Source organism: Saccharicrinis carchari, assembly GCF_900182605.1.
Taxonomy (GTDB): domain Bacteria; phylum Bacteroidota; class Bacteroidia; order Bacteroidales; family Marinilabiliaceae; genus Saccharicrinis; species Saccharicrinis carchari.
Genome location: NZ_FXTB01000005.1, coordinates 1 through 57,671 on the forward strand (window position 1 = coordinate 1; position 57,671 = coordinate 57,671).

The window sequence follows — 57,671 nt, forward strand, 5'->3', positions numbered from 1 at the left end:
ATTCCGAACAGAGAAGTTAAGCCCGTTAGCGCCGATGGTACTGCAGAAATGTGGGAGAGTAGGTCGCCGCCCATCTTTAAAAAGAGCAATCGAAAACTCATTTCGGTTGCTCTTTTTTTGTTTGAACGCCTTTGTATATCCTTCAAAAAGGGAAGGTATGGAGTTGTACGGGTAAAGCTTATGTAGTTTCAGGTATCCGGATATTTTAAAAGCTCATTTTAAAACAATTTCCATTTTGGGTATCGGGTAAAACTATATCTTTGTGCAGTAAATGGATTACCTAAATTATCCCGGGCCTAGTTTTAACGTTAAATTCAACTATATTGTCGTTTATTAAAGATCACTCCAAAGCTATAAAACTGTTGGCCAAAATAGTTTTATCCGTAAGTGCATTGTATTATGTATTCTCAAAAATTGATGTTGGACAAACTTTTAATGCCATGCGAAGTATCAATGTATGGCTTTTATTCCTTTCAATTTTTATTTATGCGCTCTCGCAAGTGGTTTCAGCTTTCAGGTTAAATGTATTTTATAAATATGTTCCGGTAAAAATAAGTTCAGTCGTCAACCTTAAACTATATTGGTTGGGGATGTTTTATAATTTGTTTCTGCCCGGGGGAGTGGGAGGCGATGGGTATAAGGTTTTTTTGATACGTAAATACTATAACGCATCATTAAAGCGACTGGTTGGCACCGTATTGGCCGATAGGTTGAGTGGATTGGCTATTATTCTGGTGTATCTGTGTGCATTGGTGTATTTTATTGATTACGATTTAGGCAAAAATGCAGTTCCGGAAGATGGGATTAAGTGGGTTCACGATATGTTGGTTTGGATCAATCCATACCTAAATTACTTCATTATTTTAATACCCTTTATTGCATTGGGGTATTATTTATATCTATGGACTTTTAGTCGTCATTTAACCGCATCTGCATGGCGGGTTTTATTACTTTCTATAATAATACAGGGTTTGCAAATGGTTTCGGCAATTATGATATTAAAATCAATGGGCACCGAATTGGCAGGTAGACAGAATGACTATTTATTTTTGTTTTTATTGTCGAGTATAATGTCTGCCATTCCTATTTCGTTGGGAGGGTTGGGATTAAGGGAGGTTACCTTTATGTTTGGTTCTCAATATTTGGGTTTAAACCAGGATCATGCGATTGCATTAAGTATATTATTTTATTTTATATCGTTATTGGTATCGGCATTTGGGGCTTATTATGCCTATCGCACAAGTAGTATATTTCAAAAAAAATCAGTTGTGTAAGCTAAAGTTTTGATCTTTATTGTCAGTTGAGGGCGTTTTGTTGATTTAGAATTATCATTACTCCTACAAAAACATCTTGTGATACCGTACTAACGCGCAATAAAGCATACGAAAGGAACAATAGTTACTGGATTAAATAAAAAGTTATGGGTTCTATTCTCTCTTTATTTTTTATGAACCTTAAAAGGCGACTAAGCAGACCGGAGTAATAATACTTCGCGATTAGCTACATTCAAATAGCAGGCATTGAAGCACTTTATTAATAGTTGCTTATACTTGGTTAAAGTAGGTATTACCCTATCATTGAAAGCATCGAAAATAGACATTGAAAATTAAAGCAGCTCGTTTATGGATAAGCTGTTATATTTTATTTTACTTTGCAATATGGCTGCTACATTAACACAAACCGAAGCTTATTTTATTTTAACACGATGGATTTAAAACAAAGTATAAAGCAACTAACCAAAAAATATTACCCCGAGATAATTGAAGTACGTCGTCATATACATGAAAACCCGGAACTCTCGTTTCAGGAGTTTAATACCTCAAAATACATCTGTGCTAAGTTAGATGAATATGGTATTCCGTATAAAGGGGGCTATGTAAAAACGGGTATTGTAGGGGTGATAAAAGGTAAAAATCCGGACAAAAAAGTAATTGCGCTACGTGCCGACATGGATGCCCTGCCCATTAATGAAAGTGAGGATAATCAGGTAAGATCGCGCAATAAAGGCGTGATGCACGCCTGTGGTCACGATGCGCATTCAGCATCTTTATTAGGCACGGCCAGGATACTGAATGAGCTAAAAGAACAATGGGAAGGGACGGTGCTGCTAATATTTCAGCCGGGTGAGGAATCTTTTCCCGGCGGTGCCAAGCTAATGATGGAAGAGGGAGCCCTGGATAATCCGAAACCGGATATTATTATCGGTCAGCATGTGCTGCCTGATATGGCAACAGGCCACGTTGGCTTTAAGGAAGGCATGTATATGGCATCAGGCGACGAGGTTTATCTTACCGTCAGTGGCAAGGGAGGACACGCTGCAATGCCCCACACCTTAACCGACACTGTGCTAATTGCCTCGCATATTATTGTTGCCTTACAGCAGGTGGTTAGCCGCATTGTTCCGGCCAATATTCCTACGGTTTTATCCTTTGGAAAAGTAATTGCAAACGGTGCCACCAATATTATCCCCGAAAAGGTGGAGATAGCAGGTACCTTGCGCACTATGAATGAAGAATGGCGGGGTAAATTGAAAGTGCAAATACAAAAAATAGCTGCCGAGGTGGCGGCAAGTATGGGTGCCACCTGCAAGGTAATGATCAACGATGGCTATCCGGTGGTAACCAATGAGGCAAAAGTAACGGCAAGAGCTTTTGAAGCAGCTCAGAAGTATTTGGGGCAGGAGCGTGTGCATAAAATGGATATACGCATGACGGCCGAAGATTTTGGTTATTATACGCAGACCTACCCATGTACTTTTTATCGCTTTGGCGTTAAGCAGCCGGAGGATGTACATACGGGAGGCTTGCACACGCCGGGTTTCAACCTTAACGAATCGTCGTTGGAAACATCGGTGGGATTAATGGCCTATATTGCATTGATCTTGTTGGAAGGCAGTAATGAATAGGGTGTTGTAGAACCATAGAAATTATTAAAAGGGGAGCTATGATAAAGCAGTAAATCAATGGGGTTCCTCTATTTTATAATAAAATGCTTTTCTGCTTCGCCTTGTGGTCAATAGAAAGTAGGATGCCTATTTACTTATTACAATATGCAGGGGACTAGACAGATACTTCCGGTCTTATTTAAAAACGTTTCAAATAAACTGAATTTGTTGTTTTTTGTTTTTATATAGAAAAAAAGAAAATACTTTTGCATGTAAATTATTAATATAAACATTACGAAGATGGCTTACGTTATAAACGAAGATTGTATTGCATGCGGAACATGCATTGATGAGTGTCCTGTTGATGCTATTTCTGAGGGTGATATTTATGTAATTGATGCGGAAACTTGTACCGATTGTGGTAGTTGTGCCGATGTCTGTCCCACAGAAGCGATTCATCCGGCATAATTATTATTTCAATAAAAAATAAAGCTCTATCTATTCCGAGGTAGGGCTTTTTTATTTGCCCGCAATAACAATTTTGTCTAAAATAAAATCGTGCGCTTCGCAGGGGATCTCTTTGAGCAGTTGCAAATCAAAACCAACACCTACTATGTATGCATTTGTTAATTTGGGCAATACTTTATCGTAATAACCACCACCACGCCCCAGTCGATGCCCATTATTCGTAAAAGCTATTCCCGGCACAATGGCAAAGTCTATCAAATCTAAATTAGTCAGCACATTGCTCACCGGTTCCATGATGCCAAAATTACCCGCTTGCATGGAGCTGGCACCAATGAATTTATGGATGGTTAAATGCCTGCCCTTTACTTTGGGCAGGTAAATGTTTTTGTGAATATGGTTTCGTAAAATAAACTCATGGGTTATTATTTCGTAGGGAAGCGACCAGTAACAAAGTATATTTTTGGCTGCCTTAAATTGGGGCAATTGCTCCAATTGTAGCCTAACATTATCCGACTGCTTTGCAATTGCTGTGGCGGTCAATTGCAGCTTAGCTTGAATAATCCGGGCACGAATATTTTTTTTTTGGTTTAAAATACCCATACTTAATTTGCTTCTTCAGTAATAATAAATGTAAGATATACCTTGTTAACTTACTTAATGTAAATCAATTGCTGCATAGAATATAGCTACACACCTTTTTTTTAAGGCCGATATTTGGATGCCGCCAGTATTTTACGCCCATCCGTTTCTTCCATCAGTTCTTTTAGCGAAATGTGTTTGTTGTTTTTTATGTACGCTTTCACAATCTTGTAGCCAATAAACTCACCGGCTCTGGGTGCAGAGTTATTCCCAAAATTAGCTGTAAATGGTGCATCGCCTGTATATTTTTGAATCGTCATTCTGTCTTCTTCAAAAAGATGTTTCCATTCAACCAGCGATGCCCACATATCCGCTTCGTGTTCCTGGCACCAGTGCATTTGCTGGGGGGTGTAATCAAACAATAAGGTGTCCTGAATATCAGGAAACATGCGATGCACAAAATAACGTACCTTGCCCTTAAATATCATATTGTTTATCAGGTCATCCACCTGCTTGTTATAGGTAAAATTTGTTAAAGCGATGGCTCTTAGAACGTCGGGTGCCATTTTTTCCTTCGTCATGCCCCTACGCAGGTATTTGGGTATATTTAACCATTCGTAAAACTCGCAATCTTCACCTAAATATTTTTCAATACTCACACCTACCCATGCCGAATCTACCGCAATGGACTGGCTGAAACCTGAAATCATCAAGTAGATATTCGGTATGCTTACTTCCGGGAAATAATATTTATAATGCCTGAAGCCCGATTCCAGTTCCCGCCTAAAGTCTTTAAAATCAGGAAATATTTCATTGGACTTGGCGTAGATATCCTTATTGGCGGGATAGGTGATGAAATCGTACATGCGTTCGGGGAAATCGGGTGCTTGCGGATTACCCAAATTAATCATTTTAAAGGCGTAGGCCCTCATAAAATCTTTATGACGATTAACGATGGGTGAAATTTCGGAATCAATTTTTAAGGTGTCCACCCCATGAATTTCCTGATAAATAGGAAAAAGCTCAAAATTTACCTGTATGTCACTTACATCGGGGTGCATGGTTTTATCTCTGCACGAAAAAACGATGACGGTCAATAATAGACATGCAATCCACGATAGTTTATTGGATAATATATTCATTTTTACATCTTTAAATTTCACTTTTCAAAATTATATATTTTAACACAAAATACCTATCCAATAAGGCGAAGGTCAATCATTGACTTTAATATAGACGATATAAATACATTTGCTACTTTTGTTATCAAACTTAAACGGATGCTTAAAAAAATTGATGGCTTTATAGTTGGGCTGCTCTGTATGATTGCATTGGCGTATTGGTTTCCGGCTATGGATGATAATTGGAGCACAATAAACCTTGAAACTCTTACCACTGTGGGTATTTCGCTAATCTTCTTTTTTTATGGTTTAAAGCTCAGTCCTCAAAGTATGAAACAAGGCTTGTTAAACTACAAACTTCATTTATTGGTTCAACTGACTACTTTTTTCCTCTTTCCACTCCTTGTGATCTGTTTACGTCCTCTGGTACACTCCGAAGATACCGAGCTGTTGTGGCTGGCACTGTTTTTTATGGCAGCACTACCCTCAACGGTTTCGTCGTCCGTAGTAATGGTATCCATTGCCAAAGGAAATATACCGGGTGCTATTTTTAATGCCAGTATATCCGGATTGATTGGTATTGTGCTTACCCCCATATGGATGGGTGTTTTTATGGGTTCGGCAGATGCAGGATTTGATTTTTGGGAAAGTGTGATAAGTTTGATAGTGAAGATATTGCTTCCTGTTATAGCAGGTCTTTCCCTTAATAAATTTTTTGGCGGTACAGCCCGAAAATATCGTCGCTATCTCACCACGTTCGATAAGTCTATTATCCTTTTGATCGTGTACAACAGCTTCGGGAAATCTTTTAAAGCAAATATTTTCGACGATATCAGCCTATTACATCTTGGCATTACGGCTGTACTTATCGGTTTTACTTTTGTTATTATTTACGGCATAGTATATTATGTGGCAGTAAAGCTCAGTTTTTCAAGAGAAGACAGGATTACAGCTTTGTTTTGTGGATCAAAAAAATCCTTGGTACATGGTTCGGTCATGGCCAATGTGTTATTTAAAAATATGGCTTCACAGGGTATATTTATCATTCCCATAATGGTGTATCACTCTTTGCAATTAATTGCGGTCAGTTTTATTGCACAAAGGTACGCCAGGCAGCGGCCGACATAAAGCATTAAGCTATGGTGGCATCGCTAGGGTGGAGCATTAAACGCGGTTTTTTGAGGGTAAGAGATAAGGTAGAAAGCTCCAACCAAAACGCCAATTGTTATGCACCACGCACAAAAAATCTATTTTTTATACTTAGCGGTTTGTTTTTGCGTTTTTTATTAAGTTTGTTGCTTAGTAAAGTATTCACAACAATTGTAAGATAAAACCGACATAACCTGTACAGATAATAATGTAATGGAGTGGCAATACTGTATCAAGAGAAATTAAATTTTGTACGGGATCTAAGCGCTTCACTAAAACGTAAGCATATGATACAGGCCAGATAGAAAGGGGCAAGCGATAAGAAAAGCTGCTTACATAATCTGTACCGTCGGGTGGGAGGATAGTGATTATATTTTGGCTTGTTACCGCGATGAGAAACCGGGACCGGCTATATCATAATTGAAAGAAAATATAGAGTATATGAAAAAAGTTATTTCAACAGTTATACTGACATTATTGATTGCATGGACGGCAATGGCCCAATCAAGATCGGGAAGAGAATCGGATTACAGGTTTGCCTTTGTATTAAACCCGCAAATAAGCTGGTTAAAATCGGATCATGGGGCTGCCGATGTAAACGGTAACTTAATGGGCTATAATTTTGGTGTAGTAATGGATAAGTTTTTTGCTAAAAACTACGCCATTTCAACCGGACTAACCATTAATACCACGGGAGGTAAGTTAAGATACAATGATAATAATGAGCCAATTGACTTTACTGTTGGTGGAGAAATTGTAGCACTGCCTCCAAACTCGACCTTTGAATATCGCTTAAAGTACCTGGAAGTGCCTTTTAGTCTGAAGCTGCAGACCAACGATTTTCAACGCGCCAGTTACTACGGTATATTTGGTTTGTCAGGTCAGGTAAATATTAAAACCAACGATGGCGCAGGAAAAAATATAAACGACGAAGTGCGTAAATTTAACTTTGGATATCAGTTTGGTGGTGGTATGCAATATTCTATCGGGGGCGATGCTTATTTAATGTTTGGGCTTACCTATAACCAAGGTCTTAGCGACGTTACAAGTAACAAAACAATTGACGATAAGGCCAACCTGAACAGGTTAGTTTTTAATTTTGGGGTTATTTTTTAGAGGTAATTATTAGAGAAAATACAATGAAGATAGCACTTGCCCAATTAAATTTTCATGTTGGAAACTTTGCAGCGAATACCCAAAAAATAATTACGAGCATTGAAAAAGCCCAAGCAGACCTTTGCGAATTAATCGTGTTTTCGGAACTGGCAGTATGCGGATATCCCCCGCTGGATTTACTGGAGCGAGAGGCCTTTGTGCAGCAGTGTTTACAGCAAATAGATGTAATTGCTTCCAGGTGCCAGGATATTACTGCTGTTGTGGGGTGTCCGAGCATCAATGACCAAGCCAGTGGTAAAAAGCTTTTTAACTCAGCTTTTGTGCTAAGTGCAGGTAAAATTCAATCGGTACATCATAAAACTTTACTCCCTAATTACGATGTTTTCGACGAGTACCGCTACTTTGAACCCAACAGGCATTTTAGTTTGGTTGAAGTTAATGGAAAAAAAATGGCTCTTACCATTTGCGAGGATTTATGGGATGAGCAACCAGTGGCTAACTCATTTGCCAAAGATAAGTTGTACACCAACTCTCCTATGCAGGAGTTAAAAAAGCTCAATCCGGATTTTGTGGTCAATATAGCGGCTTCTCCTTTTTCCTATAATCAGGGTCACATCAGGCATCAGATAATCAGTCAAAAGGCTATTAAAAATAAGCTTCCATTTGTATATGTTAATCAGGTCGGGGCCAACACCGAGCTGGTTTTCGATGGAAGCTCGTTGGTAGTAAATAGCAAGGGTCAGATTGTAAATCAGCTTAATTCCTTTAAGGAGGACATTCAATATTGCTACCTTCAGGATGTTGAGCAAGATAATGTTTTAACCAAAGTGCAAGCCGGCAAGATGCAGTTAATATGCGATGCCTTAGTGCTGGGGGTGAGGGATTATTTTAGTAAGACAGGATTTACTAAAGCCACGCTTGGTCTTTCCGGGGGGCTCGATTCGGCAGTTACCCTTGTTATTGCGGAGCAAGCTTTGGGAGCGCAAAACCTCCGGGTTCTGTTGTTGCCATCGAAGTACTCATCGGAGCACTCTATTAAAGATGCCGAAGAGTTGGCAAACAACCTGAATGTGGCGTACGATATACTGCCCATTGGGGATATAGTAGATAGTTATGAACATACCCTGAATCCCTTGTTTAAAGGACTTAAACCCGATCTGACGGAAGAAAATATACAAGCCAGGATAAGGGGTAGTTTGCTGATGGCACTCTCAAATAAGTTTGGCCATATTTTGCTCAATACTTCCAACAAGAGTGAGGCTGCTGTAGGGTATGGTACTCTTTACGGCGATATGAATGGCGGATTGTCTGTATTGGGAGACGTGTATAAAACCGATGTTTTTGCCTTGGCACGTTATATTAATCGAAAGGAGGAAATTATACCGGTAAACACTATTGTAAAACCACCTTCGGCTGAGTTACGCCCCGATCAAAAGGATAGTGACTCCTTGCCGGATTATGAAGTGCTGGATCAAATACTGTTTAATTATATCGAAAAAAACCAATCGCAGCAAGATATTATAGCCGCAGGATTTGATGCGGATGTAGTTAAAAAAGCGATCCGAATGGTAAATCTAAACGAATACAAACGCTTTCAAACGGCACCCATTATTCGTGTTTCATCAAAAGCTTTTGGTATGGGACGCAGAATCCCCTTGGTAACTAAGTTTTAGCGCAAATGAACGTGTTTTAGTATCAAAAACAGATAAAAAAGTCTGCAACACTATAATTTACTTGTTAGTATGTAGGCTTTTTTCTATTTTTGGCTGAAATTAACATGTTGTACAACATATTTGCGATGCTACGAAGAACCGATATAAAAGAACCCAGCATTAAAGACATATCCCAGCTTTATGATGTTTTGACCAATGAAGAAAAGGAAAAGGTATTAAAAAATCATAAGGCCATACATTATAAAAAAAACGATGTTATTTATCATGAGGGTGAGGTGCCCGATGGCTTGTTATGCCTGGGGTCAGGAAAAGTAAAGGTTTATAAAATAGGTTTTGGAGGGCGCGATCAGATTGTACGTATGGCTAATCCCCCCGGATTTATAGGTTATCGGGCTTTTTTTGCCGAGGGGCCACATGTGGCTTCGGCGGTGGTGATTGAACCGTGTACTATTTTTTATATTCCTAAAGCATTGGTTTTTGAGTTGCTCGAAAATAACCACAAATTCAGTTTAAATATTATCCGATCGCTGGCGCAAGAGCTCGGTTTTTCGCGCTACCGAACAGTTACCTTAACACAAAAGCATATTCGTGGCAGACTGGCCGAAAGTCTTCTGGTGTTAAAAGATATTTATGGCTTTGAAGAGGACGGCATCACATTAAATGTTTTTCTATCGCGCGAAGACCTGGCGAATTTCTCCAATATGACTACCTCTAATGCAATACGTACCTTATCTACCTTTGTAAATGAAGAGGTAATACATGTTGATGGAAGGATTATTCGGATCTTAAACATCGAAAAGCTGGAGAAGATATCGAAGCTGGGATAGGAGGGCAGTTAGCAGTAATCAGTTAGCAGTAATCAGTTAGCAGTAATCAGTTAGCAGTAATCAGTCAACAGTTAGCAGTGACAGTTGGCGTCTTGTCTGGTGACAAACAGGGAAATCAGTTATCAGCTATAGCGGTTTTACGGTTTGCGGAATTTTTGTACGCTATACGCTTATGGTTGTTAACTCTCAGCTGCTTGCAAGTCTCTAACCTCTAACCTCCAAGCTCTAACCTCTATGAGCAATAGTCAGTTATAAACTTCCAGCTTTACAACTTTTAATTTTCAATTTTTTAACTTCGAATCCTCACTCGTAAAAATACACCCTTTTAACACGGCGGCTGATGCTGGTGAATATTTCGTATGGGATGGTGTCTAGGATGCGCGCCAGTTGTGTAACCGGAAGTTTAGGTCCAAAAATTTCTACTTCATCGCCCTCGTTGGCTTTAATTCCGGTTACATCTAACATACACATATCCATGCAAATATTGCCTACAATGGGAGCCGAGTGACCATTTACCAACATCGCTCCCACGCCGTTGCCCAGTTTTCGGTTGAGGCCATCGGCATAACCAACCGGTACCACGGCAATATCGGCATCGTAATTTAACTGCCCCTTTCGGTTGTAGCCTATTGTTTGGTAGGCCTTAACCTGCCTTATTTGCGAAATATACGATTTGAAACGGGTTACACACTTTAGTTTATGCAACGCTGTATCGCCGATGCCGTACATGCCAATGCCCAGGCGAACCATATCAAATTGTGCTTGTGGGAAGCGCAGTATGCCCGATGAATTTAAAATGTGCCTGATAAATGGATATCCCAACCCTTGTTCTATTTTATCGGTAGTATGGGTAAAAGCCACAATCTGTTCATGGGTGAAATCATCAAACTGCATGTTGTCGCTGCCAACCAGATGAGAAAAAACAGATTTAACATGCACTTGAGGCATTTGGTTCAAAAGGCTTATTAACTCATCCACCTGTGAGGGCACAAAGCCCAGGCGGTTCATTCCGGTGTCTATTTTTAGATGAACAGGATAATCGCTTATGGCTTCTGATTTTAGTACCGCTACAAATTGATGGAGCTCTTTGCAGCTGTATATTTCCGGTTCGAGCTGATGTTGTAGCATCAGTTGGAAACTTTTTATTTCGGGGTTCATAACAACAATAGGCAACGAAATGCCGGCTTTCCGCAACTCTACGCCTTCATCGGCAAAAGCCACACCAAGGTAATCTATCTTCTGATGTTGCAGCACCTTGGCAATCTCAAACGAACCACTACCGTAGCTGAAAGCCTTTACCATAGCCAGTAGTTTGGTATGCGGCTGGAGCTTAGCGCGGTAGAAATTCAAATTGTCAACTAATGCATTAAGGTTAATCTCCAGACTGGTTTGATGGTGTTTCATCTCCAAAACGGACGACACCTTTTCGAACTCAAAATTTCTCGAGCCCTTTATCAATATGGCTTCATTTTTAAACTTGCCGGGTACTAAGGCGCTAAGCAGGTCATCCGTAGATGCGTAAAAAATCGCATCCATATCAAATAGCGAGGCATGTGATTGCAACACCTTGCCAACTCCTATCAATTTAGAAATCCCTTTTTGTTTTAATAAACGGTTAATTTGCGTACACAGGTTAATATCATCCATGCCACTTTGATATATGTCTGAAAGAATTAAAGTACGCTTGTGGTTGCTGTGTTCGCTCTGCTGCACCAGGAAATCGAGTGATAAGGAAAGGGACAACAAGTCGGAGTTATACGAATCGTTGATGACCATGCAATTGTTAATGCCTTCTTTCAGTTCCATGCGCATGGCCACCGGTACCAGTTTTTTTACTGCCCGGGTAATGTAGCCTGCCGTATAGCCCAATAACAACATAAGTGCAATCGAATGCATGGCATTTTCAAAGGCAACCTCATCGGCAAAAGGCAGCACTATCTCAAATTCATCACCCCGGTATTTTAGATGCAGGTGGCATTGATTGCCTAGTGTGTTTTTCCGAATTACCTGCACACTGGCACTGGCGTTTACACCCCAGGTGAAAAGTTGCTTGTTTGGATACGTTTTTTTTATCGCCCTATCGATAGTAATACAATCGGAACAATATACAATGTATTTGCTTTGCTCAAAGAGCTTTATTTTCTCTTGAAGCTTTTCATGCTCCGATAAAAAATTCTCTTGATGGGCAGCTCCAATATTGGTGATCATCCCTATGGTAGGTGAAATAACCGGAGCTATCTTTTCCATTTCTTCTTTTTGCGAAATGCCTGCTTCAAATATCCCCAGCTCGGTATCTTGGTTGAGTTGCCATACCGACAAAGGAACCCCAATTTGACTGTTGTAACTCCTGGGTGAGCGAACCGTAACTTTGCTTTTGCCTATCAGCTGGGCTATCCATTCTTTTACTATCGTTTTACCGTTGCTCCCGGTAATGCCAATTACGGGGCAGGTGTAAAAACTGCGCTTTTGGGCTACCATCTGCTGAAAAGCCAACAGGGTATTGGGTACCACCAGGTAATTGGCTTCATTTAATTGGGGGGGTATAGCAAAGTCCTCGTCTACCATAAAACATCGTACGCCCTGCTGATATAGCGAAGAGATATAATTATGACCATTATGGTTTTGTCCTGCAATGGCAATAAACAATGCCTTTGCCGGATTGCTTACCGAACGACTGTCGGTTATCAAATGCGTAAAGCTTATGTTTTGATTGATAACCGCCTTGCATGGTATCCATTGGCTCACCTCGCTAAAAAGATATTCTGTCATGTTTATCAGTGAATAAAAAAATGTACAGCTTGGGCTAAAAAAATGAACTTCAGTTTTGCTTATCCCGTTTAATTTAAGGCTATAGGTTTTTATGGGTAGCTTTGCAATAACATGCGCGGCACAGGGGTTCGTATGCTGCCTTTTCACCCAGCATTACCAGTTTTTCATCGGTCGACAAGCGGTGCGAGAAATGGGCTAAATCGCCGCATTGCATGCAAACTGCATGTACCTTTGTTACATATTCGGCACAAGCCATAAGGGCAGGAACCGGGCCAAAGGGCTTTCCTTTAAAGTCCATATCCAATCCGGCCACGATAACACGTATGCCCTGATTGGCTAATTGAGAGCATACATCAGCTAAGCCATTATCAAAGAATTGGGCTTCATCCACGCCTACCACATCCACGTTAGAGCAGAGCAATAAAATATTACCCGAAGATTCCACCGGTGTGGACAGAACGGAATTCTCGTCGTGCGAAACTACTTGGTTGTGGCTATACCTTACGTCGATATGTGGTTTAAAAATCTCTACTTTTTGATGGGCAATCTTAGCACGGCGCAATCGGCGCAATAACTCCTCCGTTTTTCCCGAGAACATAGAGCCGGCAATTACTTCTATCCACCCCAGTTTTCCTTTGGTATTTATTTTATTTTCTAAAAACATTCCTTTATCTTGATATTTTGCACCCGATATATTCGTTAACTTTGCAAAATAAGTAAAAAAGAGATTGAATTGATTTATTATGGACAAAGAAGCGTTGCTAAATATTATTTTAAGCGATTTAGGTGAAATTGAAACGATGGTAAAGTCCTTCCGTGGACAGGGGAAAATACCAGTTGCCTTTATTGAATTGACCGAAAAGAAAATGGCGCATTTAATGGAAGAGTTTTCAATGCTGAAAAATATAAACAGTGAGCGGCCAATGGAACCTGAAGTGCAGCACCCTGTCAATAAACAAGACGATAAGGAGGAAGCTAAACCAATTGTAAGCTCTTTAATTGAAAAGGAAGCAGGTGCTCCCGCTACTGATTCCGTACTAAGCATGAGTGAAGCACAGCAAGAAAATGAACCGGAAGATGATACAGGCAAAAATAAAGTGGAGGAAACCAATACAATAGACGAAAGTCCCCTTGCTACAGTAGATGACAATCCCACAGAAAATGTCGTATCCGGTAAAAAATCATCCTATATTGAAGATCCTAAAACCGAGGAGAGCATTAAAACCATTGGCGAAACTTTTGGTGGTGAAAAAAAATCAGTAAATGATTTTATGGCCAAAGTGCAACAGCCCGGCCTTAAAAATAATATTAAAGGAAAGCCGGTAAATGATCTTACCAAAGGATTGGGTATAAACGATCGTTTTATGTTTCAGCGCGAATTGTTTGAGGGCAAGCCGGAGCTTATGAGCCATGCCTTGCAACAAATCAACCAGATGCCCGATTTGGCTTCCGCGCTTTCGTTTATACAAACGAATTTTGATTGGGACCGGGAGCAAGAAGCTACCCAGGCATTTATAAGTTATGTTGAAAGAAAATTTTAACAGCAACCAGTTGGATCAGAGCAATAACCTGCCTGTTATTCAAATTTAATGATTCACGGGACAGTAGTTAACAGTTATAGGGGGATAAATACCAGTATATCCAAGTAGATAATGGCTAACATTCAGTTATCAATCAGCAGCTAATCGACAACTATATGAGTAAATTATACATTGTACCTACTCCCATCGGCAATTTAGAAGACATTACGCTTCGAGCCCTGAATGTATTAAAGGAGGCAGACTTTATATTGGCTGAAGATACACGAAAAACGGGGTTTTTGCTCAAGCATTTTCAAATAGAAGCCAAAATGTTTTCGCATCATAAATTTAACGAGCATAAAACTACCGAAACCATTGTGCAGCGTATTTTGGCAGGGGAAACAGGGGCATTGGTTTCGGATGCAGGCACCCCGGCTATTTCGGATCCGGGTTATTTATTGGTAAAATATGCCATAGAACAAGGCGTGCATGTAGAGTGTTTGCCGGGCGCCACGGCTTTTGTGCCCGCCTTGGTTAACTCCGGACTGCCCAACGACAGGTTTTGTTTTGAGGGTTTTTTACCCCCCAAAAAAGGTCGTCAGAAAAAACTGCGGGCTTTAGCGGAGGAAACCCGCACCATGATATTTTACGAATCGCCCTTTAGGCTCGTAAAAACCCTGGAGCAACTAGCCGAAATGTTTGGTGCCGAACGAAAGGCATCCGTAAGCCGTGAACTTACCAAGATGTACGAGGAAAACAAGAGAGGGAGCCTTGGCGAACTTGCGGCCTACTTTGGCAAAAAAACGGTGAAAGGCGAAATTGTGATTGTAGTTGAGGGTAAGGTAGATAAAGCCGTGGGTAAAAAAGAAAATAAATATGCTAAAACAAGCGTTAGTGAAAGTATGTCCTACGATATAAACACTATTGAACGCAAATCAAATTAACGAATCATGAAAAAAAACCTCATTTTACCAATATTGGTAATAGTTTTGGCCGCTTGCAACACCGCTAAAAATAAGGATCTGACACAACAAAACGACTCCTTGGTATCGGTTGCTATTGAACAGCAAAAAATAACCAACGACTTGGTAACTACCCTAATTGCCATAGATGAGAACCTGCAGGAAATAAAAGAAAAGGAAAAGCTGATTGGGGTGAGTATGGGAAGCCCGGAGGGGACCAGTCCTGATATTCAGAAAAGAATCAATAAAGATATTCAGGATATCTATAATCTGATGCTGGCCAACAAAGAAACAATTGCCGAGCTGGAGCAGAAACTCAAATCATCGGGTTCAAACAACAAAGGGCTCAATAGCCTGGTTTCGCGCTTAAACCGCCAGCTAAAGGAAAAAAGCGTCGAAATTATTGAGCTTAACGAAAAACTGGCCAATCAGAATATTCAAATATCTTCGCTTAATTTTACTGTTGAAGGTATGAGTCAGGTAATTGATTCTATCCGTACGGTTAATAAAGATGCACGCGCTCTGTTGGATTCTACTACCACTGAACTATATACCGCCTACTATTCCTTCGGCACTAAAAAGGAACTTAAGGAACACAATATTATTTCGAGCGAAGGTGTTCCGCTTTTTGGAAAGACAAAAATACTCACCGATAATTTTAACGAAGATTATTTTACAAAAATAGATATCCGCGAAGTAGATGCCATTCCATTGTTCCGCCCCAAAGTTAAAATGCTTACCCCACACCCTCAGAGCTCTTACGAAATTGTTTCGGGCGAAGAAGATACCAAAACAATAAATATCCTGGATAAAGACGCATTTTGGAGTATCTCTAAATTTATGGTGGTACAAGTGAACTGATTTTTGAAAAAGAAAGTGGAGAGCATAGAGAGCTTCCAAAGCCTAAAGTGATAAGCATAAAGAGAAATAGAATAGATAAAACAGATATATGCTTTGTTTATGCTATCGAACGCTGTGTCCAAGGTTAATAAGGTATCTCTGATTTTATGCTTAACTTTGGAGCCATACGTAAATACCCAAGACTCGATTTTTAATGCAAAAATACAAACACCTCTTCTTCGATCTGGATCATACCCTGTGGGATTTTGAAACCAATTCTTTACACACGCTGTTACAGCTTTTTGATAAGTACCGCTTAAGTAGTTCCTTTATTAGTTTCGATGACTTTTACGAGCGTTACCAAAAACACAACCAGATGTTGTGGATACATTACCGCGAGGGCAAGATGACCAAAGCACAGCTAAACTTCGACCGTTTTCATACGCCTTTTAACCAGGTGGGTATTAGCGACGAAACCATCGCACAGAATTTTGCCCGGGATTATATCGCCATTAGTCCCACCAAAACGGCTTTGATGCCCCATGCTATCGAAGTGTTGGAGCAGCTTAAACAAAGCTACACGCTACATGTTATTACCAATGGGTTTAAGGAAGTGCAGTATTTAAAACTTAAAAACAGTAAGTTGCGCCCTTATTTCTCTAAAATATTTATATCGGAAACCATTGGGGCTTCAAAGCCCAAGACGGCGTTTTTTGAGTATGCCGTTAAAAGTGCGAATGCCCGAAAAAAAGAATCGCTGGTAGTGGGTGATAATCTGGAAACCGATATTGACGGTGCCATTAATTTTGGGCTCGACTATATTTATTTTAACCCCAACAAAATAGAACACAAACGACAATTGATGAACGAAATATCTGACTTAAAAGAAATAACAACATGCTTAAAGTAATTACAATACCCTTTAACCCCTGGCAAGAAAACACCTATATTATTGCTGCAGAAAACGGAGAGTGCATCATTGTGGATCCCGGTTGCCTCAGCCCAGAAGAACAAGAGCATCTGGTAACGTTTTTGGACGATAATAAATTAACACCCGTACGTTTGTTAAATACACACCTGCATTTAGACCATGTGTTTGGCAATCATTTTGTATGCGAAAAATATAATTTGGGTGCCGAAGCCCATAAAGACGATGAGTTCTGGTTAGACCAAATGGTGGCTTATGCGGCTCAAATGGGAGTTCAGATAGAGCAAAATCCGCCGGCACTTAAAGGATACCTGGAGCACGGTCAGGTGATTGAATTTGCCGGCTCTACCATTCAGGTACGGCATATTCCCGGACATTCGCCGGGCGGAGTGGTGTTTTATATGGAAAAAGAAAAGGCAGTAATAGCCGGAGATGTGATTTTTCGCGAAAGCGTGGGCAGATCCGATTTACCCGGTGGCGACTTTGATACACTGATTTCAGGGATAAAAACCCACCTGTTCACCTTGCCTGATGAAACCGTAGTTTACTCCGGACATGGCCCGTCATCTACTATTGGCCATGAAAAAGCAAACAACCCGTTTTTTTACTAATTAAAGTCTATTTATCAGGCCGGGAACGCCGGAAACACATTATCTATGCAAATAATTATTTCCCCCGCCAAATCGCTGGATTTTGAAACAACTGTGCCCTATCCGGGGCACAGTGATTTTAGATTCACCGAGGAACCGCAAAAACTGGTGGATAAACTAAACACCTACTCGACAAATAAGTTGGCCAGGCTTATGAAGATAAGCGAAAAGCTGGCCGAATTAAATTTTATGCGCTTTAAAGAGTGGCATTACCCCTTCGATCCCGAAAAAGGCAAACAAGCGGTGTTTGCTTTTAAGGGAGATGTTTTTCAGGGTTTGGATGCCTATTCATTGACGGCGCAAGATGTTGACTACATGCAGCAGAAATTACGGATATTGTCAGGACTATACGGATTGCTTCGCCCGCTTGATTTGATTTTGCCTTATCGGTTAGAGATGGGCACCAAATTGGGTGTAGGCCGTGCAAAGGACCTTTATGCTTTTTGGGGCAATAAAATTACTGATATGTTAAAGAGGGACATGGCCGATAACCATCACAGGGTGCTCATAAACCTGGCTTCAAATGAGTATTCTAAAGCCGTAGAGATGGCAAGTTTAGATGCAAAGGTGATTAGTCCTGTTTTTAAAGATGCCAAAAATGGGGAGTACAAATTAATTAGTTTTTATGCAAAAAAGGCTCGGGGGCTGATGACACGTTTTATCGTGCAAAACAAAATTGTGGATCCTGACCAGATCCTGGCATTCGATTTGGACGGGTACTATTACAACAGCCAACTGTCTACAGAACTGAAGCCTGTATTTACACGCGATCATTCATGACGCAAACCAGCCTGGTCAGGGCTATTGTCTGCAGTGCTATTCGTTTGATTGTTCATTGCTGACCTTTTATAGCCCTATCCAACTGATACGAGACTAAATCACTGCTGTAAGCGTTACAATTGTTTATTCTTATAAGCTCGGATAAAACTTACACTGCATACCAACAAAATTCTTACTTTTGTCGTCTAATTTTCCAAAGATGTCAAAAACGAGTGTATTCTCGCGAACAAGTGTATTTCCGGTAGTATATATAGTAATGTCCATGGTTTTTTGGGCACTATCGTTCGTGTGGATAAAAGTAGCCTACCAGTCGTTTGACCCCATAACCACTGTTTTGTTCAGGTTGATAATAAGTGCCGGTCTTTTATTTGGTTTTTTAACGATAACAAATAGGTTGAAAGCCATAAAAAAGGAAGATTATAAACCGATTTTGATGCTTTCATTTTTTGAGCCTTTTTTATATTTTATGGGCGAGAGCTTTGGTGTAAAATTGGTGTCCAGCACACTGGCGGCCGTTATCGTATCTACCATTCCATTGTTTGCCACACTGTTTGCTTTTTTGTTTTTAAAGGAGAAGGTTACTCCATTAGCCGTGTTGGGTATTGTTATCTCATTTTTTGGCGTAGGCATCATGATATTCGAAAATGGTTTTGAGCTCAATGCCTCTCTGTTGGGCATCCTGCTTATGCTGGTGGCGGTGCTAAGTACCATTGGATATTCGTTAACACTTAAAAATCTTTCACAAAAATATTCGGCAATCAATATTGTCGCGTATCAAAATTTTATTGGTATTTTCATGTTTGCACCATTCTTTTTTATATGGGAATACAAGGGCTTGATAAATACCAACATCACTGGAGATTCATGGATAGCGGTGTTTCAACTGGCAGTGTTTGCCTCGTCGCTGGCCTTTATTTTTTTTACCAAGGCCATTAAGTTTTTGGGAGTGGCCAAAACCAATATGTTCACCAACCTTATTCCGGTGTTTACGGCTTTATTTGCCTGGTGGATTATAGGGGATGCCATTGATACGCAGAAAGCCATGGGTATTGCAACAGTGGTGATGGGATTATTTGTGTCGCAGATTAAAAAAAGAAATAATGGAGCTCGATTTAGAAAGATACCAACAGTTAGCCAACAACAAAGCCAGGGAGAATAAAACTTTTGTTACTCGACTGAGGAAAAAGAAGCCCAAAACCCTGGATCATGTCGTTTATGCTGCACACGTAAAAGCCTTTGAAAAAATAAATTGCCTCAACTGTGCCAATTGCTGTAAGTCCATCAGCCCCATTGTTATCGATAGGGATATAGATCGGATAGCCAAACGCTTAAAAATGAAGCGACCCGAGCTGATTGACATGTATTTTGAAATAGACGAAGACGAGGATTATGTGTTTAAGCAAAGCCCCTGTCCTTTTTTAATGCCCGACAATTACTGCATGATATACGAAGTGCGACCGCGCGCCTGCCGCGAATATCCCCATACCGACCGCAAGCGCTTTTACCAGCTTTTAAACCTAAGTTACCGGAACGCCTTTGTATGTCCGGCGGTTTACGAAGTGCTGGAGACCTTAAAGCAGGAGTATTAAAAAGAAAAAGTAGCTCCGTCTACATCTCTGCCAAGGCAACCTGAAAAATGCACGCATTTTTTATTTTTCGTATCATTGGTGTAAAGCTGTAAAAGTTTTCTTATAACCACCACTTATACACACATAATCTCTGCGCTCATCATCCCTAATCTTCCGTTGATAAACGATATTGTGCACTAAAACTTTATATTTGTAGTTTAAAGGATAGTTAAAGAATAAGATAACTGTATGCAAAAGTATTTATATATGGCATTGTTGGTAGCTACAGTACAAACCATCAGTGCCCAACGCGGAGGAGAGAACACCTACGACTTTTTAAACCTGACCAACTCGGCTCGGGTGGCCGCTTTAGGTGGAGCTAACGTGTCAATTGCCGATAGCGACATGAATTTAGCCTATCACAACCCCGCACTATTGCAAAAGGAGATGGACAATGCGCTGGTGCTTAATTTTGTACCTTACATGTCCAGTATAAACTACGGATATGTTGGCTATGCCAGACACTTTGACAATATTGGATCGTTTAGTTTTGGGGTGCACAATATTAATTACGGCGATTTTGAGCACACCAATGATATTGGAGAGAACATGGGTGTAGTTACCGCTGCCGAATATTCTTTTAATCTGACCTACGCCCGTCAATTGTCGCCGCGTTTATCCATGGGGCTTACTGCCAAACCTATTTACTCTAAGTTCGATGTATATACCTCTTTTGGATTGGCCGCTGATTTTGGGGTTAATTATTACCATGCCGAAAGTAATTTCTCGATGGGCATAGTACTAAAAAATGTAGGTTCGCAAATTTCATCGTATAACGATGTGCACGAAACGATGCCTTCGGATTTGCAGATAGGTTTTAGTAAAAGCTTGGCACATGCCCCTTTCCGTTTTTCCCTGACAGCTCAAAATCTTTTAAACTGGGATCTTACTTACAAACTTTACGATGCGCAGAATACCAGTAGTTCTGCCCTGGGCGAGGAATCCACCGAAAGTGGATTTGGCGATAAGCTGATGCGGCATATGGTGGTGGGTGTAGAGTTTATGCCGTCTAAAAGTTTTCATGTAGATTTTGGATACAACCACCGCAGACGGAAAGAGTTGGGATATGCAGAACGCATGTCGACAGCCGGATTTTCGTGGGGGTTTGGATTTAAGGTGTATAAATTTTTATTTTCATATGGATCGGCCCGATATCATCTGGGCGGTTCGTCTAACCACTTTTCAATAGCTACTAACTTTTCCAGCTTTAAGTAAAGTTCTTTCTTTGTATTTTTGTACGCTCAAATAATGTAAAATGACAAAAGTAAATACCAAATTGATTATTGCCATCGACGGTTATTCATCGTGTGGTAAAAGTACAGTGGCCAAGGATTTAGCCAAGCTGCTGAATATTGTTTTTATCGATTCCGGAGCGATGTATCGTTGCGTAACGTTATACGCGCTGCAAAATGGAATTATAAAAAATGGCATTATCGATGAGGATTTATTAATAGAAGCCTTACATCATATTCAAATATCATTTAAGTTCGATGCCCAAAGCAAAACCAACCAAACTTACCTGAATGGTAAGTTGGTGGAAAACGAAATAAGAGGACCCGAAGTGAGCGATAATGTAAGCCAGATTAGTGCCATCGCTTTTGTACGTAAAAAGATGGTGGAGCTGCAGCAGGCTATGGGGCAAACTCAGAGTATAGTGATGGACGGACGAGATATAGGCACCGTGGTGTTTCCTCATGCCGATTTAAAACTATTTATGACCGCATCACCCGAAATTAGGGCACAACGACGTTTTAAAGAGTATCAGGAAAAAAAGCAAAACATCCCCTTTGAAGAGGTACTCAAAAATGTTGAAAAACGTGATCATATGGATGAAACCCGCGAAGAAAGCCCATTGAAGAGAGCCGATGATGCCCTGGTGCTCGACAATAGTGAATTGACTAAACAGGAACAATTAGACTTTATCGTGGATCAACTTAGAGTGCGTAAGTTGATTGACTGATGGTAAAGGTTAATGAACAGCTATAAGCTTAGTAATTTGCAGATGCGAAATTAAATTATAAACACTGAAAAAAAACAATTCAAACAATGTCTTCAGTACTTATAGAAATAGATCCTGCCTCAGGGTTTTGCTTTGGGGTGGTAAAAGCCGTGGAGAAAGCCGAAGCCCATTTAAAGCCGGGCTCCCAGCAAACCGGAGGCGACCGAAAGGAAAACGAGAAACTGTATTCGTTGGGGGATATTGTGCACAATGATATGGAGGTGAATCGACTGAGCGATAAGGGTTTGGATTCGATATCGAACGACGATCTATCCAGCTTGGATAATAAAAAAATATTAATACGGGCTCACGGCGAGCCCCCCTCTACCTATCAAAAAGCAAAGGAGAAAGGACATACACTGATTGATGCCACTTGTCCTGTGGTGTTGAAACTGCAGCAAAGGATAAAAAATTCGTGGCTTAGCTTAAAAGATAAAAATGGGCAGCTGGTTATTTACGGCAGACATGGACATGCCGAAGTGGTGGGGCTAACAGGTCAAACCAATAACGAAGCTATTGTAGTGGAATCTATGGAAGAGGCAAAAAAAATAGACTTAGGACGACCGATTCATTTTTACGCCCAGACCACTAAGGGTATTGAGGAGTTCGACCGTATAGCGGCCTTCTTTAAAGAAAATATACAGCCTGGTGTGGAGTGTAAAGCTTTTGATACAATTTGCCGTCAAGTGGCAGGGCGATTACCAAAAATTATGCGTTTCGCCAAAAGTCACGATGTAATGGTGTTTGTTGCCGGGCAAAAGAGCAGCAATGCAAAAATGCTGTTTGCCAAATGCCAGGCAGCCAATCCGCGTTCGTACATGGTAAGTAATGCCACCGAGTTGATGAAGGATTGGTTTAAAGAACCACTGGGTTCTGTTGGAGTTAGCGGAGCTACTTCTACACCCCCCTGGCTGATGGAGCAGGTAGCACAACAGATAGGATTAATAACAAAAGACAAATAAATTATATGGGACGACTAAAAAAAGTAGGCATATTGACCTCGGGGGGAGATGCACCCGGAATGAATGCCGCCATACGCGCCGTTGTTAGAGCTGCTATTTGCAGCAACATGGAAGTAGTGGGCATTATGCAAGGTTTTCATGGTATGATAAATAACATCGTAGAGCCAATGAATTCCAGGTCTGTAAGCAACATTATACATAAAGGAGGAACGATATTAAAGTCGGCACGCAGTCAGGAGTTTAGAACACCCGAAGGGCGTAAGCAGGCTTTTGATAATTTAGTTGAGAACGGCATTGACTCTCTGGTGGTTATTGGAGGAGATGGCACTTTTAACGGAGCACGAATTTTTAGTAGCGAATGTAATATCCCTATTGTAGGCATACCGGGTACTATTGATAATGATTTGTACGGAACAGATTATACCATTGGCTACGATACAGCCTTGAATACTGTAGTGGAGGCGGTGGATAAAATCAGGGATACAGCTCACGCACATAGTCGCATATTTTTTGTGGAAGTGATGGGGCGCGATGCTGGCTTTTTAGCATTGCGAAGTGGCATCGCCTCAGGTGCCGAGGCTATACTCGTGCCCGAAATAGATATGGACTATAAACAACTGTACGAATACCTGGAAAAAGGTCATAATAAGGATAAAAGCAGTAGTATTGTGATAGTGGCGGAAGGTGAAAAAATTAATGGTGGCGCCATCATGTTGTCCGAAAAAATAAAAAAGGAATACCCCTCATTCGATCCGCGCGTTACTATTTTGGGTCACATACAGCGCGGAGGCTCCCCTTCTGCTTTCGATAGGGTTACGGCCAGCCGCATGGGGGTGTCAGCTATTGAAGCGCTCAACGATGGACAGCGTAATGTGATGCTTGGTTTGGTGAATAAGGAAATCACGCTGATACCTTTCAATCAGGCACTAAAACATAAAAAGCAATTGAATCCCGGACTTTTAGAACTTACCAGGGTATTATCCATATAATAATAGTCGGCAAAATTCTAAAAAATTTAAACATATTTTGCGTAAATAACCTATGGCCAAGATGCAGACAGCAATTATACAAGGGAAACTTTGCCGAAAACAAGAGGCATTTTTATAATCCTGCCTCTTGGTCAAAATAGTTTCTAAAGTGACTTTTTATATTTTCTTTAACTTGTTCCCAACTCAAATCCTGCAACATTTTTGGCATATACGAATTAGCTGCAATGTCAATGGAAAATAGACCAAATATTACATCTTTAGGGTCAAGGTAAGGATGCTTTAGCCGAAAGTGCTCCCGCATCTACCTTTATGATTAAGTATTGGGTATTATGCTCCCAGCCATTCGTATGAAAGTCAATATCCCAAAATGCTCTTTTGGAAACATAGGGTATTTTTGAAATACTTGAATTGGTTCTATGCGTATGGCTTTTGCAGCCGCCAATAGTGATCAGAAATACCGATTCGCAAAGTGTTTGTCTCACAATTATACGGAGTCCGATGGAATACCTTATTCGCAAGAAATGCCCCCTACTCTTTCCGATTTAAAAAATGTTTCGAATCGCCCCACTCACCAAGTCCCACCTCGCGGCCGGCCATTTCAATCCTTAGGGATAGGCAGTCGCCACAATCATCTGCACCTTCATCAATACAGGGTTTGTTTTGATAAAGCTGATAATCTTTGCGATGGGTGCTGGGCGTGATGTTGGGCATGATGACGTTGGCACCCACACGCAATGCCTTTTCGCGACCCATGGGGTCGATGGCTTGCAGAGCCGTGGCAGCAGCAATGTTAATATCTTTCATTAAAATACGCAGCACAGCTATCATGTTCAGGGTTACCGAAAATCGGGTCTTTATTGGCCATAGTATATCTTTGTTTTCAAACAAGGGCGTATCATGATGCTCAACATAGGGCCCCATGCCGCACATGTCGATATCCATCTTTTTCATAAACAGCAGGTCGTTGGCCAAATCCGCATAGGTTTGCCAGGGAAGCCCTACCATTACACCCGTTCCGGTCTGATAGCCTATTTCCTTTATGGCGTTCAGGCAGCGTAACCTGTTTTCAAAATCATGCTCGTCGTCTTCGGGATGAATTTGCTTGTAAAGCACTTCGTTGGTTGTTTCTATGCGCAACAGATAGCGATGAGCACCACTCCGGAACCATCTGCGGTAGGTTTCGTCGCTCTGCTCGCCTAAGGAAATGGTAATGCCTATTTCGTTGTGGGTTATTTCCTTTATTTTTTGCAAGAGTTCATCCACCCTTTCAATAAAGTGCTGGTCGCTGCGCTCACCCGATTGAAGTACCAGCGAAGCATATTTATTTTCATGGGCAAATCGAGCCGCTGCAATAATCTCTTCATCGTTAAGGTTATAACGGTCCACTTTTTTATTGTCCTTACGAATACCACAATAGTAGCAGTTTTTAGAGCATACATTGGAAAACTCAATTAAGCCGCGGAAAAAAACTTTTTTGCCCACATGCTTTAGTTGTACCTCTTGCGCCTTGGCAAACAACAACTTCTGTTCCTTTCCCTCGGCCTGTAAAAGAGCAACTATATCTTTAAAATCGAATTCTTCTTTTTGAAGTATATTTTCGATGTTATCACGCATAATGTTATGCCACATGTTTTTAGTTTAAACTATCAATTGCAAAAAAATCAGATTGAGCTATTCATAAATCATTACAAATATGATTAAAGTTCGGCTTAATCGGAATATGCATGAAGTTAAACTTTTGAAAAAATTTAGAGAGATATAAATTGAAAGCCTGCCACCTACATGCTTAGTATGTGCTATAAATTATTTTAATGTTTAGAATAGGAATTAGCTTCGTATAAGCTGCATGTGATATATTTCATTGTTATCCGGATAAAATATGATGAATTTTGAATTCAACCGGCAATGAATAATTTTACAGACTATGATTAATGAGCAGTTAATTGATCCCCAAAGTATAGTAGTGGTAGGAGCCTCCAACAATTTGCAAAAACCGGGTGGAAAAATTCTGCACAACATATTGGAATGTTATCGGGGCGATATTTATGTGGTAAACACCAATCAGGGGTTCGTTCAGGGAGTTAAATCATACCCAACCGTGCATGATTTACCAAAAGAAGTGGATTTGGCTGTTATTGCTGTTGCAGCAAAATATTGTCCATCGCTTGTTAAATCTCTTATACAGGAAAAAAATACGACGGCTTTTATCATTATATCGGCCGGCTTTAGCGAGGAGAATGCCCAGGGGGCACAATACGAAAAAGAAGTTGTTGAAGCTGTAGAAGCTATTAACGGTTGCCTGATAGGACCTAATTGTATAGGTATTATCAATGTGAACCACCACAGCATATTTACCCAGCCTATACCGATGCTGGATCCTGCAGGCGCCGATTTTATTTCAGGTTCGGGTGCTACAGCGGTTTTTATACTGGAAACCGGTGTAGGCCTGGGCTTAAAGTTTAATAGTATTTTTTCGGTTGGCAACAGTGCGCAAATAGGAGTAGAGGATGTGTTGGCCTATCTCGACGAAACTTTTGACCCGGATAAAAGTTCCAGGATAAAGTTGCTTTATATCGAGAGTATCACCAATCCGGATAAATTACTGCATCATGCTAATTCCCTGGTGCATAAAGGGTGTAAGATAGCTGCAATAAAATCGGGTACCTCAGAGGCAGGCATGAGGGCCTCGCAGAGCCATACCGGTGCCATGGCCAGTCCTGATACTGCTGTGGATGCATTATTTAAAAAGGCAGGTATAGTGCGTTGTCACGGACGCCTCGAGTTAGCAACCGTTGCAGCCGTTTTTATGGCTAAAGAACTCAAAGGCGACAACATGGCTGTGATAACCCATGCGGGCGGACCGGCCGTTATGCTTACCGACTCCCTCTCGCAAGGAGGCATTAAAATACCACCTATCGAAGGACCCAGGGCCGAGTTATTGCGCAGCAAATTGCACCACGGCTCCAGTGTGGGTAACCCCATTGATTTTTTAGCCACCGGAACGGCGGAGCAGTTGGGCGAGATAATTGATGCCTGCGAAAAAGACTTTGACCATATAGATGCCATGGCTGTTATCTTCGGTAGTCCGGGCCTTTTTCCAGTCCGGGAAGTATATGAGGTTTTGCATCAAAAAATGCGCACCTGCCAAAAGCCCATCTATCCCATTTTGCCATCCGTAGTGAATGCCGATGACGATATCAAATATTTCCTCTCCAAGGGCAATGTCAACTTCCCTGATGAGGTGATGTTGGGACATGCTCTTTCTAAAGTGCACAACTCTATTCAACCCGCCAAGGAATCTATCCAGATGAAAGGAGTGGACGTGCCGGCTATCAGGGCTTTGATATCGGGCTTTGAGGAGGGATACCTGCCCCCGCAACAGATACAAAAACTATTTTCAGCAGCAGGCATCCCCATGTTAAAAGAAATTTTTATTAAGGATACCGATGAGCTGGCAAAACATATCCCGGACGTGCCGTATCCTTGCGTGATGAAGGTAGTTGGGCCAATTCATAAATCGGACGTTGGCGGTGTATCGCTGAATATCAACAGCAGTTTGTTGCTGGAAAAAGAATTTCATCGCCTTATGGCCATCGAAGATGCCAAAGGAGTTATCATTCAACCAATGCTTCAGGGAACCGAACTTTTTATAGGTGCCAAATACGAGCAAGATTTTGGCCACGTGATGCTATGTGGCCTGGGCGGTATTTTTGTTGAGGTACTCAAAGATGTGTCCTCGGGTCTGGCTCCGCTGAGCGAAGAGGAAGCCCTGGGCATGATCGACAACCTAAAGGGCAAGCAGATACTCCGGGGGGTTCGCGGTCAGGAGGGTATCAACATAGTTGAGTTTGCCGACATCATTGTAAGACTATCCACCATGTTGCGTTTTGCCGTGGAGATTAAAGAGCTGGACATCAACCCTCTTATCGGCAATGAAAATGGTATTATGGGTGTGGATGCCAGAGTGAGGATTGAGAAAGAGGTAAAATAAAGAATAGTGACGGCAGTTCCTACGCTTCAATCCGTGTTAGTTGTATCGGAGAAACGCCAAAGGCGCATAAGAAAAATGTAGACTTTAAATGCAGAATCAGCTCTTCCCTCCACTAATTTATTGGAGGGGGGGCTTGATCTTACACAAATAAAGTGGAATCCTGCCAATGGCATGATTTATCTCTTCCTAAAAAGGCTTAGGTCACCTCAGTCGAATCAAAGCCCATCGAAAAAAATCCCTTTCCTGTCTGCCCGGTCTATTGTTGATAACCTGAATAAATTTAACGTGTATTTTAGATGTGTATTAAATTTAAAATACACATAATCAGTAGGGTAAGGATAAATATTTTACGGTAAAAAGATGGCCAACAGATAACTAATGACTGCCGCTTCAGGTATAATTTAAAATAAATATATCTTTGAAAAAGAATAAGTGTAAAACATTACAGGGTAAATAATCAAAAGATACACAACATGACAAAACAGACAAGTGGGACGATTAAATTTTATAGTGGTGAGCAATTACCGGTGGAGTTGCATAAAGTACGGATAGTACAAAAACTATTCTTGAAACCTATAGATGAGCGATACGCGGCGATTGAAAAAGGAGGCTACAATACTTTTTTGTTAAATACAAAAGATATATTTCTGGACATGCTTACCGACTCAGGGACCAATGCCATGAGTGATAATCAGGTTGCTTCCATGTTGCAGGCAGACGATGCTTATGCAGGGTCGCAGAGTTTTTATAGAATGGAAGCGGCAGCCCGGGAAGTTTTTGGTAAGCAGTATGTATTGCCTGTGCACCAGGGGCGAGCTGCTGAAAATATTATTTCGCAGGTGTTCATTAAAAAGGGCCAGGTAATTCCGATGAATTACCACTTTACAACCACCAAAGAACATATGGAACTAAATGGGGGTAAAGTGTTGGAAATTTATACCGATGAAGCACTGAAAATTAAAAGTGATGAACCCTTTAAGGGAAATATTGATATTGATAAGCTGAAAGCAGTTTTTGCAGAACATGGAAGCGATGGGGTTGCCTTTGTGCGTATGGAGGCTTCTACAAACCTAATTGGAGGTCAGCCGTTTTCGATGCAAAATTTACGGGATGTGCGTGCTGTTTGTGATGAAAACAAGTCGATGTTGGTGCTGGATGCCAGTTTGATAGGTGAAAATGCGTACATGATAAAGCAACGCGAAGAGGAGTATAGGAATGCCGATGTAAAGGATATTTTAAACGAAATGTGCAGCTATGCCGAGCTGGTTTATTTCTCGAGCCGTAAAGTGAGCTCTACCCGTGGGGGAGCCATTGTGGTAAACGATGAGGAACTGTATTTGAAAATGCGCGACTTGCTGGTACTCTTTGAGGGTTTCCTGACTTATGGGGGCATGTCGGTTCGCGAAATTGAAGCTATGGCCGTGGGCTTATTGGAAACGTGCGACGATACCGTTATAAGCCAATCTCCTTCGTTTGTTAAATACACCGTGGACAGCTTGGATGCTGCCGGAATACCGGTTGTAACACCTGCCGGCGCATTGGGATGCCATATTGATGCAAAAGGTTTTCTACCCCATATCCCGCAACGGGACTATCCGGCCGGGGCATTGGCTTCGGCACTATATATTATTTCGGGTTGCAGAGGCATGGAACGAGGAACCATTTCGAGTGTCCGCAATGAAAACGGGGATGATATATTAGCGGATGTAGAGTTGTTGCGATTGGCATTTCCTCGCCGGGTATTTACACTTTCACAGACCATGTTTGTGATTGACAGGGTAAAGTGGCTCTACGAAAACAGAGAATTAGTAGGAGGCCTGGAGTGGGTAGATGAACCACCGCTTTTGCGCTTCTTTTTGGGTAAATTAAAACCAAAAGGCGATTGGCCCCAAAAACTCATTGCCAAATTTAAAGCCGACTTTGGCGATTCGCTCTAATCCGGATATTTTTGTTAGTGATAAGTATAGGGAGGCGGTAAGGCTTCCCTTTACTTATTATTAATGGTTTCAGTAGCAGCCCATCTTTTTTCTTTCCGTCACCTGTAGGGATACGGCCCAACCCTTTCATCACGTCCGAAAGCAGCGGTATGGTATTTGGGTCGCAGGCATAAAACTTCGTAAGGTTTCTCGTTCCTTTTCGGTTTACCGACTAAATTCTTTATTGTATCTTTACCCTTGTTGTTATAAAATACAAGCTATAGAATGAAAAGGCTTGACACAATAAGCACTTCGAAATATCTTTCGTTTCGTATACGAACATACTTTACCATCAATCAAAATAAATGTGATGCTAACTTTATTAAATCCTCGCCTAAACACACATAGATTATGAAAACAACATTTTTTTTAATTGCAGCACTTATTTTCAATAGCTTAAGTGCGCAAAATATTACTGAAAAAGAAGTAAAAACAGAGGTCGACGAAGTTACCGTGTTTATTGAAGGGGCACAGATAGTACGGAAAAAAACCGTAGAGTTGGGAAAAGGAAACAGCATCGTTAAGTTTATAAATTTATCTCCTTTTATCAATGCCAAAAGTATTCAGGTTAAAGCCCAGGGGGATTTGACAGTTCTATCGGTGAACCATCAGCAAAATTTTTTGGATAAAGCGATTAAATCAAAGGAGTTAATGGCTTTAGAGAAAGAGTTGGAAGCAGTTGACGAAAAAATTAACCTGGAATCTACGCACTTGAGCATTTTGCATGAAGAGCTTACTTTTTTACAGGAAAACAGGGTTGTAGGAGGAAAAAACGAACAGGTGAGTATTGTCAATCTTCAGCAAACGGCTAATTTTTACGGCAATAAATTAACCGAGCTAAAGATGAAAGAAATTGAGCGTAACAAATCACTTAAAAAGCTAATGCAAAAAAGAAGTGATTTGCAAAGTCAAATAAATACGCTGTCCGGTAAAAAGGAATTTCCCAGTGGTGAGGTATTGATGAAAGTGGATGCCAAAAAAAGTGGCGGTTTTTCATTGGAGCTGCGCTATATAGTTGAAAATGCAGGCTGGTTTCCATCCTACGATATTCGGGCAAAAAATATTGACAAACCCGTGCAGTTGATATACAAAGCTAACGTAAAACAGGATACAAAAGTAGATTGGAAAAATGTAAAACTCAAATTTTCCTCTGCCGACCCAAATGTTTCCGGCGTTGCACCGCAACTCAAAACTTATTTTATCAATTACAATTCCCGGCCGCCATCCTATAAGCAAACAGCCAATAGTGTTAGTGGTAAAGTGATGGATAGCAATGGCGAGCCCTTGCCGGGCGCTACTGTTGTGGTTACGGGCACCACCATTGGTACGGTGACCGATATGCAGGGAAATTACTCTCTTACCATACCCAACAATGCCGGACAATTAACCTATTCCTTTATCGGGTTTAACAATCAAACACTCCCTATAGCTGGTGAGAGGATGAATGTGGCGCTTCAAGAAAACCAAAGGGACCTGGAAGAGGTGGTAGTGACGGGTTATGGAGGTAAGAGAAATGTATTACGTGCATTGAAAGGCAAAGTGGCTGGTGTAGTTGTGGATGATGAGATGGATATGTCCGAAATAAAAGTCCGAGGAACAAGCAGTCTGGCTATTCCAATGGCTCAGGTTGAAAATCAAACTACGGTAGATTTTGAAATTGAAATGCCTTATACTGTTCATTCCGACAATAAAAATTATAGCGTGGATATGGCTTTTTACGATGTGCGGGCATTTTATCAATATTATGCGGTTCCTAAGGTGGATAAGGATGCTTTTCTGATTGCAAATATTGTTGGATGGGAAAAATACAATTTGCTGGAAGGCGAAGCCAATGTGTTTTTTGAAGATACCTACGTAGGGAAAACCCTGATGGATGTTAGATATGCTTCCGATACGCTGGAGGTGTCGCTGGGCAGGGATAAGAGAGTAGCGGTGAACAGGGAAAAGGTAAAGGATTTTACCACCAAGCAATTTATAGGTAGCAAAAAAGAAGAAACACGCGCATGGAAAACCACCGTAAAAAACAATAAAAACAAGGAGATTAACATGATTGTACTTGATCAGGTTCCCGTTTCGACCATAGAAGCCATAGAGGTGGATATTCAGAATATTTCCGGGGCAAAGCACAATGCCGAAACAGGCGAAATAAAGTGGGAGTTAAAAATAAAACCCACCGGCCAAAAGGAGCTTGACCTGAAATACTCCGTGAAATACCCTAAAAACAGAAATGTTTATGTGGAGTGAGGAGCATTAAGCCTATTTAATAATGCTACATTATACCCTTATCATGCATAAAACTTACGGAGTGCTACTCTCTTTTCTCATTTTCGTTTCGTGCGGTAAAAAATATGAGCCGACAGATACGAAGACGGTAAAATCGGAGTTAATCTCTGCGGTTGATATTTCATCCTTTCCGCAGATGGCGGAATCAAACGTTGTTTTTTATACTTCAGCGGGAGTGGAGGATGGATTTTTGAATATTCTAAAACAAAACGGCGTTAACACCATTCGGCTAAGGCTTTGGGTAAAGCCTGAAAGTAAATACGCAGGATTTGCCAGTGTAAAGCAATTTTCGCAAATGTTAAAAGCCAATGGATTTAGAATATGGCTATCTGTTCATTACTCCGATACCTGGGCCGACCCCGGACATCAAAAAACCCCGGAGAGTTGGGCAAATAAAAGCTATCAGACCTTGAAAGACAGTGTTGAAAATTACACCCGCAGAGTTGTTGAAGATATAAAACCGGATTACATTCAAATAGGCAATGAATTAAACACAGGTTTCTTGCATCCGCATGGTAACATATCTAGCCAAGCTATTCAGTTTATCGCATTAATGTCCGCTGCTATAAAAACTGTTCGCCAAAGAGCGAGCGACACAAAAATAATTATTCATTATGCCGGGATAATGCACTCAGATTGGTTTTTTAACCAGGTTAGCGCTTTGGATTACGATATCATTGGTTTGTCTTATTATCCTATTTGGCACGGTAAGAACCTGGATATGCTGAGTCGTACTTTAAATAGTTTAAGCCACAAATACCAAAAAGATGTACTTATTGCCGAAACAGCTTATCCTTTTACCCTTGAGTGGAACGATTGGACAAATAACATTGTGGGTACAGATGAGGCATTGATACTGCCGCAATACCGGGCAACACCCCAAGGACAAAGAGCCTTTGTCAAAAGAATAAAAACAATAACAACAAAAGAAGTGAAGCGTGGATTGGGTTTTTGCTATTGGGGAGGCGAATTGATTGCCTGGCGGGGAAGCAAAGCAAATGATGGTTCGGTATGGGAAAACCAAGCTTTGTTCAATTTTAATAATAGAGCCCTTCCGGTATTGGAGGAGTTTTGCTTTGAATAGCGTGCGGAGCCTTGCTATTAATTAGCGCTTAAATGTTGTGCATAAATATTAACAAGTAAACCGGTAGTATAAATCAAGGCATAAAAACTTAAAACATTATATTTGAAACAAGATTTTTTTATGCATCTGCCAAAATTGCAAAAGTAGTGCATTTCAGATACTTTACTGTTTGTTGATAACGAACAGCTTAAATGTCATAAATCAGGATTATAATATAAAGCAAAGTAAAACCATGAGTAGATTACTTATTATTACTGCCTTTGGCTTATTGTTGATGTGCACAACAGAGGCACAAATAAAAAGAAAAAATAACACCCGATCCAATATAAAAATGGAATCGATACAGGAGCCTGAGGTACAGATAAAGCCCAAGGCCCCTCTTATGGGCTGGGCCAGTTGGAATAATTACAGGGTAAACATTACTGAAGAGATCATTAAATCACAAGCCGATGCGATGATATCTACCGGATTGGCCGATGTGGGTTATTCGCACATCAATATTGATGATGGCTTTTTTGGTGGTAGAGATGAGCACGGTAATTTGTTGGTGCATCGGGAGCGTTTTCCGGGCGGAATGAAAGCCCTGGCAGAGTACATCCATGCCAAAGGCTTAAAAGCGGGTATCTATTCCGATGCCGGCATAAATACCTGCGCTTCGTATTGGGATAAAGATACCATAGGTGTGGGCATGGGGCTATATGGTCACGACTGGCAAGATTTGAACTTGTTTTTAAATGAGTGGGGCTATGATTTTATTAAGGTAGACTGGTGCGGTGGCGAATGGCTGGGGCTGGATGAGCAGGTTAGATATACCGAAATAGGTAATATCATCAAAGCCATTAAACCCAATGCCGGGTACAATATTTGCCGATGGGAGTTCCCCGGTAAATGGGTTACCCAGGTGGCTGATTCGTGGCGTATTTCTGGCGATATCGACAATACGTTCCAATCGATATTGCATATCATCGATTTAAATGCCGACTTGTGGATGTATTGCTCCAGGGGGCGTTACAACGACATGGACATGCTGCAAGTAGGTCGTGGTATGAGTTATGAGGAGGATAAAGCACATTTTTCGATGTGGGCCATCATGCACTCCCCGCTACTGTTGGGTAACGATTTAACCAACATGAGCGACGAAACCATTGGGATTATCACCAATGAAGAAATTATTGCCCTTAACCAAAGTGAGTTTGTATACCAGGCCAGGCGTTTAGTAGATCATGGCGACCTGGAAGTGTGGGCGAAGCCTTTGGTTTCAACCATGAGTGGCCAAGTGGCTGTGGCGCTTTTAAACAGGTCAGATAAGAGCGATAAAATTACTTTTAACCTGGAATCGATAGGTTTAGATGCATCAAAAGGGTATACCATGAAAGATCTGTGGTCGAAAAAAATATACCTGCCGGCCACCGCGGAAACAATAAGCATGCAAGTACCCGGACATGGGGTTGTGGTGCTGCGCTTTAAAGGGGAAGCCATACCGTTTAATGTGTTTCAGTATAAAGATAAAGAATAAGGAAAAAGATAGATTAAGCAGTTAGCGGCTGTCGTTTACTTATTGGACGTATTTAATTATTATACTATCTTTTTCTTTAATTAATTTTATAACCTTTGTATAAAATTTTTAGAATAGCATGAGAGAACGAAGATATAAGGAGAGAGATAATAAAGCTAAGGAGTCCAAACGTACTGAAGGACAAGCGGAGGCATCTCCTAGCAAGGCTGGGCCGGCTAAATCCAACCCCAAGCCTGCGCTGCACACCATTCGCTTAAACAAATTTATAGCCAATGCCGGCGTTTGTAGTAGGCGCGATGCCGATAAGTTAATTGCCGAGGGTTTGATAAGTGTTAACGGAGAGGTGGTAACCACCGTAGGCACAACGGTTAAAACGAGCGATAAGGTGGTCTATGAGGGCAAGGAGCTGAAGGCCGAAAAGTTGGTTTATGTACTTTTAAACAAACCTAAAAATTTTGTCACCACCCTTAGCGATCCCCATGCCAGGCATACCGTTATGGATTTAGTAAAGCATGCCTGTGCCGAAAGGATATATCCGGTGGGACGATTGGACAAAATGACCACCGGTATATTGTTGTTGACTAATGATGGTGATTTAGCCAAACGGCTAACGCATCCCAGCCACGAACATCGGAAGATATACCACGCTTTTTTAGATAAAGAAATTACAAAGGAACATCTGCATAGTATTGCCACAGGATTAGAACTGGAAGACGGTTTTATAAAAGCGGATAAAATAAGCCTGGTGAAGGGTAATGCAAAGGAAGTGGGCATAGAGATACACTCGGGTAAAAACCGGATAGTACGACGCATTTTTCAGCACCTGGGCTACGAAGTAGTTATGCTGGATAGGGTATATTTTTCGGGGCTAACCAAAAAAGATGTGCCTCGTGGTAAATGGCGTTTCCTTACGCCACACGAAGTAACATTTTTAAAAGCAGGTATTATGAAGTAAACAGCTATTTTTTCTTATTACATAAAAACAAGTTATGACCTTAATTAAATCTATATCAGGAATTAGAGGCACAATAGGGGGTAAGCCGGGCGAAGGTTTAAGCCCTTTAGATTTGGTAAAATTTACTGCCGCCTATGCTACATGGGCAAAAGAAAACGTTAAAAAGGACAAGGTTACCATAGTAGTTGGCCGCGATGCCAGGTTATCCGGTCCTATGGTGGATAAAATTGTTGAAGGTACACTAATGGGCTGCGGTGTTGATGTAATCAACCTGGGGCTATCCACTACACCAACTACCGAGCTGGCAGTTGCCATGGAAAAAGCCGATGGTGGTATTATACTTACCGCCAGCCATAATCCCAAGCAGTGGAACGCTTTAAAACTGCTCAATAACAAAGGGGAGTTTTTAAATGCCGCAGAAGGAGAAAAAATATTGAAACTGGCCGAAAAAGACGCTTTTTCCTTTGCTGAGGTAGATGACCTGGGAACAACCCAAATGGATGATACTTACCTGCAAAAACATATTGACCACGTATGCCAACTCGAACTGGTAGACGTAGAGGCCATCCGTTCGGCTAATTTTACGGTAGCCCTGGATTGCGTTAATTCCACCGGAGGCATTTTTTTGCCACCGCTGCTAAAAGCATTGGGCGTACAAAACGTGATTGAACTGTATTGCGAACCCAATGGGCATTTCCCGCACAACCCCGAGCCACTTCCGGAAAACCTTACCGAGATATCGACGCTGATAAAAGATAAAAAAGCCGACGTAGGTTTTGTAGTAGACCCCGATGTGGATCGGTTGGCTATTGTAAACGAAGACGGAACCATGTTTGGTGAGGAGTATACTTTGGTGGCTGTGGCCGATTATGTGTTGAGCCGGCAAAAAGGAAATACGGTAAGCAACCTGTCATCTACTCGTGCTTTACGCGCTGTAACAGAAAAGCATGGGGGCACATATGCAGCAGCAGCTGTTGGCGAGGTTAATGTGGTAAGCAAAATGAAGGAAACCAATGCCCTCATAGGTGGCGAAGGTAACGGTGGTGTTATTTACCCTGCTTCGCATTATGGCCGCGATGCGCTGGTGGGTATAGGCTTGTTTCTGACACATTTGGCCAAGTGGGGTAAAAAATGCTCCGAGCTTAGGGCAAGCTACCCAAACTATTTTATCTCGAAAAATAAAATTGAGCTGACACCTGATTTAGATGTCGACAATATTTTGGCTCGCATGAAAGAGAAGTATGCACATGAGCAGGTAAACGATATCGATGGCGTAAAAATAGATTTCCCCGATAAGTGGGTGCACCTACGAAAATCAAATACCGAACCAATTATTCGTATATATTCTGAGGCCCACACCTTTAATGAAGCGGAAGCGTTGGCTCAAAAAATTATTGACAACATAAAAGAGATCGCCGGTTTATAAGTTGGCTGCGTTATTTTATCAGTGAAAAGTCTGCGTATCTCCCCCTGAAAAAAAATAAAAATATTTTTCGGGAGGAACGCAGACTTTTTTTATGTAGAATCATTTTAAATATCCCAATTACCGGGCAAGCGGCATAAATAACCATTATAGAAATTTTTCTTTAATACAAATCTTCTCTACTTTTGAGGTCGAAAGTTGCTTCTGCATAAAAGGTGCGCAAACGTAAAAATATAAACTACTCAAAAGTACTTAAGATATTCAATGACAAGCGGAAATAAGAAAAAAGAAAGCCTTGTACCCGAGCCATCGTTACGCCGCATGCCATGTTATTTGGCTTACTTAAAGCTGGCAAAAAAAAATGGTAAGAATTATGTTTCTTCTACACATATTGCGCGCGATATGGGTGTAGATTCTACACAGGTAACCAAGGATTTGTCATATACAAGTATTGTGGGTAAAACCAGAGTGGGTTACGAGGTAAATGCTTTAATAGAAGTGCTGCAGGATTTTTTGGGATTCCGTACATTGGATAAAGCATTTTTGTTTGGGGCAGGAGGCTTGGGTAATGCCTTGCTACACGATCATAAACTGGATCAGTACGGCCTAAGTATTGTAGCCGGATTTGATGTGGATCCAAAATTAATAGGAACAGAAATACAAGGCGTTCCGATTTACCACGTGAGTGAATTTAACAAAATAAAAAGCGACGATGTGTCTGTGGGTATTTTAACGGTGCCGGCTGAATTTGCACAGGAGGTGGCCCAAACCATGGCCGACGGTGGTATAAAGGGTATTTGGAACTTTACCCCAATTCGGATAAGTTTAAGCGATGACGTAGTAATTCAGGATACATCCATGTACGCTCACCTGGCTGTCATGTTTAACCGCATGAAACATCTCGATGGTAAATAAGTAGAACTGAATAGTATCAATTCTAATTATTTATTACAAACCATATTTTTCAATTCTGCGATAGAGCGAGGTGCGGGTAAGTCCCAATTGAATTGCGGCTTTTGAAATGTTGCCCTGGTTTATGAGCAACACCGTTTGTATAATAGACTTTTCTGCATCTTCAAGGTTATAGGTTTCAATTTCAAAGTTACTTGTTGAGTTATCCGGAAGAGATAACTGAATGTTCTCCTCGTTTAATATTTGTTTTTCGCTTAAAATAACAGCTCTTTCCAATACCAGTTTTAACTCCTGCACATTGCCGGGCCATCGGTACCGCAGTAGCTTGCTCATGGCTCCTTTGCTTAGTTTAGCTACTTTTTCATATTTTCGCGAAAAAATATTCATAAAATGATCGGCCAGCAATGGGATGTCCTCTATCCTTTGCCGTAAGGGGGGTAACTCTATTTTAACGGTATTTGAATTGTTAAGCAGGCTTAGGCTATAGTGGGTTTCATGGCCCTGTTGTTTAGGTAACTTTTCCAACGCAAACATTAATGTAAGGTCTATGGGTATAGGCCTTTTACTGCCCATGCGGGTAAGCTCGCCATTTTTAATTACAGTTGAGAGGGTGCTTTGCATGGACTGGGGCAGTTTTGTGGGGTCATCTATAAAAAGGGTTCCTTTATGCGCCATTTCCAAGCATCCGGGTCGGTCAGTTTTGGCATGGGCGAAAGCACCTTTTACATAGCCCAGGATATAACCTTCCGTTTGGTCGCGATCCGGATTGCACAAGTTAAAGTTGATAAAGGCCTCATTTTTTTGTGCCGATTTTTTGTGTAAAACTCTGGCCACCGTTTCCCTTCCTGTTCCTTTTTCACCTATTAGTAACACGTTGGCGTTTTTTTGAAGTATTTCATCAAAGGTATCATAAACCTTGCGCATACTTTTAGATACGCCTATAAGCTCATTGTATGGCTTGTCCATCATGCGATACAACTCCCGCTGTTTTTCCTTTAGCTGGCGCAGTACCCTCCGCGATTGACATAGTTGAACGGCAGATAAAACACTGGCCAATACTTTTTCGTTTTGCCAGGGCTTGAGTATAAAATCGGTTGCACCCGCTTGTATAGCCCACATCGACTTTTTAATATCGGAATAAGTTGTAATAAACAGTACGGAAACAGCAGGATCCAATTGCAGTATTTTTCTCAGGTGCTGAAAGCCCTCAGCGCCGGGTATGGCATCCTGGCAAAACGACATATCCATTAAAACGACATCGAATTTATTATCCGATACGATGCTTTCAATTTTAGTTAGATTGTTTTCTGATTCAAACAAGTCCACCTGTCCTTTTAAAAGTATTTTTATGGCAAATAAAGTATCTTCGTTGCAATTAATGGCCAGCACACATCTTTTTTGCTTTTCCATGGGTGTTATTTTTTATGGTATTTTTTTTACACGACCTAAATATATAACTCTATCGCTCAACTATTGATGATGAAGTGGTATTATTAAAAAAAAACAATATATTTGCGCAATTATAAAAAAAGGAACAAATTTAAATTACAACAACATAAAATTTTAAGTACAGATGCAAAACAAAGGAGCGATCAGGGTTTTTGCCATCCTCCTGGCCTTAGTGAGTTTATATCAATTGATGTTTACTTATCAAACCAGACAGGAAGAAAATAAAGCGAAGGAAATTGCAATGGGCGACCAGCAGATAGAAACCAACTATTTGGATTCAGTAGCTAACGAGCCGATATACAATTTTTTAGGACTTAAAAACTACACATACCGCGAGTGTAAAGAAAAGGAAATAAACTTTGGGCTTGACCTTAAAGGGGGTATGAACCTTATACTTGAGGTTAGAGTGGCCGATATTTTGAGGGCACTTTCCAACTACAATACGGACCCTACATTTAACGAGGCACTGCAAATAGCCGAACAAAAAGAAAAAACATCTTCCGAAAATTTTATCACGCTATTTTATAATTCGTTTAAAGAGTTGGATAGCGAAGCTCGCTTGGCCGCTATCTTTAACACGGTTGAATTAAAAGGCAGAATTGATTATAATACATCAAACGATGAGGTGTTAAAAGTTGTGCGCGAAGAGGCCAAGAATGCCATCGACAATGCTTTTAATATTTTACGTTCACGTATCGACCGTTTTGGGGTAACACAGCCAAATATACAACGTATGGAAAAAGCCGGCCGTGTTTTAGTTGAGCTTCCAGGGGTTAAAGACCCACAAAGGGTGCGTAAACTGTTACAGGGTACAGCAAGTTTGGAGTTTTGGGAAACCTATGAGCTAAGCGAGTTGGTGCAAAATCTGATTGCAGCAAATCAAAAGGTAATAGACATTGAGACGGCCAAAGCAGAGCTGAACAAGCCGGTGGAAGAAGCAACCGAAGCCGACCAGGCAGAGGAGCCACAGACCGAGGAGGATGCCACGGACAACCTGTTGAGCCAATTAGATGCAGAGAGTACAGCGGTTGATTCTCTGGCAGCTACGCAAAGCACCAGGTCGCTGTTTAGCGTGCTCAACCCAAGCCAGCGTCAATCTGGGCCGCTGGTGGGGTATGCGTTGGTAAAAGATACCTCTAAAGTAAACGCGTACCTGCAAATGGATCAGGTGCGTGCCCTGTTTCCCAAGAATGTGAGATTTATGTGGGGAGTAAAACCCTTGCCACAACGCGAACTGGCTGATGGAACCGCAAGTAAAGACGAGATTTATGAGCTGATAGCCATTAAGGTTTCTAGCCACGACGGACGTCCACCATTGGAGGGCGATGTAATTACGAGCGCACGTGCCGAAACCGGACAGCGGGGTGATTACGAAATAAGCATGGGCATGAATACCGAAGGTGCCAATGTTTGGGCTCGTTTAACCAAAGCCAATATAGGTAAAAGCATTGCCATTGTATTAGATAATTATGTATATAGCTATCCAACGGTAAATGCCGAAATTAAAGGGGGGCGTAGTTCTATCACCGGTAATTTTACCCCGGAAGAAGCAAAAGACCTTGCTAATATATTAAAATCGGGTAAGTTACCTGCGCCGGCGCGTATTGTTGAGGACACGGTTGTAGGCCCCTCATTGGGTGCAGAAGCAGTGCGTTCAGGGCTGTCGTCTTTTGTAATGGCTTTTATTGTTGTGCTCATCTATATGATGTTCTTTTATGGCTTTAAAGCCGGTACGGTTTCCGATATTGCACTGTTGGCCAATATGTTTTTTATACTTGGGGTGCTGGCATCGTTTGGCGCCGTACTTACCTTACCGGGTATTGCCGGTATTGTGCTTACTATTGGTATGTCGGTGGATGCCAACGTACTTATTTACGAGCGCATACGTGAGGAGTTGTCTGCGGGCAAAGGCGTACGATTGGCCATAGCCGACGGATATAAAAATGCTTTTTCGGCAATTATCGACTCCAACGTAACCACTTTCCTTACCGGTATCATTTTATTTGTGTTTGGTACAGGCCCCATTAAAGGTTTCGCCACTACCCTGATGATAGGTATTGCTACTTCGTTTTTCACGGCAATTTTTATTACCCGATTAATATTTGAATGGTTGTTGACCAAGAAAGTAGATATTAAGTTTGGTACCAAGCTTACGCAGGGTTTTATGAAGAACACCAAAGTTAAATTTTTGGAGAAAAGAAAAATATTTTTCGTTGTATCCGGAATTGCACTTTTGGTTAGTATTGGTTCATTAGCCACACATGGTTTAAAACTGGGTATCGACTTTTCCGGTGGACGTAACTACGTGGTGCGTTTTGACGAAAATGTATCTGCTACCGACATTCAAGCCGCCTTGGCCGATGAATTTGAAGATGCGCATGTTGAGGTGAAAACTTTTGGTGGCGACAATCAGATCAGGATTGCTACTAACTACATGATAGAAGAAGACGGTGTTGAAATAGACAATACTATTGAGCAAAAGCTATTCAATGGTTTAAAGGCCTATTTAGGAAGCAATGTAAGCTTCGACGATTTTATCGATAATTATCGTATGAGCTCGCAAAAGGTGGGGCCAACCATTGCAACCGACATCAAAACAAAGGCTTACTATTCCATTGCGTTTTCGCTTATTGTTATTTTCCTGTACATCCTTATTCGTTTCCGCAACTGGGAGTATGGGCTGGGTGCTATTGTGGCACTGGTTCATGATGTACTCATCGTGTTGGGTATATTCTCTATTTTTTACAGTATTGTACCTTTCAGCCTCGAGATAGACCAGGCCTTTATTGCCGCCATACTTACGGTAATAGGTTATTCTATTAACGATACCGTGGTTGTGTTCGACCGCATCAGGGAGTACTTAGGTCTGTATCCGAAACGTGAAAAAGTAGGTGTGGTGGATGGAGCGCTTAACTCAACTATCAGCCGTACCATTAATACCTCGTTAACCACTTTTATTGTGTTGCTGGTTATCTTTTTATTTGGAGGTGAAGTAATACAAGGTTTCGTGTTTGCACTAATGTTGGGTGTTTTAATAGGTACTTACTCATCACTATTTATAGCTACACCGGTTGCATTTGCAGTGCTGGAGAAAAAAGAAAAGAAAAAAGTAACGGTAAAAAAATAAATCCGCGAAATACAATAATACTTGCACCCTTTAAACCTTTGTGTTTAGAGGGTGTTTTGTTTTTATTATCTTTGGACAAATTATTTATCTCGATAATATGAATTTTGGCTTTTTCTCATTCGGTGGTGGAGAGATTTTCATCGTTTTAATAGCGGTTTTGGTGCTTTTTGGTGCCAATAAAATACCTGAGTTAGCTCGTATGCTCGGTAAGGGTATGAATGAGTTCCGCAGGGCTACCGACGATCTTAAGCGCGAATTCAAAGAGGGGGCGGATGACTTTAAAAAAGATTGGGACGAAAGTAAAGCGGATATTGACAATCACGTTCGCGAAATAAGTAAAACATTGTCCGATGACGAAGGCTACGAACCTTATTCTCACTTAAACCAAGAGGAGGCAATGAAAAAAAACCCGGATGCCATAAGCGAGGACAGCACACAGCCGGATGATCGTGCTCAACCACGAGAAAACCTAAAGGATAACACAACACATAATCGTAAGGATTAAATTAGATCAATTAACTGACATAAATGGGTATATTGATGGTATTAGCAGGATTTGTCCTGCTTTTTTTTAGTGGAGACTGGCTGGTGAAGGCAAGCGTTCAAATTGCCCGATACTTTAATATATCCACCCTGGTAGTGGGACTTACCGTGGTGGCTTTTGGTACCTCGGCCCCTGAGCTTATAGTAAGCTTAAAGGCGGTTTTTGATGGTGTGCCTGATATTTCTGTGGGCAATGTAATTGGTTCTAACGTGGCGAATATTGCATTGGTGTTGGGCATGGTGGCTTTAATATTGCCCATAAAGGTACAGAAAAATAGTTCTGTGGTTTTTGATTGGACAGTAATGATGTTTGTGTCCCTCTTATTTGTGGTATTTGCACAAAACAATGTGATAGAGTTTTACGAAGGCGTTATTTTTGTTACGATCATTGTTTTGTATCTCACCTACTCGGTGTACATGTCGAGACGGAAAATGAATAAATCGGACGAGGTGGCTCGCAAGCCTTCCATGAAGATATATGTAGCTATTGGATTACTCGTGTTGGCTGGTGTTGGCTTGTATTTTGGATCGGCTTTACTGGTGGATGGAGTAGTTATTGTAGCGCGAAGTCTTAACATTAGCGAACGTGTAATCGGTATTTCAGTAGTAGCTTTCGGTACCAGTGTTCCGGAGTTAGCTACTTCCATTATGGCGGCCGTTAAAAAGGAAACAGCCATTTCAATCGGAAACATCATCGGTTCTAATATATTTAATTTATTGGCCATCCTTGGCATCACCTCTATGCTCAAGCCCATCGGCGTATCTGATTTATTAATCAGGGTAGATGTGTGGTGGATGATCGGTGTGGCCGTAATGCTGATGCTGGCCATGTTGCCGCTGCATCGCAGTGTGATAGGAAGATGGAAGGGAGCCGTTTTGTTGGGTACTTATATATTGTATATGGTGCTGCTGTTTATTTATTAATATTTTGGAATGATTACAGCAAGAGGTATTAAAAAGCAATTTGGCGACTTGCAGGTGTTAAAAGGGATAGACCTCGATATCAGGCAAGGCGAGGTGGTTAGTATCGTTGGCCCCAGCGGTGCAGGAAAAACAACCCTATTGCAAATTTTGGGTACGCTTGATAAGCCCAACGCTGGTGAGGTAAGTGTAAACAATATCGCCATACAACAATTGAGCGAAAAGGAACTCTCGCGCTTCCGTAATGCCAATATTGGTTTTGTGTTTCAATTTCATCAGTTGCTGCCCGAATTTAATGCGGTGGAAAACATTATCCTTCCCGCATTGATTGCCGGAAAAAATAAGGCCAAAAGTGAAGAGAAAGCACGTAGCTTGTTGGCCTTTTTAAATCTGCACGATCGGGAAACACACAAGCCTGCCGAGCTCAGTGGGGGCGAAAAACAACGTGTAGCCATTGCTCGTGCCCTGATAAATGATCCGGCAGTGGTTTTTGCCGATGAACCCACCGGAAGCCTTGATTCGCAAAATCAGGAAGAATTGCACAAACTATTTTTTAAGCTACGCGACGAGTTTAAACAAACCTTTGTAATTGTAACCCACGATTTGCATCTGGCTCACCGGAGCGACAGAGAGATAAAAATGAAGGACGGGTATATAGAGTAAAGGGTGTTTAGTCATAAAATAGCGTTCAGGGAGGGAGTAATCTCAATGTTTTTATTGTTATAGGTAAACACAGTAACGCTGAAGCAAAACGTAGGGTTATATGGCCACTTTGAAATATAGAGCGATCCTTGTGCGGCTGAATTAAAAAATATATGGAGCCAAAAGAACTCAAATCCTTTCTCGACGAAAAAGTGATGGCGTATAACGCCCCTGCCTTTATCGCATCCGATCCCATATCGTTGCCCAAACTCTTTTCCGAAAAGGAAGATATTGAGATTGCCGGCTTTTTGGCAGCTACCATTTCGTGGGGGCAGCGACAGGCCATCATTAAGGCAGGACACAGGATACTTAGCCTCATGGGACAACAGCCACACTATTTTGTGGTTAATGGTGATGTTAGTGCCATCCCCGACGGCCCGGTATATCGTACTTTTAACGGTGCCGATCTAAGGTATTTTATTCTCGCTCTGAGAAATATATATGCCAACTATGGCGGACTCGAACAGGTATTTACCGACGGATACATGCCCAATAAAAGTCTAAAAGAATCCATTGCCCACTTTCGCAAAGTGTTTATATCCTTTCGGCCGCCCGAACGCACAGGCAAACATGTGGCGAATGTACTTAAAAACTCATCGGCCAAACGCATTTGCATGTTTCTGCGTTGGATGGTGAGGGCAGATAGAATGCAGGTGGATTTTGGTTTATGGAAAAGGATAGATGCTGCCCATCTGATGTTGCCCCTGGATGTGCATACCGGTAATGTAGCACGTAAGTTGGGTTTATTAAGTCGCAAACAAAGTGATTGGAAAGCGGTGGAAGAAATAACAGCGCGGCTCAGGGAATTTGAACCGGCTGATCCTATAAAATACGATTATGCCCTGTTCGGTTTAGGAGTTTTTGAAAAGTTCTAACAATGGCCAACAAAGTCTTTAATTTTAAACAATTTGCCGTGCGCCAGGAAAAGGCAGCCATGAAGATTGGTACCGACGGGGTATTGTTGGGTGCCTGGGCATCGGTGAACAAAGTACAGTCTGTCCTGGACATAGGTACCGGGACCGGCCTTATTGCGCTGATGCTGGCGCAACGTACTACAGACGCGCTAATACATGCCGTAGAATTGGACCATGCGGCTCAAAGCGAGGCTGCGTTTAACTTTAAAGCGAGCCCCTGGAACAATCGTTTGAATGCCATACATGCTGATTTTAAAACTTGCCATTGGACCTCAAGCTATGATTTGATAGTCAGCAATCCACCCTTCTTTAAACATTCGCTGAAAAACCCTTGTGATAAAAAAAGTATAGCTCGCCACACCGACAGCTTAAGCTATGACCAATTAATTAGAGGAGCAGTAAAATTGCTAAGCAATACCGGCAGGTTCTGTGTTGTTTTGCCGGCGTCCGAAAGAAATAATTTCAAAAAGATAGCTGCGCAAGATCAATTGTACCTAAACAAAGTGCTCTACATTAAGCCAACGCCAAGCAAGCCTCCCAAACGCGTACTTATGGAGTTTTCGTTTGAAAACAAGCTTGGGATTGAGAATGAAATGATTATCGAAGAGTTTGGCAGGCACGGATACTCTGATGATTATAAACAACTGACCAAAGATTTTTATTTGGGGTTTTAAAATACTGCGCAATACAAAACAGAACTGTTATAACACCCGCTATCACTTATTATTTTTTTTAGCTTATAAATTAGAATTTTAAGTCATTATTCAATCTTATCGAAATAGTTTATTCTAAACAAAGAATATGTTATTAGTGAGGCTTGGTAAGCGCTATTTAACCTTTTTGCTACAGTGAATTAACTATAAGATGTAGATAACCTTCTCCTTTTATATACACTTAATAGTGCGGCATAATTAAACCCCTCTTGTCATCTTTTTGGTAGATAATTAGCGTGGTTATAAAAAATCCGACTATTTTTAAATTGATGTAATGATATTTTATGCGTAATCTTTAAGTTTTACAGGATTCCGTATATTGCAGGGATTGACATTAATTTTAAGATTATGAAGAATAATTGGCAGGAAATGCGTGTTGAAGAGCTCATCCAGGTTTTTGGCACCGAAAACGGGAAAGACCGCGAAAAGGCCAGAGAGGCCTTGGTAAAAATCGGGAAGGGAGCTATTGCTTCCTTACTGGCGTTGTTGGAGCATCCAAAGTACATTTATCGTTGGGAAGCCATGATGACACTCAAAGATGTAGAGGATGAATCGCTGGTGCCCGTGTTTATAGAGAAGTTAACAGACAAAGAACACGATATAAGGTGGATTGCTGCCGAGGGGCTTATTCGCCAGGGAGCAAAAAGCATAAAACCACTGCTATATTTATTGATAGAAAAATCCGAATCGGTTTTTGTGGTTGCCGGTGCGCATCATGTCTTTTATGTCCTTAAAAAAAACAATCAACTTCCTAAAGGTTTTTTGTATGACGATATTATGCCATTGTTGGAAAACACGCGGCATACCGAACAGCTTAAAGTAGCTGGATATAAATTGTTGCACGAAATAGGAGCATCGTAAATATAAATACAAAACGTATTTTGTATTTATGCATGGCCAATCCTAAAAGTTTATACTTTAAATCTTAAACTCAAAACTCGGTCACCTGAATTTCTCTGCTTTTGTTGTCGTCCAGCACGCTTATTTTAATGTCGTATCTTTTGCGTGGGAGCAGGGAGGCGATTTTTTCGGGCCATTCTACAAAGCAATAGCTATCGGAGTAAAAGTAATCTTCGTAGCCTAAATCAAGGGCTTCGTCTTCTTGTTTTAAACGATAGAAATCGAAGTGGTAAACGGTATCTCCTTTGGCGCTGTCGTACTCGTTTACAATGGCAAAAGAAGGGCTGTTAACCACATCAATTACTTGCAGTTGACGGCACAGGGCTTGTATAAAAGTGGTTTTGCCTGCGCCCATGCTGCCGTAAAAGCAAAATACAGCCGGTTTGTTGTAGCGGTTTATAAACGCTGCGGCTACCTCGTCTATTTTATCGATGGAGGGGATTAAATAGGTATTCATATGATTGGGGATTCTTATAGTCTGTAAATCAAATTCAAATTTTATTTTTTTGGCGATAACAGCACATACGGTATCAGCATTTCTTCCATAGAAACACCGCCATGCTGAAAGGTATCTTTATAATAGCTTACATAGTGGTTGTAATTGTTAGGATAAGCTAAAAAGTCCTCGTTAGTGGCAAATATATAGCTCGTGGATACATTTACCTTGGGTAATAGTATTTCCTCGGGTTTGGTGATTTCAAAAACTTCCTTCGATTTATAGTTCAGGTTTCTACCCTGTTTGTATCGTAAGTTGGTGGAAGTTTCTTTGTCGCCAATTACTTTTACCGGGTTTTTTACCCGAATGGTGCCGTGGTCGGTGGTGATGATTACTTTAACTTTTTCGTTTTCCAGGCGATCCAATAGTTCTTTCAATACGGAGTGCATAAACCACGATTTGCTTAGGGAGCGGTAAGCCGACTCATCGTAGGCAAGTTCCTTTATCATTTTACTTTCGGTGCGGGCATGCGACAGCATATCCACAAAATTAAATACCACTACCGACAAGTCATCGTTTAAAATATTGGAGTAACTGTCAATAAGCTGCTTGCCGCTTTCCATGTTACTTACCTTTTGGTACGAGTAGTTTATTTTTTGGCGGAAGCGTTTGAAAAAAGTGCCAATTAACTCACCCTCAAATTGATTTTTACTACCCTCGCTGGTTTCGTCGAGCCAGTATTCGGGGTACATTTCTTTTATCTGTGCCGGCATTAAACCCGAAAACAAGCTATTGCGCGCGTATTGCGTGGCAGTGGGCAATATGCTGCTGTAAATCTCTTCTTTTTCGAGCCTATATGATTTAAGCACCTCTTGCTTTATCATGAGCCATTGGTCGAATCTGAAATTGTCGATCACCAGCATCACCACTTTTTCGCCATCTTCCAATAAAGGCAAGGTAACGTCCTTCATCAGTTGGTGCGACATCAGGGGGGTATGCTCATCGGCATGGTTGAGCCAATCGATATAATTGCGTTTTACAAATTTCACAAAGGCATGGTTGGCTTCAGTTTTTTGCATTTTCAGCACTTCGTCCATTTCGCCCTTGGTGTCCTCGAGTTCTATTTCCCAATATACCAACTGCTTGTACACCTCGGCCCAATCGGCAAAACTATACGAATCGTTTATTTTAAGTCCTATTTTGCCAAACTCGGTTTGATAGCTGCTGGTTGTTTTTTCAGCTACCAAACGGTGTTGATCCACATGTTTTTTTATGGTTAATAATATTTGTGTGGGATTAACGGGCTTGATTAGATAATCGGATATCTTACTGCCGATAGCCTGATCCATAATGTTTTCCTCCTCACTTTTGGTAATCATTACCACAGGGACCTCGGGTATCAGGTTTTTTAGTTTGCTCAGCACTTCTAAGCCACTTAAACCCGGCATATTCTCGTCCAGAAAAATCAGGTCGAAATGTTGCTCTTCTACCATAGCCAGTGCGTCCTGCCCATTATTGGCAGTTTCTACTTCAAAGCCTTTTTCTACTAAGTAGAGTATATGCGCTTTTAGCAGGTCTATTTCGTCATCTACCCAAAGTATATTTATCTTTCTCGCATCAACCATATGGATTGTTCTAATAATTCGATTTGTAAAATTCCTGATATTGGCCAAACGATTCTTCATCTGATAATCGTAAAAAGTTATCGTTTGTAATGGGCAATAAATAGTTTTTTGTGCGGGCTATCTCTCGCATTAAAAAGCTGTTAAGCTTTACTTTCTTTAAAAAGGCGTCTGCTTCGTTGGCATTGGAGAAGCCTTTTGCCTTTATATAATAGTAATCCTCTCTCAGGGTGTTATGCTCCACCTCATATTTTGCACCGTAATTACTTTTGGTGTAATTGGTAAATATGGTTCCTATTCGTTTGGTGTCGATGTGTCCTTTTTTAAACAAAATCATAGCATCGTGTCTACCCTCCTGCATGGTAAATATAGAAGTTGGCTTTTCAATAACCGGTGTTTCTGTAATTACGGTTTCAGTAATTGGTGATTCTGCAATTGGCGATTCACTAATGGCTGTTTCAAGTTTTGCTTTTTCGATGGTAGCGCTGCTTTCTTCCGTTTTTGATGGCGCTATCTCTTGCGGTAATTCTTGTGTTTCTTGTGTTTCCTGTTTTGTCGCACTTTCATTAAGCGCTTTAGTTAATGCAGGTACTTCTGCTTCAAGGGTTTTGTTTTGGGCTTTCAGTGCCTCGCTTTGTTCACGCCTGCGCTCTTCCTCTAAATTTTTAAACGCTTCGGCAGAGAGATAGTTCTCGATAAAGAAGCTGTCGTACCTTTCCTTATCGCCCGATGAAAGTAAATACTCCATGTTATGTCCGTTAATTACGTACATCTGTTGGTATTCCAGATTATCTACTTTAAAAATATCGTTACGTTCGCGCAGCGAGTAAAAATAATCGAGCGCTTCTAAGCGGTTATTAAAACCCGACACGCGGAGAACGATAGTTTCATCGGGCAGTTGCGTCTGATCCATTTCATAATCGTTAAGCAAAAACTTGGAGAAGTTGTAATCGGCTATATTAAATCTGAGTCTGTTCAGATCCACTCCGGTATTCAGTAAAACAATCAGGGCATGCTGTGCTTTGTTATCTACCATGTACGAGCTTGCTGTTGTATCAGCAAGTTGTGCACCCCTCAGTTTGCGTTGTTCTTGTGTGAACTCCTGCGTTCGTTGCGCAATAAGGTTGCTGCTCACGGGCCCTTTAACAGGTGTGCGGCCTTCGGCATATAGTTTTAGCATCTCTGCAGCAAGGGGTGTTATTTCACTATTTGGATAATTTTGAGTAATGTCTTTAAGCTCCATTTCAAACTGCAAAGCATCCCCTGTTTTGGCGCGGGATAGTCCTGCCAGAAATTTAAATTTGGGTATCAGAGAACTTTCTTTATGTACCTGCAAGGCTTGCTGTAAATTGGCTATAGGGGTAGCAAAATCGTTGAAAAGGTACGCGGAGTAGCTTTCCTGATACAATGTTTCGATTTTTTTGTTGCGTGCTTCTCTTTTTTGGGCGTATTGCGGGTCGTTCAAATAGGCGGTAAATTCACCATCGGGGAACTTATCCATAAGCTTAGACTTTACGCGATTCATTGCTGCTACATCATTTTGTAATTCGTATCCCAGGTAAAGGTTCATCAAAGCATCTTCCAGGTAGGGGCCGTCCGGAAACCTGCTGACCAATTGCTCAAACGCATCTATGGCATAGGGTAGGTTATTTATCTCTTCTTTATAAATCAAGCCTTGATTCAACAGCCCTTCCTGTATGCGTTGTTGTGCCTCAAGCATAAGTTTGGGCGTAGATGGCAAGTCTTTTAAATACGATTCTCTTTTTAGGGGGTCTTTACCCTGGGTTCGGGGTAATTGGGCTGTAAGGAGCTCATTGCCGGGTATGCTGTCTTGGCCAAAAGGATCCTGGTCGGGAAATGGATCCCCCATATTTGCAAAGTCGGGTTGTTCTACGATGATCTCTTTGTTTGATCGACGCCAATTGTCCTCCAGATTCCGACGCCCCCAGCGCTTTTCAAACTCCAACTTGCCCATGCCCACTGAGGCTTGGTTGTAAAAGTACCATTTACCTCCCTGCGAAGGAGTGGATTGGGATTGGCTAAAGAGGGGGTCATAAAACAAATTGCCCCCTGCGTCTTCTTGTTCGGCTTTTTTAAGCGCTTCTAACCGTTCCTTTTCTTTCTCTATCAATCCATCTATAAAGGCATAACGCTGTGCTTCGGGCATGGCCATTATGGCTATCAGGCTATCTTCGCGTTCCACCATATTTATATTTTTTACCAAACGGGCTAAATTTTCATGACGCGTTTTAATTGTGTCCAGCCCCCTAAAATTCTCATTCAGATTCACCATCGCGGTATCTAAATAATAATAGGCCGGTTTGTATTGTGGACGTTCATAATATATTTCAGAAAGCTGATAAAACGACATGCCTTTTTGATGCTTGTTATCGGTGCTTTTTTCAATGGAACGCAATAGGTTTTCCATAGCCAAATCCTCCTCATTCTCGGCTTTGTAGGCTAGAGCCAGCGCATAATAAATCTGATCCTCGTATTCCAAATTCCGCTTGTCGCGCAGCAATTTTTTTATTTCTTTTTTTACGGCATCTAATCCACCTTCTTCAAAAAGTACGCCGGCACGGTTTACCTTTGCATTAAACGCCATTTCGTAGGGTGGATTGGATTTTATTACCGCAAGGTAGCTTCGGCTTGCATGGGCATACTGCTTTCGTTTTTGATACAACTGCGCCAGAATGAAATTGTATCTGCGGTAATAATACTTTGACTTGGCTCCTTCTATGGCTTCCTTTAAAAAGGGAATGGCCTCGGCATACATGCCCTGGCGAATATAGAAATCGGCATAGGTAGCCGCAAATAAGCCAAACAGTTTTGAGGGTGCTTTACCTTCGATGTCGTAATTCTCGAGCAGTATTTTTGCTTCTGCAAAATCGCCCAGCTCAATGGCGCACCGGGCGTTCCATATCTCTGCTTCGTACCATTCGGGTCCTGTTTGAAATTCCCTGAACATGTAGGCAAAGCTTTGCTGAGCCAAATAATATTCGTGTTTGTAATAATGCGCTTTGCCAATTAAAAGATAAGCATTGTCAACCCACTTATTGTATTCGTTTTGGCTTAAAAACTTTTTGTATTTAAGTGATTGATCATCGCGCTTTTTTTCGGGCTTTTTACGTATGGAGTGTTTTTTTATCAACTTGGCTCCTTTTTCTATGGCTCTGTCCATTTGACTGGAGGCTACCGATTGGCTGCCCGGCTTTGATTCGGGAAAAACGGCCAATAACTGCGTATAGTCGTCCTGATTGGCTTCTTCAATGGCTTCCACACCTTCCTTAAAGCTTTGATTGCCATTAAAATAAACGTTGTAATGTGCCGCTAGGTTATGGTAAGCACGGCTCAGGTTGGTGTTTTTATTGGTGGAGCAGCCCCAAATAAAAACGAGAAAAATCAGGGTATATGTGGTGTTAAATTTCATATTTATTAAGTTTTCTTCCATCTGCCATATGTAACTCTCAAGAAAATTCAATCATCTGATGCTGAATAAATTATATGATAGAATTAACCTGCTCGTTTCATCTATTTAAGTTAAACCTTTAAAACCCGTGCGATTTTACAATCATTATCCGTTGTGGCCTAACTATTTACTCGAGCCTTCCAAGGGTTTGGGCAGGCTAGGCCGGTTTCATATATTACAAAAAACAATATCGACAAATGCAAGTACCGCTCCTATCTGGTATTGATTATAAAGATGTTTATATACTCAATTACTGTACCCCCGGTGGAATGTCGGAATGAAGCATTCTGCAGCAATCCGGGAAAACAGCATCCTGCCAGTTTTTCTGTTAATTATAATATTTAGTTTAAATGCTCAGTGTTAAGTTATTGATACTTATGTCCTACCCTTGTTGTCGCATTGGCGGTGTTACGCTAAATGCTTTAAGCCTTATGTTTCCTACTATGTACCGGTTAATCCCTACCACAGTTAAAACTACCTTTATACGAAAATATTATATCAAAAATTTAAAAATACCTTATGGCTAAAAACAAATGTAAATATTGTTGATGTTTTGTAACTATTAGTTGGTTTTTTGAGTTAAATGTTAATGTGCAAACCTACCTGCACAAATTAAAAAGCAAATATATTTGAATTATCGCAAAAGTGAGCTATAAATGAAAATTCATGTTGTAGAAGACGACCGGGTTTTTAATAAAATGATTAAACATTCCCTTTCTCTTAATCCGGATTGTGAGGTGAGTACTTTTTTTGATGGATCATCCTTTTTTAAGCACCTGCCCGATAATCCGGATGTGGTAACGCTGGACCTTGGACTACCCGACTATACGGGCGAGGATATTCTGAAACGGATAAAAAAATACAATCCTGAAATTGAAGTAATCGTAATTTCAGGTCAGGATAGTATTACTGCGGCCGTTAAGCTTTTAAAAGAGGGCGCTTACGATTATATTGCCAAAGACGAAAACATAAAGGATAGACTTTTAAATAGCATTAATAATATTGGCAATAAAAAGAAACTATTGACTGAAATTTCAGAGCTAAGATGTCAGATATCGACTAAGTATAAATTTGGGAATGCTATTATAGGCGACAGCCCGGCCATGCAGGAGGTATTTGCCTTGTTACAAAAAGCAGCTAAGGTACCCAATATAAATGTATCTATTTATGGCGATACCGGAACGGGCAAGGAGTTGGTTGCTAAAACCATCCATTATAATTCTATCCGTAAGTCCTTGCCTTTTGTTGCTGTTAATATGGGTGCCATACCCCGCGAGTTAATTGAAAGTGAGCTTTTTGGTCACGAAAAAGGGGCTTTTACCGGAGCTGTCATCGCCAAAAAAGGAAAATTTGAAGAGGCCGAAGGCGGTACCGTATTTTTAGACGAGATAGGGGAGATGGATATAAATATGCAAGTTAAGTTGCTGCGCGTATTACAAGAGAGGGAAATAACCCGAGTGGGCGGAAACGAAGTAATAAAGGTGAACACACGGATTATTACTGCCACCAACAAAGATTTGCTAAGTGAAGTGAAAAAAGGTAATTTTAGGCAAGACCTGTATTATCGTTTACTTGGACTGCCGATACACTTACCGCCTTTAAAAAAACGGAAAAATGACATTCTTACCTTGAGTCAGTTTTTTTTGAACAGCTTTTGCACTGAAAATAATCTGGAGCAAATGATGTTTACTTCAAAAGCTAAAAAAAGGCTGCTTGAATATACCTTTCCGGGCAATGTGCGTGAATTAAAAGCTATAGTAGAGTTAAGTGCCGTTATGGCTGGTGGCCCTTATATTGACGAGGGCGACATGCTTTTTAATGCCGGAAATAACGAGTTGGATATTTTGGGAGAAGAAATGACCTTAAAAGAATACAACGAACGAATTATACATCATTACCTGCGTCATAACAATAATAATGTACTTAAAGTGGCTGATAAGCTGGACATTGGTAAATCGACAATTTACAATTTAATAAAACGTGAAAAGTGTCAATAGCTCTTTTTTTAATTATACCGGTTTATTGTTGTTGTAGAGCTTCAATATCTTTTATAGGTCGTATCCAAATGTCTTTTAGTCCCGTTCTTTCAGCCAGTTTCTTTTTTAACTGCAAACAAGCCTTGTAACTGTCAAAATTACCTGTTGTGTAACGTATGTAGCCATCTGTACAGTTGTAAACCATAATGTTATGAATTTTTTGTTTGGTGAAAAAAATCATACTGGAGAGTGGGCCTTTGCGCAATGCAAGTAATTGAATAGTATATTTTTTTGACTGTACATTGCTATTGTTTCCACTTTGGTTGATCAACAGCTTGCCGGAAGGATTTGATGATGTATCCGGTGTTTTTACTTTTGGTTTACTTGTTGTTGAGTGCGACTGCGGCTTGCGTTTTATCGGCGCCGTATTGGTAATAGTGGTATTTGCCGATGTTTTTGAGCTGGATTCATCTGCTATAGTAACAACAGGCAAGCTGGTTACCGGATTGGTTTTGTCAACACTATTTTTGTTTGTGGAAATAGCTTTTGTTGCATGCTGCTCTGTTTTAATCAAGGGAGCGTCCATTGCAACATCATTAAAAGCAATGGGTATTTTGTGTTTAATGTAGTTCATTTGGTCATCTACATTTATATAGGCCACCTTTTCCTGTTTATTTATATTGGTTTGCCTTACCTCATACTCATAGCCATTTTCCAGAAACATCATATAGGCGCCGTTATCCGGGTTAGGGCGGTAGTCGCCAACCAATTTGTTGTCGTTGGTACGGGTTACCAGTACACGCATTTTTTCAAAATCACTTCCTAAGCTACTGTCTATAACACCTTCAATTACGGCCAGTTCCGTATCAGAATCGGCTTTAAAATGTACCTGGTAAATATCGGAGCCCCCATAATTGTCGTCGAATTTTGATGATGCGTAATAGGCGTGACTTTTGCTTATGGTGGGTACAAAAAAGAAATCGTCGTCAGGGGTATTGATTGGGAAACCCATATTAACCGGAGCCGACCAGGTAGAATCCGTGTTCATTTGGCTATAAAAAACATCTAAGCGACCCATGGTGTTGTGACCTTCCGACGAAAAGTAGAGTGTGCGCCCGTCATAATGTATCATAGGTGTTTCCTCATCAAACGGTGTGTTGATATTCGGGCCCAGATTTCTGGGTTCTCCCCATTGTCCATTGGCTAATTTTTTCGACATGTATATATCCAGCCCTCCATAGCCATTTTCTCTGTCGCTGGTAAAAAAGAAAGTGCTCTTGTCGGCAGATATAGATCCGTGTGTTTCCTCGGCATGGCTGTTGATGGGGAAGGGTAGCTTTTCCGGTTCCGACCAGCTTCGGCCATTGTAATGGCTTATATAAAGGCTTTTGCCGTGTTCGTCATTTCTAAACAACACCAGTTCGTTGCCATCTGGCGATAAGGAAACAGCGGCTTCGTGTTCGTTTTGTTTAAAAAAAACTTTTAGCAATCGTGCCGACTCCCAGTTGTTGGCCGCCAAAGGCACCGTATATATTTTTTCGGCATACTGCCCATCTGCAAGCAGGCTCATTTTAATCCAGTTTCTGCGCGAGGTAAAGAATAACTGGCTTTCGCTCACCGCAATTAATGGGCTGTGGTCGTCGTACATGGAGTTTACCCTGCTGCCCATGTTTTGCACGTTAAGCTCGATGGGGTAATTAATAAAAAAGTTGGCATGATGACAAATCTGTATTTCACGCTCTAACTCTTCTATAAAAAGGCGGTCCTGTTCAGTAGTATTATCTAGCAGGTTCTCGTAAATAGTTATTGCCTTTAAGGGCTTTAAAAGAACCTGGTATGCTTTGCCCATGGACAAACCTAATTCGCGACCCAAATGTCCTTTTTTTTCCGTCTCTGTAAGAATGTTCAATCCTTTGTTAAAGCAAATAATGGCTGTATCGGCACCATTGGAGGTATTTAGGTAGCACAAACCCATGTTGAAAAGGGCATCCAAATGGGTTGGGTCGTTTTGAATAATTAATTTAAAAGTTTCAATTGCTTGGCGGTAATTAGCCCGGTCGGCCAGTTCCATAGCCTTTTTAAATAATTTTGGATTTCTATTGCTTGTGGATTGTCCGTTGCAAGGTGTATTATGCAGCCACAAAAAAAGAAAAAACAAAAACGACAAATATAACTTGGGCCATGCTTTTATCATCCGATTGGTTTTAAGCTGTTGTTTTATTGTGCAACGTGTGTAGCCGGGAGGTTGTTTAAAAAAGCATATGCCCACATACTAATACACAAAATGTCTAACTTTTTAATTGGATTCCAAACAAATATATAAAATTATTGGGATTTACAATATTTTTTAATGCTGTGGTCGTTAATGGTTTGTAAAGTTCAGGGTAGAATCTGTTAAGAATCCGCCACCCACATTAAATGGAGGTAAGCATTAGTTGCTAAAAAGTGGGCCTAATGGGATGGATCAGGTTAGTTAGGGATAGGTGTAAAAACGTGGAAGAGTAACCCTAAGTTAAAATTTAACCAGCTGGTATCGTAAATTTAATAAGGGCACCAGTTTTTTGAGCAGGCTCGGTCCATATTTGTCCTCCCATACTTTCTACATATTTTTTGGCTATGGATAAACCTACACCATTGCCTTCAAACTCGCGGCTCATGCCCACATTTAATTGGCGAAACATATCAAAAATGCTTTTTTCTTCTCCCGCGGGTATGCCTATGCCAGAGTCTTTTACGAAGAACTCAAATGTGTGGTTTTCCACAGTGTATCCAATAAATACGCAACCTTTTTTTGAAAATTTAACTGCATTATTAATAAGATGATCTAATATTTTGTGTAGCGCATTTTTGTTTGCAAGCAATACATCTTTCCCATTTTGATTGCCCATTAATAAAATAAGCTTAATAGGTTTTTT

General features: G+C 41.0%; 47 protein-coding genes and 1 rRNA gene (1 of these 48 running past the window's edge). 36 read left to right on the plus strand and 12 right to left on the minus strand.

The features are described 5' to 3' along the window. From rrf to FN809_RS10445, 4 genes are all read left to right on the plus strand, one after another. Positions 1–75, plus strand: a 5S ribosomal RNA gene (gene rrf, locus FN809_RS18260); the annotation flags it as partial. A 248-nt stretch (positions 76–323) separates the two neighbouring features. After that, on the plus strand, positions 324–1,274 hold the full coding sequence (locus tag FN809_RS10435; protein ID WP_185957536.1) for a lysylphosphatidylglycerol synthase transmembrane domain-containing protein: 951 nt from the start codon (positions 324–326) through the stop codon (positions 1,272–1,274). A gap of 431 nt (positions 1,275–1,705) precedes the next feature. Beyond that, positions 1,706–2,905 (plus strand): M20 metallopeptidase family protein, encoded by a 1,200-nt coding sequence (locus FN809_RS10440; protein ID WP_142533468.1) that lies wholly within the window; start codon positions 1,706–1,708, stop codon positions 2,903–2,905. 279 nt (positions 2,906–3,184) lie between these two features. After that, positions 3,185–3,352, plus strand: coding sequence for a DUF362 domain-containing protein (locus FN809_RS10445; protein ID WP_142533469.1), 168 nt, complete (start codon positions 3,185–3,187; stop codon positions 3,350–3,352). A 51-nt stretch (positions 3,353–3,403) separates the two neighbouring features. Here FN809_RS10445 and FN809_RS10450 read toward each other — a convergent pair whose 3' ends face one another. Together FN809_RS10450 and gldB are read right to left on the minus strand one after the other, a co-directional pair. Beyond that, positions 3,404–3,952 (minus strand): 5-formyltetrahydrofolate cyclo-ligase, encoded by a 549-nt coding sequence (locus FN809_RS10450; RefSeq protein WP_142533470.1) that lies wholly within the window; start codon positions 3,950–3,952, stop codon positions 3,404–3,406. Between the two features lie 101 nt (positions 3,953–4,053). Further along, complete coding sequence (gene gldB, locus FN809_RS10455) at positions 4,054–5,073, minus strand: gliding motility lipoprotein GldB (RefSeq protein ID WP_142533471.1); 1,020 nt, start codon at positions 5,071–5,073, stop codon at positions 4,054–4,056. Positions 5,074–5,211: 138 nt separating this feature from the next. Between gldB and FN809_RS10460 the strand changes: the two genes are divergently transcribed. From FN809_RS10460 to FN809_RS10475, 4 genes are all read left to right on the plus strand, one after another. Next, positions 5,212–6,180 carry a bile acid:sodium symporter family protein gene (locus FN809_RS10460; RefSeq protein WP_142533472.1) on the plus strand — a complete coding sequence of 323 codons (969 nt, stop codon included), beginning with the start codon at positions 5,212–5,214 and terminating at the stop codon, positions 6,178–6,180. A 462-nt stretch (positions 6,181–6,642) separates the two neighbouring features. Continuing rightward, positions 6,643–7,317, plus strand: a complete 675-nt coding sequence (locus FN809_RS10465) for a porin family protein (RefSeq protein WP_142533473.1) — start codon at positions 6,643–6,645, stop codon at positions 7,315–7,317. Positions 7,318–7,340: 23 nt separating this feature from the next. Then, a complete protein-coding gene (locus FN809_RS10470) occupies positions 7,341–8,990 on the plus strand; it encodes an NAD+ synthase (protein ID WP_142533474.1) in 1,650 nt (549 codons plus the stop codon). Positions 8,991–9,115: 125 nt separating this feature from the next. Then, on the plus strand, positions 9,116–9,817 hold the full coding sequence (locus tag FN809_RS10475; RefSeq protein ID WP_142533475.1) for a Crp/Fnr family transcriptional regulator: 702 nt from the start codon (positions 9,116–9,118) through the stop codon (positions 9,815–9,817). Between the two features lie 303 nt (positions 9,818–10,120). Here FN809_RS10475 and FN809_RS10480 read toward each other — a convergent pair whose 3' ends face one another. Both FN809_RS10480 and FN809_RS10485 read right to left on the minus strand, forming a co-directional pair. Beyond that, positions 10,121–12,586 (minus strand): bifunctional UDP-N-acetylmuramoyl-tripeptide:D-alanyl-D-alanine ligase/alanine racemase, encoded by a 2,466-nt coding sequence (locus FN809_RS10480; RefSeq protein ID WP_142533476.1) that lies wholly within the window; start codon positions 12,584–12,586, stop codon positions 10,121–10,123. 79 nt (positions 12,587–12,665) lie between these two features. After that, positions 12,666–13,250 (minus strand): thymidine kinase, encoded by a 585-nt coding sequence (locus FN809_RS10485; RefSeq protein WP_142533477.1) that lies wholly within the window; start codon positions 13,248–13,250, stop codon positions 12,666–12,668. Positions 13,251–13,329: 79 nt separating this feature from the next. Between FN809_RS10485 and FN809_RS10490 the strand changes: the two genes are divergently transcribed. From FN809_RS10490 to pfkA, 12 genes are all read left to right on the plus strand, one after another. Next, complete coding sequence (locus tag FN809_RS10490) at positions 13,330–14,127, plus strand: hypothetical protein (RefSeq protein WP_142533478.1); 798 nt, start codon at positions 13,330–13,332, stop codon at positions 14,125–14,127. Positions 14,128–14,282: 155 nt separating this feature from the next. Further along, positions 14,283–15,050, plus strand: coding sequence for a 16S rRNA (cytidine(1402)-2'-O)-methyltransferase (gene rsmI / locus FN809_RS10495; protein WP_142533479.1), 768 nt, complete (start codon positions 14,283–14,285; stop codon positions 15,048–15,050). A 6-nt stretch (positions 15,051–15,056) separates the two neighbouring features. Next, a complete protein-coding gene (locus tag FN809_RS10500) occupies positions 15,057–15,929 on the plus strand; it encodes a Cbp1 family collagen-binding glycoprotein adhesin (RefSeq protein ID WP_142533480.1) in 873 nt (290 codons plus the stop codon). Between the two features lie 193 nt (positions 15,930–16,122). Beyond that, positions 16,123–16,818, plus strand: coding sequence for a YjjG family noncanonical pyrimidine nucleotidase (locus FN809_RS10505; RefSeq protein ID WP_142533481.1), 696 nt, complete (start codon positions 16,123–16,125; stop codon positions 16,816–16,818). Next, complete coding sequence (locus FN809_RS10510) at positions 16,806–17,447, plus strand: MBL fold metallo-hydrolase (RefSeq protein ID WP_142533482.1); 642 nt, start codon at positions 16,806–16,808, stop codon at positions 17,445–17,447. The genes FN809_RS10505 and FN809_RS10510 overlap by 13 nt, the downstream gene beginning before the upstream one ends. 45 nt (positions 17,448–17,492) lie before the next feature. Then, positions 17,493–18,266: a peroxide stress protein YaaA gene (gene yaaA, locus FN809_RS10515; protein WP_142533483.1), complete on the plus strand. Its 774-nt coding sequence runs from the start codon at positions 17,493–17,495 to the stop codon at positions 18,264–18,266. Between the two features lie 199 nt (positions 18,267–18,465). Then, positions 18,466–19,425, plus strand: a complete 960-nt coding sequence (locus tag FN809_RS10520; RefSeq protein ID WP_142533484.1) for a DMT family transporter — start codon at positions 18,466–18,468, stop codon at positions 19,423–19,425. Continuing rightward, complete coding sequence (locus FN809_RS10525; protein ID WP_142533485.1) at positions 19,367–19,855, plus strand: YkgJ family cysteine cluster protein; 489 nt, start codon at positions 19,367–19,369, stop codon at positions 19,853–19,855. The genes FN809_RS10520 and FN809_RS10525 overlap by 59 nt, the downstream gene beginning before the upstream one ends. A 228-nt stretch (positions 19,856–20,083) precedes the next feature. After that, positions 20,084–21,109, plus strand: a complete 1,026-nt coding sequence (gene porQ, locus FN809_RS10530; protein ID WP_142533486.1) for a type IX secretion system protein PorQ — start codon at positions 20,084–20,086, stop codon at positions 21,107–21,109. Between the two features lie 40 nt (positions 21,110–21,149). Then, complete coding sequence (gene cmk / locus FN809_RS10535; RefSeq protein ID WP_142533487.1) at positions 21,150–21,854, plus strand: (d)CMP kinase; 705 nt, start codon at positions 21,150–21,152, stop codon at positions 21,852–21,854. 86 nt (positions 21,855–21,940) lie between these two features. Further along, positions 21,941–22,855 (plus strand): 4-hydroxy-3-methylbut-2-enyl diphosphate reductase, encoded by a 915-nt coding sequence (locus tag FN809_RS10540; protein WP_142533488.1) that lies wholly within the window; start codon positions 21,941–21,943, stop codon positions 22,853–22,855. Between the two features lie 5 nt (positions 22,856–22,860). Next, complete coding sequence (pfkA, locus tag FN809_RS10545; protein ID WP_142533489.1) at positions 22,861–23,844, plus strand: 6-phosphofructokinase; 984 nt, start codon at positions 22,861–22,863, stop codon at positions 23,842–23,844. A 263-nt stretch (positions 23,845–24,107) separates the two neighbouring features. Here pfkA and FN809_RS10550 read toward each other — a convergent pair whose 3' ends face one another. Together FN809_RS10550 and hydE are read right to left on the minus strand one after the other, a co-directional pair. Next, complete coding sequence (locus FN809_RS10550; protein ID WP_142533490.1) at positions 24,108–24,326, minus strand: hypothetical protein; 219 nt, start codon at positions 24,324–24,326, stop codon at positions 24,108–24,110. Between the two features lie 46 nt (positions 24,327–24,372). After that, entirely contained in the window at positions 24,373–25,473 is a 1,101-nt protein-coding gene (gene hydE / locus FN809_RS10555) for a [FeFe] hydrogenase H-cluster radical SAM maturase HydE (protein WP_246095580.1), read from the minus strand. A gap of 295 nt (positions 25,474–25,768) precedes the next feature. Between hydE and FN809_RS10560 the strand changes: the two genes are divergently transcribed. From FN809_RS10560 to FN809_RS10595, 8 genes are all read left to right on the plus strand, one after another. Beyond that, complete coding sequence (locus tag FN809_RS10560) at positions 25,769–27,835, plus strand: acetate--CoA ligase family protein (protein ID WP_142533491.1); 2,067 nt, start codon at positions 25,769–25,771, stop codon at positions 27,833–27,835. A gap of 473 nt (positions 27,836–28,308) precedes the next feature. Further along, positions 28,309–29,772: a tryptophanase gene (locus FN809_RS10565; protein WP_142533492.1), complete on the plus strand. Its 1,464-nt coding sequence runs from the start codon at positions 28,309–28,311 to the stop codon at positions 29,770–29,772. Between the two features lie 390 nt (positions 29,773–30,162). Beyond that, the gene (locus FN809_RS10570) at positions 30,163–32,055 is read left to right on the plus strand and encodes a DUF4139 domain-containing protein (RefSeq protein WP_142533493.1); all 1,893 of its coding nucleotides are present in this window, start codon (positions 30,163–30,165) and stop codon (positions 32,053–32,055) included. Between the two features lie 43 nt (positions 32,056–32,098). Next, positions 32,099–33,178: a glycoside hydrolase family 53 protein gene (locus FN809_RS10575; protein ID WP_185957537.1), complete on the plus strand. Its 1,080-nt coding sequence runs from the start codon at positions 32,099–32,101 to the stop codon at positions 33,176–33,178. A 232-nt stretch (positions 33,179–33,410) separates the two neighbouring features. Next, positions 33,411–34,694 (plus strand): glycoside hydrolase family 27 protein, encoded by a 1,284-nt coding sequence (locus FN809_RS10580; protein ID WP_142533495.1) that lies wholly within the window; start codon positions 33,411–33,413, stop codon positions 34,692–34,694. A gap of 118 nt (positions 34,695–34,812) precedes the next feature. Continuing rightward, on the plus strand, positions 34,813–35,649 hold the full coding sequence (locus FN809_RS10585; RefSeq protein ID WP_142533496.1) for a pseudouridine synthase: 837 nt from the start codon (positions 34,813–34,815) through the stop codon (positions 35,647–35,649). A 34-nt stretch (positions 35,650–35,683) separates the two neighbouring features. Beyond that, on the plus strand, positions 35,684–37,075 hold the full coding sequence (gene glmM / locus FN809_RS10590) for a phosphoglucosamine mutase (protein WP_142533497.1): 1,392 nt from the start codon (positions 35,684–35,686) through the stop codon (positions 37,073–37,075). A 261-nt stretch (positions 37,076–37,336) separates the two neighbouring features. After that, positions 37,337–37,987 carry a redox-sensing transcriptional repressor Rex gene (locus FN809_RS10595; RefSeq protein WP_142533498.1) on the plus strand — a complete coding sequence of 217 codons (651 nt, stop codon included), beginning with the start codon at positions 37,337–37,339 and terminating at the stop codon, positions 37,985–37,987. A gap of 33 nt (positions 37,988–38,020) precedes the next feature. On the opposite strand, the gene FN809_RS10600 is transcribed toward FN809_RS10595, so the two are convergent. Then, positions 38,021–39,394 carry a sigma-54-dependent transcriptional regulator gene (locus tag FN809_RS10600; protein ID WP_142533499.1) on the minus strand — a complete coding sequence of 458 codons (1,374 nt, stop codon included), beginning with the start codon at positions 39,392–39,394 and terminating at the stop codon, positions 38,021–38,023. Positions 39,395–39,557: 163 nt separating this feature from the next. Here FN809_RS10600 and secDF point away from each other — a divergent pair, with 163 nt between their 5' ends. The 7 genes from secDF (at position 39,558) to FN809_RS10635 (ending at position 47,214) form a co-directional block, all read left to right on the plus strand. Continuing rightward, the gene (gene secDF / locus FN809_RS10605) at positions 39,558–42,560 is read left to right on the plus strand and encodes a protein translocase subunit SecDF (protein ID WP_142533500.1); all 3,003 of its coding nucleotides are present in this window, start codon (positions 39,558–39,560) and stop codon (positions 42,558–42,560) included. Positions 42,561–42,657: 97 nt separating this feature from the next. After that, on the plus strand, positions 42,658–43,065 hold the full coding sequence (locus FN809_RS10610; protein WP_142533501.1) for a Sec-independent protein translocase subunit TatA/TatB: 408 nt from the start codon (positions 42,658–42,660) through the stop codon (positions 43,063–43,065). A gap of 35 nt (positions 43,066–43,100) precedes the next feature. Continuing rightward, a complete protein-coding gene (locus tag FN809_RS10615) occupies positions 43,101–44,027 on the plus strand; it encodes a calcium/sodium antiporter (RefSeq protein WP_246095581.1) in 927 nt (308 codons plus the stop codon). A 9-nt stretch (positions 44,028–44,036) separates the two neighbouring features. Next, entirely contained in the window at positions 44,037–44,687 is a 651-nt protein-coding gene (locus FN809_RS10620; protein ID WP_142533503.1) for an ABC transporter ATP-binding protein, read from the plus strand. Between the two features lie 152 nt (positions 44,688–44,839). Beyond that, positions 44,840–45,601, plus strand: a complete 762-nt coding sequence (locus FN809_RS10625) for a TIGR02757 family protein (RefSeq protein WP_142533504.1) — start codon at positions 44,840–44,842, stop codon at positions 45,599–45,601. Positions 45,602–45,603: 2 nt separating this feature from the next. Beyond that, entirely contained in the window at positions 45,604–46,314 is a 711-nt protein-coding gene (locus FN809_RS10630; protein WP_142533505.1) for a tRNA1(Val) (adenine(37)-N6)-methyltransferase, read from the plus strand. Between the two features lie 387 nt (positions 46,315–46,701). Beyond that, positions 46,702–47,214: a HEAT repeat domain-containing protein gene (locus FN809_RS10635; protein WP_142533506.1), complete on the plus strand. Its 513-nt coding sequence runs from the start codon at positions 46,702–46,704 to the stop codon at positions 47,212–47,214. Between the two features lie 70 nt (positions 47,215–47,284). Here the strand turns inward: FN809_RS10635 and tsaE are convergent, their stop codons facing one another. The 3 genes from tsaE to porW are packed head-to-tail and all read right to left on the minus strand — an operon-like array spanning position 47,285 to position 52,741. Continuing rightward, entirely contained in the window at positions 47,285–47,710 is a 426-nt protein-coding gene (tsaE, locus tag FN809_RS10640) for a tRNA (adenosine(37)-N6)-threonylcarbamoyltransferase complex ATPase subunit type 1 TsaE (protein WP_142533507.1), read from the minus strand. A 41-nt stretch (positions 47,711–47,751) separates the two neighbouring features. Next, positions 47,752–49,314: a T9SS response regulator signal transducer PorX gene (porX, locus tag FN809_RS10645; protein ID WP_142533508.1), complete on the minus strand. Its 1,563-nt coding sequence runs from the start codon at positions 49,312–49,314 to the stop codon at positions 47,752–47,754. Between the two features lie 10 nt (positions 49,315–49,324). Beyond that, positions 49,325–52,741 carry a type IX secretion system periplasmic lipoprotein PorW/SprE gene (gene porW / locus FN809_RS10650; protein ID WP_142533509.1) on the minus strand — a complete coding sequence of 1,139 codons (3,417 nt, stop codon included), beginning with the start codon at positions 52,739–52,741 and terminating at the stop codon, positions 49,325–49,327. A gap of 695 nt (positions 52,742–53,436) precedes the next feature. Here porW and FN809_RS10655 point away from each other — a divergent pair. Further along, complete coding sequence (locus FN809_RS10655) at positions 53,437–54,777, plus strand: sigma-54-dependent transcriptional regulator (protein WP_142533510.1); 1,341 nt, start codon at positions 53,437–53,439, stop codon at positions 54,775–54,777. A 22-nt stretch (positions 54,778–54,799) separates the two neighbouring features. On the opposite strand, the gene FN809_RS10660 is transcribed toward FN809_RS10655, so the two are convergent. Further along, positions 54,800–56,950, minus strand: coding sequence for a PD40 domain-containing protein (locus tag FN809_RS10660; RefSeq protein ID WP_142533511.1), 2,151 nt, complete (start codon positions 56,948–56,950; stop codon positions 54,800–54,802). A gap of 325 nt (positions 56,951–57,275) precedes the next feature. Next, on the minus strand, positions 57,276–57,671 hold the end of the coding sequence (locus FN809_RS10665) for a sensor histidine kinase (protein ID WP_142533512.1). 1,026 nt of this gene lie beyond the right edge of the window; the window shows 396 of its 1,422 coding nt (coding positions 1,027–1,422); the start codon falls outside the window, past its right edge; the stop codon is at positions 57,276–57,278.

Coding starts and splice junctions, on each gene's coding strand:
- FN809_RS10440 (WP_142533468.1), top strand. CDS start 1,706: ATGGATTTAAAACAAAGTATAAAGCAACTAACCAAAAAATATTACCCC.
- FN809_RS10445 (WP_142533469.1), top strand. CDS start 3,185: ATGGCTTACGTTATAAACGAAGATTGTATTGCATGCGGAACATGCATT.
- FN809_RS10450 (WP_142533470.1), bottom strand. CDS start 3,952: ATGGGTATTTTAAACCAAAAAAAAAATATTCGTGCCCGGATTATTCAA.
- gldB (WP_142533471.1), bottom strand. CDS start 5,073: ATGAATATATTATCCAATAAACTATCGTGGATTGCATGTCTATTATTG.
- FN809_RS10460 (WP_142533472.1), top strand. CDS start 5,212: ATGCTTAAAAAAATTGATGGCTTTATAGTTGGGCTGCTCTGTATGATT.
- FN809_RS10465 (WP_142533473.1), top strand. CDS start 6,643: ATGAAAAAAGTTATTTCAACAGTTATACTGACATTATTGATTGCATGG.
- FN809_RS10470 (WP_142533474.1), top strand. CDS start 7,341: ATGAAGATAGCACTTGCCCAATTAAATTTTCATGTTGGAAACTTTGCA.
- FN809_RS10475 (WP_142533475.1), top strand. CDS start 9,116: ATGCTACGAAGAACCGATATAAAAGAACCCAGCATTAAAGACATATCC.
- FN809_RS10480 (WP_142533476.1), bottom strand. CDS start 12,586: ATGACAGAATATCTTTTTAGCGAGGTGAGCCAATGGATACCATGCAAG.
- FN809_RS10485 (WP_142533477.1), bottom strand. CDS start 13,250: ATGTTTTTAGAAAATAAAATAAATACCAAAGGAAAACTGGGGTGGATA.
- FN809_RS10490 (WP_142533478.1), top strand. CDS start 13,330: ATGGACAAAGAAGCGTTGCTAAATATTATTTTAAGCGATTTAGGTGAA.
- rsmI (WP_142533479.1), top strand. CDS start 14,283: ATGAGTAAATTATACATTGTACCTACTCCCATCGGCAATTTAGAAGAC.
- FN809_RS10500 (WP_142533480.1), top strand. CDS start 15,057: ATGAAAAAAAACCTCATTTTACCAATATTGGTAATAGTTTTGGCCGCT.
- FN809_RS10505 (WP_142533481.1), top strand. CDS start 16,123: ATGCAAAAATACAAACACCTCTTCTTCGATCTGGATCATACCCTGTGG.
- FN809_RS10510 (WP_142533482.1), top strand. CDS start 16,806: ATGCTTAAAGTAATTACAATACCCTTTAACCCCTGGCAAGAAAACACC.
- yaaA (WP_142533483.1), top strand. CDS start 17,493: ATGCAAATAATTATTTCCCCCGCCAAATCGCTGGATTTTGAAACAACT.
- FN809_RS10520 (WP_142533484.1), top strand. CDS start 18,466: ATGTCAAAAACGAGTGTATTCTCGCGAACAAGTGTATTTCCGGTAGTA.
- FN809_RS10525 (WP_142533485.1), top strand. CDS start 19,367: ATGGAGCTCGATTTAGAAAGATACCAACAGTTAGCCAACAACAAAGCC.
- porQ (WP_142533486.1), top strand. CDS start 20,084: ATGCAAAAGTATTTATATATGGCATTGTTGGTAGCTACAGTACAAACC.
- cmk (WP_142533487.1), top strand. CDS start 21,150: ATGACAAAAGTAAATACCAAATTGATTATTGCCATCGACGGTTATTCA.
- FN809_RS10540 (WP_142533488.1), top strand. CDS start 21,941: ATGTCTTCAGTACTTATAGAAATAGATCCTGCCTCAGGGTTTTGCTTT.
- pfkA (WP_142533489.1), top strand. CDS start 22,861: ATGGGACGACTAAAAAAAGTAGGCATATTGACCTCGGGGGGAGATGCA.
- hydE (WP_246095580.1), bottom strand. CDS start 25,473: ATGTGGCATAACATTATGCGTGATAACATCGAAAATATACTTCAAAAA.
- FN809_RS10560 (WP_142533491.1), top strand. CDS start 25,769: ATGATTAATGAGCAGTTAATTGATCCCCAAAGTATAGTAGTGGTAGGA.
- FN809_RS10565 (WP_142533492.1), top strand. CDS start 28,309: ATGACAAAACAGACAAGTGGGACGATTAAATTTTATAGTGGTGAGCAA.
- FN809_RS10570 (WP_142533493.1), top strand. CDS start 30,163: ATGAAAACAACATTTTTTTTAATTGCAGCACTTATTTTCAATAGCTTA.
- FN809_RS10575 (WP_185957537.1), top strand. CDS start 32,099: ATGCATAAAACTTACGGAGTGCTACTCTCTTTTCTCATTTTCGTTTCG.
- FN809_RS10580 (WP_142533495.1), top strand. CDS start 33,411: ATGAGTAGATTACTTATTATTACTGCCTTTGGCTTATTGTTGATGTGC.
- FN809_RS10585 (WP_142533496.1), top strand. CDS start 34,813: ATGAGAGAACGAAGATATAAGGAGAGAGATAATAAAGCTAAGGAGTCC.
- glmM (WP_142533497.1), top strand. CDS start 35,684: ATGACCTTAATTAAATCTATATCAGGAATTAGAGGCACAATAGGGGGT.
- FN809_RS10595 (WP_142533498.1), top strand. CDS start 37,337: ATGACAAGCGGAAATAAGAAAAAAGAAAGCCTTGTACCCGAGCCATCG.
- FN809_RS10600 (WP_142533499.1), bottom strand. CDS start 39,394: ATGGAAAAGCAAAAAAGATGTGTGCTGGCCATTAATTGCAACGAAGAT.
- secDF (WP_142533500.1), top strand. CDS start 39,558: ATGCAAAACAAAGGAGCGATCAGGGTTTTTGCCATCCTCCTGGCCTTA.
- FN809_RS10610 (WP_142533501.1), top strand. CDS start 42,658: ATGAATTTTGGCTTTTTCTCATTCGGTGGTGGAGAGATTTTCATCGTT.
- FN809_RS10615 (WP_246095581.1), top strand. CDS start 43,101: ATGGTATTAGCAGGATTTGTCCTGCTTTTTTTTAGTGGAGACTGGCTG.
- FN809_RS10620 (WP_142533503.1), top strand. CDS start 44,037: ATGATTACAGCAAGAGGTATTAAAAAGCAATTTGGCGACTTGCAGGTG.
- FN809_RS10625 (WP_142533504.1), top strand. CDS start 44,840: ATGGAGCCAAAAGAACTCAAATCCTTTCTCGACGAAAAAGTGATGGCG.
- FN809_RS10630 (WP_142533505.1), top strand. CDS start 45,604: ATGGCCAACAAAGTCTTTAATTTTAAACAATTTGCCGTGCGCCAGGAA.
- FN809_RS10635 (WP_142533506.1), top strand. CDS start 46,702: ATGAAGAATAATTGGCAGGAAATGCGTGTTGAAGAGCTCATCCAGGTT.
- tsaE (WP_142533507.1), bottom strand. CDS start 47,710: ATGAATACCTATTTAATCCCCTCCATCGATAAAATAGACGAGGTAGCC.
- porX (WP_142533508.1), bottom strand. CDS start 49,314: ATGGTTGATGCGAGAAAGATAAATATACTTTGGGTAGATGACGAAATA.
- porW (WP_142533509.1), bottom strand. CDS start 52,741: ATGAAATTTAACACCACATATACCCTGATTTTTCTCGTTTTTATTTGG.
- FN809_RS10655 (WP_142533510.1), top strand. CDS start 53,437: ATGAAAATTCATGTTGTAGAAGACGACCGGGTTTTTAATAAAATGATT.
- FN809_RS10660 (WP_142533511.1), bottom strand. CDS start 56,950: ATGATAAAAGCATGGCCCAAGTTATATTTGTCGTTTTTGTTTTTTCTT.